The sequence below is a fragment of the Halorhodospira halophila SL1 genome, from assembly GCF_000015585.1.
In the GTDB taxonomy this organism is placed as follows: Bacteria; Pseudomonadota; Gammaproteobacteria; order Nitrococcales; family Halorhodospiraceae; genus Halorhodospira; species Halorhodospira halophila.
Genome location: NC_008789.1, coordinates 2,550,713 through 2,607,085, shown reverse-complemented (window position 1 = coordinate 2,607,085; position 56,373 = coordinate 2,550,713). Strand labels below are relative to the sequence as shown.

Genomic DNA, 56,373 nt, shown 5'->3' with positions numbered 1-56,373 from the left:
CGCTCCAGCGAGCGGGCCAGGGAACCGCCCTCGCGCACCTCCCGGGCCGCCTGGTCGATGGCCTCGCGCATGGCCACGTTGCCCACCACCTGGCTGGAGATCCGCAGCCCCTCCAGGATCGGCACCCCGGAGGCGGAGACGATCGCCAGTGTCCGCGCGAAGCGGGCGGTGTTGGTGCCGCGCACCAGGCGCCCGATCAGCGGCAGGCGCAGGAGCAGTCGATCCCACCGGCGGCGTGGTCCGGGGCGGCGCAGGAACTGTGTCCCGGCCAGGAAGGCCAGTCCCAAGCCGATCCCGGTGTAGGGGCCGTAGTCCTGAACCGCCTCGCTCACGGCAATGAGACCAATGGTCAGCGCCGGAAGATCCTGGCCGATGTTGTCAAAGACCTGGATGACCTCCGGGACCACGTAGCCGAGCAGGGCGACGGTGACGAGGATCGCCATCACCGTCAGCAGAATCGGGTAGAAGAGGGCCAGCTGCACCTTCTGGCGCATCTGCTGGCGTTTCTCAGCGTACTCCGCAAGGCGCTCAAGGACGACTTCCAGGTGGCCCGACTGCTCGCCGGCGGCTACGGAGGTTCGGTAGATGTCCGGAAAGATGTGCGGGAAGTCGCCGAGGGCCTGGGCCAGGCTGTGGCCCTCGGTGACCCGGGTGCGCACGGCCAGCAGTACGCTCTTGAGCCGCTTGCGTTCGGTCTGTCGGGAGACGGTGCGAAGCACCTCCTCCAGCGGCAGCCCGGAGCGGACCAGGGTCGCCATCTGCCGGGTGACCAGCGCCAGGTCGCCGGCGCGAACCCCGCGGCGTGGCAGCAGGCGTGTGCCGCTCCCGGTGGAGGCCGCGCTGCGCTGTTCCCGCTCGGCGACCTCGTGGACGCTCAGCGGGGTGAGGGCCTGCTCGCGCAGCTGCGTCCGGATCTGCCGGGCGCTGTCGCCTTCCAGCACACCGGAGCGGGTGCGTCCGTTGGGGTCGAGGGCCTGATACTCGAACGCTGGCATCGCCTTCTAGAACAGGTCCGGCCGGCGCGGGGGGGCGTCGAGGTTGCCGCTTTGTCGCGGCGCCCCGGCGCGATCCCCGAACTCCGGCGGCAGCTCCATGAACGCCCGCCGCTGCGACAGAACGGGGATGTCTTCGTCGTCGAGGAAGCGCATGCCGCGGGCCCGGGAGGCGAGCTGACGATTGCGGATCAGGTTGTACTTGGGGCTGGTCAGCTCCCGGGCATCGTCGCGGTTCTCGATGATCCGCGGGCGCAGGAAGACCATCAGGTTCTGCTTCTGTGCCGCGCTGCTCTCGTAGCGGAAGAGCCAACCGAGGCCCGGGATGCTGCCCAGGCCCGGGACCCGGTCCGTCTGGCTCTCGGCCTGCTCGTCCATGAGGCCGCCAAGGACCATGATCTCGCCGTCGTCGACCATGGCGCTGGTGGTGATCGAGCGCATGCTGGTGACGATATCCTCCGCCTCGCCCCGCTCCTGGACGTCGGAGACCTCCTTCTCGATGTCCAGCTTGAGGCTGTCGCCCTCGTTGATCTGGGGGCGGATGCGCAGCTGCACGCCGACGTCCTCGCGCTGGATCGACTGGAAGTCTCGGGTGTCGCCGACCTCGCGCCCGGTGACGAAGGGGACGTTTTGACCGACGACGATCTCCGCCTCCTCGTTGTCCATGGTCATCACCGAGGGGGTCGAGAGGATGTTGCTGTCCGATTCGCTGGAGAGCGCCCGTAGCAGCACACCCAGCTCGCCGCCGCGGGTGGCGGCGCCGGCGGTGAGGCCGGATCCGAGGGACAGGTTACCCAGCGCATCGGTGCCTCCCGCCGCTGCGCGCCCGATGTTGGTCACAGATCCGCCTCCGGCCGCGTCGAAATTGACCAAGCCCACCCCCTGATCGCCGAGGGCGCCCCACTGAATGCCCAGCTCCTGGCTGCGCTCGGCGGAGACCTCGGCGATGATCGCCTCCACCAGGACCTGTGCTCGACGCACGTCGAGCCGGTTCACTACCCCGCGCAGCTTGGCGACCAGATCGGGCGGGCCATTGATGATCAGGGCGTTGGTCGCCTCGTGGTCGTGGATGCTGACGCCGGTCTCACCCTCCGGGCCGCGCGCCATCCCCTCGGCCATGCCCTCCAGGATGGGGACGATGCTCTCGGCATCGCTATAGCGCAGGTAGATCACTGCAGCGCCTTCCTCGTCCTCGAGCTCGGCGTCGAGGCGCTGGATCAGCTCCATGACGCTGGGTCGCCGGGCCGGGTCGCCGCCGACCAGAACGCTGTTGCTTCGGTCGTCGGCGGCAAGCAGTAGGCGGCGGCCGGCGCGCTTCTCCGGCTCGATGGCCTCGACCATCTCGACGATCTCGCTCGCCGAGCCGTGTTCAAGGGGGACCACCTCCGTGACGCCGGTGGTGTCCTGGTCGACGCGGTCGATCAAGCGCTTGAGCCGCCCGATGTTGCCAGCGGTCTCAGAGACGATCAGCGTGTTGGTCTCCGAGTAGGCGGCTAGTTCGGCCTCGTCCGAGATCAGCGGTCGCAGAAGGGGAATGAGCTCCGAGGCCTCGACGTGCTCAATGGGAATGACCTGGGTGACGAAGTTGTGGCCGCTCTCCGCAGTGCCGGGCTCGGGGACGGGGGTCTGGTCGCGCTTGGCGATGTTCTTGGGCACGATGCGGATGGCCCCGTCCGCGGGGATGGCGGCGAAGCCGTGGATCTGTAGGGCGGAGAGGAAGACCTGGTAGAGCTGGTCGTCGTCCACCGGCTGGCTGGAGATGACGGTGAGTTCGCCGCGGACCCGGGGGTCAACCACAAAGTTCCGCCCGGTGCGCTCGGAGACGAGCGCAATCACCGACTTGATATCCGCATCCTCAAAGTTCAACGTAATGCCGTCGCCGCGCTCCGCCCAGGCGTCATCGTCGGCGACAACGAGCATCGGCGCGAGCAGTGCCGCGATGAACAGGATGCGGGGCAGGAGGGGGCGGGCTGACTGAGTACCCCGTTCCGTCCGCGAATCAGGGAAACATTGACCGTGCATAGTTGCACCCCAGCGAGACGTGCAAAGGGGATGGGGGTGTCGATCCGCTGCCTACGATACCGTGTTCTGTCTCTGTTGACAGCCGGTTTGCTGCTCAGCGGCTGTGCAGCCCTCGGCGGTGGGTCCGCTCAGGAGCGCGAACAGGCTCGGTCGCTCTACGCCGAGGCGCTGGAGGCCGTCGAGCGCGGGGACCTCGAGGCGGCCCAGGGGATGCTCGACGAGCTGCAGGAGGCGTACCCCGAGACGCGGCACGCCCGTCAGGCGCTTCTCGAGGCTGCCTATGTGGAGTATCGCCTGGGGCAGTACCCGCAGGCGATCGAACGGGCCGAAATCTTCCATCGCCAAGCTGCCCAGACCGAGGAGCAGGCCGACGACGAAGATCTCCGTTACGCCCTTTATCTCCGGGCCGCCGCCGCGCACGCGCTGTGGGATGCCACGGAGGGCGAAGCGGAGCGGGACGCGGCCGGGGCCCGGCGCGCCTTTGGTTACTACCGAGACATCGTCCGCGACTACCCGGAGAGCGAACGGGCCGAAGAGGCCGCCCGGCGAATGAACGAGATTCGTAGCGATGTCGCCGAGGAAGAGCTGCGTCGGGCTCGGCGCCGGCTGGACGACGGCGCTTACGCCGAGGCGGCCGAGCGTGGGGCCTGGATCGCCGAGCAGTACCCCGGGCAGCAGGCCGCCGCCGACGCCCTGGCGCTGCAGGTCGATGCCCTCGAGCGGCTGGGCCGCGAGCGCGAGGCAGAGGCCACCCGGCGCATGCTGGAGATCAAGCACCCCGATCACCCGGCGTTGCGCTAGCCGCCATGCGCCGCACCCTGGCCCACCTGGCCGCCCTTGCGCTGCTGCTGCAGCCGATGGCCGGTGGGGTCTACTCCTTTTGAGTCGGCAACAGGGCCAGGAGCCGCCGGACCCAGCGCTGGCGGTGTTCCTCGGCGGCGACCCACTCGGCGATGGGCGGGCTGACCGCGTAGTACGCCGCCACCAGCGCCCGGCCGGGCGGGTGGGGCATCAGGTAGTCGTCCCGGAAATCGCGCAGCGCCTCGACCTGGTGCGCCTGCTCGGAGCCGTAGGCGGCCGTGGCGATGAAACACCGCTCATCCCGCTCGGCACTGCTGAAGCCTGCGAACTGCTCCGTCACTCGGTTCAGGGCCTGGTCGGTCTCGACGGTTCCGGCCTCCGTCCAGCGCGAGTTCGGTTGCCCGTCGCTGCCCAGGGCGCGGATGCGGTAGCCGAGCAGGGTATCGCTCGGGGCGCTGCGATCCCGGTACCGATCCCGGTCCGGCTCGACGGTGGCCACATGCCGGAAAGTCCCCTCGGCGGTGTCGAAACGCTCGATGCGGTAGCCCCGGGCGGTGGGGCTGGAGGACAGCCAACGCAGCTCCGGGATGCCGGAGGCGGTCTCGATGCTGACGTGGCTCGGCGGAACGGGGGGCACCGTATCCGGATCAGCGCCCAGGGCTGCGGCGGCGTCGAGCCGGCCCCCGGACAGGGTCTTGGCGGCCAGCTGTTGGCCGGCGCTGTCGCCGAGCGGGTTCCCATCGCAGCGTGGCAGGCTCGGGTCGGCGTCGCGGTCGCAGGCCACGGACCCGAGTAGCCGCTCACGGATCGTGAGGTGCGAGGCCTCCGACCCGGCCTGATCGAGCAGCAGCGCCGCAACCCCGGCGACCATCGGGGTGGCCATGGAGGTGCCCGAAAGCTCGTCGTAGTCATCCCCGGCCACGGTGCTGTGGATGCCCACGCCGGGCGCTGCCAGGTGGACCGTTTGCCGCCCGAAGTTCGAGAAATCGGCCAGTTGGTCGCTCGGCTCGCCCGCCGCGGTCTCCCTGCTGGCGGCCACCGCGATCACGTTATCCAGCGGGTAGCCTGCCGGCAGCGCGACCGTGCCGGTGTCGTTGTCGTTACCGGAGTTGTGTGCCGCTGCCACGAAGAGGATCCCGGCCTCGCCGGCGTCGGCAACGGCCTCGCAATGCAGGCGCGAAGCCCCCTCCATGGTATCGGCGAGATCCGCGCAACTGGTAGGCAGGGGGCCGTCGTCGGTACGGCTCGCCGTGTAGGCGTAGCTGGCATTGAGGACGTCCGTCCCCTGCTCGATGGCGTAGTCGATGGCCTCGATGGCATCGGCGAGGGTGCCGTCGTCCAGTGACCCCAGGAACTTCAGGGCCTGGAGTTGGACGGATCGGGCGACGCCGGTCATCTCGTCGCTGTTCGCGCCGATGATGCCGGCCACGTGGGTCCCGTGTCCCCGATCCGAGTCGTCGTCCGGGGGGGTGTCCGGATCGATGAAGTTCTTCCCGCACTGACCGTCGCCGTCGTCCCAGGTGTTGTCGGCCAGGGCCGGGTGGTCGCACTGGATGCCGGTATCCAGGATGCCGACGATGGTGTCCCCGGCCTTGCGTTCTGCTGTCTCCAGCTCGGTGAGGCGGATGCGCTCCTGCCACCACCCGTTGGCATCGCTCGCGGCGTCGGCAGGCGCCGCGACGCGCTCCACGTACCGGTTGGGCTCGGCGTGCTCCACGTGGGGATCGTCGCGGTATTTGCGCAGGGCCTCCTCGCGGTCGGCGTAAGGCGGTAGCGGCACGACCTCGAACCGACCCCGCTCATGGCGACGCTTGGTGTGGCCGCCGTAGGCGCGGTGGGTGGCAGTGCGGACGCCCTCCGCCACATCCGGCGCGAACCGTACCAGCAGCTCTTGGGGTGATTCAGCGGACGACGACGGGGAGTTCGGCGGCGCGCCCTCGGGGGCACTCACCGGGCCGGGGCCGGCCAGCAGCAATGCGCCGCCAAGGGCCAGGGACAACCGGCTCGGCCGGTTCATGCGCGGATTCCTCTGGATAGCGACTGGTACTGCAGCATGCCAGCGATCGGGGTCGGTCGGGAATCCCTAGGGGCTGCAGGGTTCGGCAAGGGAGGCCCCCGCTCATGCATACTAGGAACCATTAAGCCCGGTCTCGGGCCTGCCAGGAGGCGGCATGGCTGACCCCGCGCTAACCCGACGTTTCGCAGTGCTTCGCCCGGTCAGGCTGGCCCTTGGCGCCCTGGCGTTGCTGATCGCCGGGTGCAGCGGGGCCGGCGAGTCCCAGGTCTGGCGGGGCCAGCAGCACGACGCCGAAGGCCCGGCCTGCGTGCTCATCGAGTCCGGGGCGCAATGGGACGAAGCCTGGGCTCAGGTGGGCGAGGACCCGCCGATGGAGTGGCCCGGGGGCCGCGCTGTGGGCGTGCTGTTCCTGGATAAGTCCCGTCCGTCAGGTGGTTACCGGCCGGAATTGGAAGGAGTGGCGGATGGCGAGGTCCGGGTTCGGGTGACGCCTCCGGATGGCCCGGCCACTACGGTGATCAGCCAGCCGTGGCTGATCACCGTGGTCCCGGAGGGCGGTGTCTCCCGCGTAACCTGCCGGACGCCCTGAAGGGTGCGGTCTAAGCCTGGCGGGACGGGTCCGCACGCCCCTGTGCCACCTCGCGCGCCCGGCTGTTGAACTCCGCCAGGAATGCGCCGAAGACGCCGAGCATCAGGCCCAGTACGCCGGAAAGGGCTACGATCAGGCTGCCGTCTTGCCCCGCCGAGCCGCTGGGTACCGCTAGGGCGGAGGCCTCCGTTGCGCGCAGCTCCTGGCCCTGGGCGGCGTACTGTCGGATCTCTTGTTTCTTGCGCCGAATCTCGCGCTCGAAATCGTCCTCAAAACGCGCTAGGCGCAGCTCACGCTGGGCGATCTCACGTTCAGCAGAATGCACCTGCTTCTGATGCTCTGTCTCGAAGTGGCGAAGCTCCGAGCGTTTTTCACTGACGCGGCGCTCCGCAGCGGCAACTTCGCGGCGGAATTCGCGCTCGAATTCGTCAAGGTCCGCTGCTTTCTCCTCCAGTCGTCGCTCCGCATCGCGGATCCGCTGCTGGTTCTGTTGCAGTTGTTCATCGAGCCCCAGCCGCTGCTCCTCGAGCCCGAGTACCAGCTCCTCGCGTACGTTGGTCAGATCCTGCTGCAGCTCGGCGGTTACGTTGCCGCGTAGCAGAAAGCCAAGGGCAGCGGGGCTATCCGTAAGCATGCCTTGCCCTTCGGTTTCGGCACCGCGGAAGTCCTGCATCAGCCCCTGCAATAGCTCTTGCTGTTCCTGGAGGAAGCTGCGGCGTTGTTCCAGCTGTTCGATCCTCGCTTGCAGGCGGTCCCGATTGGCGATCAGCGCGTCCCGTTCCTCTTCGGCGGCTTCCCTCGCGTGCTCGAGCTGTCGGCGGCGCCGATCCTCGTTTTCTCGGAGGGTTTTGAGCTCTGCCTCTGCCTCCTCGAGCGCGTGTGTCAGCTGCTCCTTGCGCTGTGCGCCGGCGCTTTCCAGACGCTCGAGTCGGTCCTTGTGTGCTTCGACTCGATGCTCCGCCTCCTGTCGACGTTCGGCGCGCTTGGCGCGGAGCTCTTCCAAGTCCGCATCCATCGACTCCAGCCGGGCCTCGAACCGGGCCTGCCGCACCTCCAGGCGGTCGTTGTGCCGATCAATGATCTGCTGGATCAGATTCTGGTGAATTGAGGAGACCACGTCGGCCCGATCCTCCGGGGCAGTAGACTGGAGGAAGACGAATCCGCCCGGCGCATCCTCCTCGGGCACGGAAACCTCGACGCCGGGGAAGGATCTCCCGTGCTCTTGGGCGAGCTCGTAACGCACCAAAGGAACCAGCGATTCGCGCAGCCGCGTGGCCACCTCGGCGCGGTCTTCGAGGGTTGCCACATCGTCGCTTCCGGTCGGGTACGTGCCGATTTCCAGTGCGCTGACGTAGCGCTGTCCCGGCTCATCGAGATAGGCGTAGGCTGCACCACCGACGACGCAGACCAAGAACACCCCCGCGATGACCCACTTGCGGCGCATCAGCACCAGCCACAGGTCGATCAGGCTGATCTCATCGTCGCGCGGGTCTTGCCACTCGGCCGGGAAATCGGCGTCACGCCGGTGTGCGGGAGGGAGATCGCGATGCTCTCGGTCGTCGGCCATCCTTACCAGTCCGTTCTCTGTCGTAGCGCAGGGTTGCTTGAAGCCGCCTAGGTTAGCGCATCCAACACGGCCCCGTGCACTCCACCTGCTCGCTTATGCGCCGCCGTTGGCTGCTTGCACAGTCACGGGGCTGCGCATAACCTCGGTTCTATAAACTGCTGCGAGTGTCTATACCGACATGACCCCCAAGATCCTCAGCGCTTCCCCCCGCGGCTTCCGTCTGCTACTGCTCGCCGGTCTGGCTGGCATATTGATGGCCTGTGGCGACTCGGATGATGACGACGATAATGGGAACGGCGACACGCCTACGGCCACCCCGTCTTCCATCCAGTTGGAGGCCCGATCAGGGCAGCGGGAGGTTGTGCTTTCGCTCGACGAAAACACGAGCGTGAATGACTCGCTGGAGATCCTTTGGTCACAGGATCCGGATTGTGATTGGGGGGCCAATCATCAGTTTCAGTGCGGAGAAGGGAGTGGATCTGCGGTCCTCAGCGTCGAGGAAGATTTTGTCGACATTGATGAGGAAGCCAATGAGGTGACGATCCGTGCCGATGAAGATGGGCTGACTCCGGATCGTCCCCATTTCTTTGTGGTGCAACACGGCGGTGAGCAGAGCAACCGAGCCGCTGCCCGCCCTTACGTGCTCCGTTTTGACGGCAACATCTATGCGACCGTGGAGCAGGGAGGGTATCTCTACGCCGGAGGGGCGTTCACTCAGTTGAGAGTGCAAACCGGCGGCGGGGTAGCGGTCACTGCTCGAGATGGTGAGCCTGTTGGCGGGATTCCGCAGATCACCGGGTTCTCGGCTGCCGTGTACGCCGTCGAACCCGATGGTGACGGTGGTTGGTTCATCGGCGGTGATTTCGAACGCGTTGCGGGAATTCAGCAGCCCTTCGTGGCCCATGTCGATGCGGACGGCGTCCTCAGCGAAGACTGGTCGCCGCGTTTGGATGGCCCGGTGCGCGCCCTTTCCCGGAAGGGGGATACGCTCTATATCGGAGGGGACTTCAGCGAAGCAGAAGGAGAGCAACGCTACCAGTTGGCGGCCTACTCGACTGGTCAGGGCGAGTTGCGGGATTGGAAGGCCCGGGTCGAAGGCAGCGAAGGCAGCACTGCCAGAATCAATGCCCTGGAGAGCGTGGATGGCGCGGTTTATGTAGGCGGCGAGTTCTCCCGCATTTGGCAGCATCCCGATGAGGATAACGATGAGGCTCGGCCCCATTTGGCGGCCTTCGATGATGAAGTCGGTCGTTGGCGAGACGGGTTCCGGGGCCAAACCCTGAGTAGTAACGATGTCGTGCACGCTATTGCCCTATCCGGACCGAATGTCTTCGTCGCCGGCGAGATAGAGAGCGAAGACGCTGCGGGTCTCGCTGCCTTCCGCGCACTCGGCGAGAGTAACTCGGGCGAGCGCGTAGGTGAGGAAGGCTGGCCAGGAGGCTTTGATCTGGATGGCGCGGGCACGGCTTACGACCTGGAGGTCACGGACTCCCATCTGCTGGTCGCTGGTGACATCGATGGCTATGTCACGGCCTATGACCTATCCGATGATGCTTATGGGGAACGCGACGAAGACTGGCTTCCAGCCTTCTCGGGGCCCGTGCGTGCCATCAGCCATGATGGTGACACCGTCTATGCTGGCGGCTCGTTTTCCGACGTAGACGAGCAGAGTCGTTCGAATGTGGCCGCTTTCTCCCGCGATGCGGATGATAAGGCCACCCTGCGGGAGTGGAATCCCGGTGCCGGAGGCGAGGTTCTCGCATTGGCGGCACAGGGTGATGAGGTCTACATCGGCGGCGATTTCCGTCAGGCGAGTGGGTTCCGGCGGGAGCACCTGGTTGCCATGGAACGCGATACCGGCCGGGTCGCACTTGACTGGACGCCCCGCGTGGACAACACGGTTCTGGCCCTAGAGGCTTCGGAGGATAGGCTGTTCGCGGGCGGTCGATTTGAGAACATTGGCGAGTATAAGCGCCGGTATCTGGTGGCCTTCCCCAGCGACGATCAAGGGGAAGACGGCCCCGGTTTCGTGCCGGAACCCGGGGATGCCTTCCCGGCGCCCAACCACTTCGTCTATGCACTCGCCCATGACGGCAACGAGACGCTCTTCGCTGGTGGGGGGTTCTGGCAGGTTGACGATGAAGAACGGGGTCGCTTGGCCGCATTTAACCTTAATGGTGGTGGGCCGTCCCTCGAAGGATCCTTCAATCCGCAGCTGAACAGCACCGTCGATAGTTTGGCCTACGTAGACGATAAGCTCTACGCTGGCGGGACCTTCACCCAAGCCGACAACGAGGATGTTGGACGGGTGGCTAGTTTCAACGTGTCGTCTCGGAGCTTGGATGATAGCTGGGGTGTAGGGGTCGGCGATGGGGCGGTCAATGCCATCAGCGTGGCTGACGACCGGGTCTATCTTGGGGGATCGTTCGACACCGTATGGAAAAGTGACTCGGGCGATGAGCTGGTGATTCGCCCCCTCCTCGCCAGTTGGGATCATAAAGGAGAACTTCAGAAGTGGGATCCGCAGCTTGAGGGGGGAGCCGTGAGAACCATCCAGCACGCTGGGGACGACGATGTGCTATATCTGGGCGGACAATTCGACAGGGTGGCAGGCAGGCCGCGGGGCAATCTGGCAGCCGTACGCTCGGGTAGCGCGCAGCTTGAGGGCTGGGAGCCCAGCGCGAACAGCGAGGTGTATACTTCGGTGCTTTCGGGCGCCGATGGCGCAACGCCTCTCCTCTTTGTGGGAGGAGCGTTCTCGGAGATCAGCGACGCTCTCCGGAGCCGCCTGGCGGCCATCCGCGCAGACGCAGGGGAGGGGGATCGGGCCGAAACGAAGTGGTGATCCCCCGGCAATGGGCCTAATCTGCCTAAAGAGCCGGTCTGGCTGCCGCCCCCGAGCAGCATGCGTGGGCCCGCGTCGGACGGCTGACCCCGGCCACCAAGAGCAGGGCCCATGATCGATCGCAAGCGCGCCTTCCGCACCACCATCCTCGCCCCGGTCTTCTTCCCCGCCATCGCTGTTGCGCTGCTGCTGATCATCGGGGCGATCAGCAGCCCGGACCTGGCCGGGGCGTTCTTCGAGGACTTGCTCGCCTTCATCACCGAGACCTTCGGCTGGTTCTACATGCTGGCGGTGGCGGCGTTCCTGGTCTTTCTGGTGGCGGTTGCCTTCACCCGGTGGGGCCATATCAAGCTCGGGCCGGAGCACGGCGAGCCGCAGTACAGCTTCCCCGCGTGGTTCGCCATGCTCTTCTCGGCGGGCTACGGGATCGTGCTGCTCTTCTTCGGCGTGGCCGAGCCGGTGCTCCACTACGCCGATCCGCCCCGGGGTGAGCCGGAGACGATTGAGGCGGCGCGCCAGGCGATGCAGATCGCCTTCTTCCACTGGGGCTTCCACATCTGGGCCATCTACGGCCTGGTGGGGTTGGTGCTGGCGTACTTCTCGTTCCGCCACGGCCTGCCGCTGTCGATCCGTTCGGCGCTCTACCCGCTGATCGGCGATCGCATCTACGGGCCCATCGGCCATACGGTGGATGTCTTCGCCATCCTCGGCACGCTGTTCGGCATCGCCACCACGCTGGGGCTGTCGGTGGCGCAGATCAACGCCGGGCTCAACTACCTGTGGCCGTCGATCCCCACCAGCACCACGGTGCAGGTCATCGTCATCGCGGTGATTACGGCGCTGGCGACCATCTCCGTGGTCGCCGGCCTGGACAAGGGCATCAAGCGGCTGTCGATCCTCAACATGATCCTCGCCGCAGCGCTGATGCTCTTCGTCTTCCTGGTCGGCCCGTCGATCCTGATCGTGGAGACCTTCCTGCAGAACACCGGCAGCTACGTCAGCGGCATCGTCGAGCGCACCTTCAATCTCGAGGCCTACGAGCGGCGGGAGTGGATCGGCAACTGGACGCTGTTCATCTTCGGCTGGACCATCGCCTGGGCGCCGTTCGTGGGCATGTTCATCGCCAAGATCAGCCGCGGGCGGACCATCCGCCAGTTCGTCGTCGGCGTGATGCTGGTGCCGACGCTCTTCACCTTCCTGTGGTTCTCGATCTTCGGCGGCACCGGCCTGAACCTGATCATGAACGAGGGCTACGAGCAGCTCATCGGCCTTGTGCAGGAGGACGAGGCGGTGGCCCTGTTCCAGCTCTACGACATCCTGCCGTGGAGTGCCCTGGCGTCGTTCGTCACCGTGATCCTGATCATGACCTTCTTCGTCACCTCGTCGGACTCCGGCTCGCTGGTCATCGATCAGCTCGCCTCCGGCGGCGCGTCGGTGACGCCGGTCTGGCAGCGGGTCTTCTGGGCGGTGCTCGAGGGCGCGGTGGCGGCGGTGCTGCTCATCGCCGGCGGATTGGCGGCGCTGCAGACCATGGCGGTGACCAGTGCCCTGCCGTTCGCGGTGATCATGCTCATCGCTGCCGGTGGGCTATGGCGGGCCCTGATCATCGAGAGCCACCACGACACCAGCCTGCAGAATCACGTCCAGCGCCGCCAGCGCTACGGTACGCTGCTGTGGAAGAAGCGGCTCTACGAGCTGTTCGACTTCCCCACCCGCGACGACGTGATGGCATTCATCCGCGGCCCGGTGGTGCAGGCCCTGGAGCACGTTCAGAAGGCCCTCGACCAGCGCGGCTGGCCGGCCAAAGTGGTGCTCGATGAGGATCACGGACGGGTCTACCTAGCGGTACACCGCGACGGGTTGATGGACTTCCTCTACGACGTGCGCCTGACCGAGCGCCCGCGTCCGGCCTTCGCCTACCCGTCCATCGATCCCTCGGGCGGACCGGCTGAGGTCTACTACCGCCCGGAGGTCTACCTGCGCCGGGGCGGGCAGTCGTACAGCGTCTACGAGTACAACGAGCAGGAGATCATCGACGACGTCCTCGATCACTTCGAGAGCTATCTGCAGTTCCTCGACTCGGCGCCGGCCACGCTGCCGTGGGCGACGGAGGCGCACGACGAGATGATCGACGCCCCGGTGGGTGGCAAGGGCCGCGGACGGGGGTGATCAGGCCGCCGGCTCGCCCGAGCGTTGGCCGAGCACGCCGGCGTAAAGGGCCAGCGTCTCCCGCGCCGTGCGCTCGACGGTCAAGCGGGTGGCGATGCGCTCGTGGGCGGCGGCCCCCAGACGACCCCGCAGCGCCGGGTCGGCGACCAGTTCGCGCAGGGCTGCGGCGAGCGCGTCCACATCGCCCGCCGGGGTGACCCGGCCGCTGACGCCGTCCTCGACCAGCTCCGGGTTGCCGCCGGAGTCCGAGACCACCGCCGGGATGCCCTGCGCCATGGCCTCGATGATCGCCCGCGGCAGGCCCTCGCGCCGCAGGGAGGGCAGGGTGGCGATGTCGAAGGCGCCGGCGATCTTGGGCGCATCGGCCCGGTAGCCGGTGATGCGGATGCGATCCGCCGCCGGGCTGTGGGCCGCCGCCTGCTCGATGGCGGGGTACTCGATGGGGCCGATCAGCACCAGGTGGGCGTTGTGCTCGGCGGGGATCTGCTCGAAGGCGCGGATCAGCTCGACGATGCCCTTGCGCTTCTTCATCCGGGCCACACAGCCGATGACCGGTGCGCCCTGCGGGATGGCCAGGTCGGCGGGCAGGCGGGCGTCGGGCTGCTGGTACCACGCCGGGCGGTGGCCCTTGTGGATGGTCACCACCCGCTCCGGACGGAACAGCCGGGTCCCGGGCAGGAAGGGTTTGTCCAGGAAGTACCGGCGGATGGCCTCGCAGACGCAGACGATGCGCTCGATGCGCGGGTCGAGGAAGGAGAGCCAGGAGAACGGGTCCCAGTAGCTCAGATTGCCGATGATCCCCCGGTAGGCCACCACCGGCACCCGGGGCAGCCCGACCGCCGCCAGGTTGTAGTTGGTCAGGGCGATCTTGTAGTAGGCGTGCACCAGGTCGAAGGTCCGTTCCCGGCGCAGCCGGCGCAGCGCGGCGATGGCTGCCCGGTCCGCCTTGCTGCGCATGGCGACCGGGATGACCTCCAGCCCGGCCGCCTCGAAGCGGCCGCGCATGGGCGCATCCGGCTGGCAGACGATGGTCGGGACCACGCCGTGGCTGGCCATCTCGATGACGCTCTCGCTCTCGGCGCGGTCGGTGGTGTCGAACAGGTACAGGACTCTCACTGCGGGCCTTTCAGCGTGCGGTAGCCGGCGAACGCCGGCATGGTACCACCGCCTTACCCGCTCACGTAGCGCCGCCAGCCGCCCAGGTGGGTGATCTCCTCGGCGCCCTCGGTCGCCGCGGATTCACAGAGGAAACCCGGGATCCAGCGCCCGTCGGCCAGTTCCACCCGGCCGATGCCCAGCGGTGCGGCGATTCCGGCCATGAAGCCGGCGACCTCCTGCGCCGGCAGGCTCCACACCTCCACCTCGATGGCGGCGCCATCCCGGCGGTCGCGGACCAGGCCGGGGCGCTGTGGTTCGCTGCCGGGCAGGGCGTAGAGCCGATAGCGGGGGGCGGTGTGCATGGTCGCCAGATGGCGGCCGCGGCGCTCGGTGAGCTGGTGGTTCAGTGGCAGCCCGCTGAGGTGCGCGCCGCAGACGGCCAGTTCGACGGCGTGCCCCGGCGCGCACGGTGGTGGCTCGGTGGGGGGCAGCGGGCGCCCGGTGGCGCCCAGGCGGTTCACAAGGGCCGCCTGCAGCTGCCCGGCCAGGCTCAGCAGGTCGGTGTCGTAGAACGCCGGGGCGAAGAGGGTGACCCCGAATGGCAGGCCGTTGTCCTGGAACCCGGCCGGTACCGCTACCGCGCTGCAGTCGAGGAGGTTCATGAAGTTGGTGTAGTAGCCGAGTTCGCTGTTGCGTGCCACCGGCTCGGCGGCCACGGCTGCCTGGCTGGGCAGGGTCCCGGCGGTGGGGGTGATGGCCAGGTCCACCTCTTCCCAGGTCGTCTCGGCTTGCCGGCGCAGGGCCTGCAGGCGGTAGGCGGCCTCGAAGGCGTCGGCGGCCAGTGGTTGGCTGCCGGCGCCAATGATCTGCCGTGTGACCGGCAGCAGGCTCTCCGGCTGTCGATCGATGAAGTCGCGGATGGCGGCGTAGCGCTCCGCCACCCAGGGGCCCTCGTAGAGGAGCCGCGCGGCCTCGAGGAAGGGGCTGAAATCCCGCTCCACCGCCACACCGCCCAAGGCCTGCAGCCGCGCCACGGCGCGTTCGAAGAGCCCCGGCGTGGCCTCGTTGCCGAAGAAGGCGCACTGCTCGCTCGGCGGTACGGCAAAGCGGAAGCCGTGGGCCGGGATCCGCCCCGGCCCGAGGGCGGGCGGTTGCGCCCGGCGGGCGTAGGGGTCGGTGGCGTCGTAGGCGCCGGCAGCGGCCAGGATGTGCCCGGCGTCGCTGGCGGTGCCGGCGAAGATCGATACCGTATCGAGGCTGCGGCAGGCCGGCACCACCCCGCGGGTGCTCAGGCGGCCGCAGGTGGGCTTGAGGCCGATCAGATTGTTGAAGGCCGCCGGGACCCGTCCCGATCCGGCGGTGTCGGTGCCCAGGGCGAAGGGCACCTGGCCGAGGGCGGTGGCCAGCGCCGAGCCGGAGCTGGAGCCACCGGCGATGTAATCCCGGTGGAAGGCGTTGGGGCAGGCGCCGTAGGGCGAACGCGTGCCGACCAGACCGGTGGCGAACTGATCCAGGTTGGTCTTGCCGACGGGCACCGCCCCGGCATCGATCAGTCGCTGGACGACGAAGGCCGACGTCTCCGGGGTGTAGGCGTAGTCGGGGCAGCCGGCGGTGGTGGGGACGCCGGCCAGGTCGATGTTGTCCTTGATGGCGAAGGGCACGCCGTAGAGCGGCAGCTCCGCCGGATCGCGGTCCTCCAGGGGGCGGGTGTACGCCGCCAGTTGGTCTTCGTCCAGGACCCGGATCCAGGCGTGGTGGTGGTCGGCCAGGGCGGCCGCCCGGGCCCGGGCCAGCTCGTCGCGGAGGTTGCGGGTGCCGTTGCGGTAGGCCGCCAGCAGTTCGGTCACGGTCAGCGGGGTCATGGTGTACTCCCGTCGCTGGTCAGGGTCAGCAGGGTCTGTCCCGGGGCCACCTGGGCCCCTTCGCGGCACAGCAGCCGGCGCACGGTGCCCGCCTGATCGGCGCAGAGGGGGATCTCCATCTTCATCGACTCCAGGACCAGCAGGGTCTGGCCGGCCTCCACGGTCTCGCCCTCCGCCACCTGCAGCGACCAGAGGTTGGCGTGCACATGGGCCGCGACGGCCTGCTCGTCGGCGCCGAGCTCGACGCCTTCACCCGCTGCCGGGGGCGGCTCGCTCTCGGCTTCGTAGTCGGCCTGGCCGTTGGCGATCCAGCGCTGCCGCTCGGCCTCGAAGGCCTGCTGCTGGTGGGCCTTGAACGCCTCGATGGAGGCCTGGTTCTCGCGCAGGAAGCGGTTATAGCGCTGCAGCGAGAAGGTGGTCTCCTCGATCTCCAGCGCCAGTCCGCCGCGGGGGAAGGCGTCGCGCATCTCCAGCAGTTCCGCCTCGCTGACCTCATAGAAGCGGATCTGATCGAAGAAGCGCAGCAGCCAGGGTTTCTCGAAGGCCGGGGTGACGTGGTAGCGATTCCAGATCTGCAGTGTGCGGCCCACGAACTGGTAGCCCCCGGGCCCCTCCATGCCGTAGATGCACAGGTACGAGCCGCCGATCCCCACGGCGTTCTCCGGTGTCCAGGTGCGGGCCGGGTTGTACTTGGTGGTCACCAGCCGGTGGCGCGGATCCACCGGGGTGGCCAGGGGGGCCGAGAGGTAGACGTCGCCGAGGCCCATGACCAGGTACGAGGCGTCGTAGACGGTCCGCTTGACCGCGGCCTCGTCCGGCAGGCCGTTGATGCGCCGAATGAACTCGATGTTATGGGGGCACCAGGGGGCATCGGCGCGCACCGACTGCATGTACTTCTCCGTGGCCAGCCGGGTCTGGGAGTCGTCCCAGGCCAGCGGGAGGTGGACGATACGTGAGGGCATCTCGGCCTCGGCGAGGTCGCGCAGCTCCCCCTCGGCCTCCTCGAGGATCGTCAGCAGCCGCTCCTGGGGCAGGCGGCGTGGCTCGTAGTGGATCTGCAGGCTGCGCACCCCGGGAGTCATCTCCAGGATGCCGGGGATGGCCTGCTCGCTCAGCCACTCCAGCAGGGCCTGGACACGGAAGCGCAGGTTCAGGTCCAGCACGATGGGGCCGTACTCCACCAGCAGGTAGCGCTCCCCGGCGCTGCGGTAGGTGACGGTCACCGCTTCGGCCGCGGTGGCCTGGGGGCGCAGGGTCGGCGCCACCCGCCCGGACACGGAGTCGGGTAGCGGCGGGTCGGCCGGGGCGCCCTGGGCGATGGCCGCATCCTGCGCCTCGGCCAGACGCTGTCCGGTGGCCGCATCAACCGCCTGGAAGCGGACCCGATCGCCGGGGCGCAGCTGGCCGATCTTCCACAGGTCGGCGGTGACGATGGTGGCCGGACAGACGAAGCCGCCCAGGCTCGGGCCGTCGGGGCCGAGGATCACCGGCATGTCGCCGGTGAAGTCCACGGTGCCAATGGCGTAGGCGTTGTCGTGGATGTTCGATGGATGCAGGCCCGCCTCACCGCCGTCCGCCCGTGCCCACTCCGGTTTGGGGCCAATCAGCCGCACGCCGGTGCGGCTGGAGTTGTAGTGCACCTGCCAGGCGGTGGTGAAGAACGTGTCGATATCCGCCTCGGTGAAGAAGTCCGGGGCGCCGTGGGGGCCGTAGACGGCGCGGAGGGTCCACTCTTCGCCGTAGGCAGGGACGCCGTTGGCGGGCAGGGCGGTGAGCGGCCGGTCCGGTTCCGGGCCGAGGTGCAGGACATCACCGGTCTGCAGGGCGCGGCCGCCGTGGCCGCCCATCCGCCCGAGCGTGAAGGTGGCGCGGCTGCCCAGGTGCAAGGGGACGTCGACCCCGCCGCGGAGCAGCAGGTAGGTGCGCACCCCCGGGCCTGCGGCGCTGCCGAGCCGGAGCCGGGCCCCGGCGGGCACGGCCACCGCCTGCCAGGGTGGGACAGGGCTGCCGTCCAGCTCGGCGGGCATGGTCGCGCCGGTCAGGGCGATGGTGGTGGCGGTGTTGAACTGCAGGGTGGCGCCGCTGGCGGTCATCTCCAGACCGGCGGCCCCTTCCGGGTTGCCGACGATGCGGTTACCCAGACGAAAGGCCAGGGCGTCCATGGGGCCCGAGGGCGGGACGCCCACCTCCCAATAACCCACCCGCCCCGGCCAGTCCTGGACCGTGGTCTGGGTGCCGGGCTGGAGGACATCGATGCTTGCCGGGCGGTAGGTGAAGCGATCCAGGTAGCGGGTGGTGGCCCGGCCGGCGGCGAAGGTTTCATCCTCGGCGATCGCGCGCAGATAGGGCAGGTTGGTCTCGACGCCGTGCAGCGCGGTCTCGCCCAGCGCCTGGCGCAGGCGCTGCAGCGCATCGGCGCGATCCGTCCCGTGGACGATCAGCTTAGCGATCATCGGGTCGTAGTGCGGCGAGATCTCGCTGCCGCGCTCCACCCAGGTCTCGATGCGCGCCGCGTCCGGGAAGCGGACCTCGGTAAGCAGGCCGGTGGCCGGCTGGAAGCCCTTGCCCGGGTCCTCGGCGTAGAGGCGGGCCTGGATGGCGTGGCCGCGGTGCCCGGGGCGGCGGGCTGCGAGGTCGGTGAGGGTGCCCGCGGCGGCTTCCACCATCCACCCGACCAGGTCGATGCCGGTCACCGCCTCGGTGACTCCGTGCTCGACCTGCAGCCGGGTGTTCATCTCCAGGAAGTAGAAGGCCCCGGTATCGGCATCCAGGATGTACTCCACGGTCCCGGCGCTGCGGTACGCCACCTGCCGGCCCAACCGCTCGGCGGCGTCCAGCAGGGCCTGGCGGGTGTCCGCGTCGAGGCCGGGGGCGGGGGTCTCTTCGACCACCTTCTGGTTGCGCCGCTGCAGCGAGCAGTCGCGCTCGCCGAGGGCGATGACCGTGCCGCATCCATCGCCGAAGAGCTGCACCTCGATGTGCCGCCCGTGCTCGACGTACTTCTCCAGGAACAGCCCGTCGTTGGAGAAGTTGTTCGCCGAAAGCCGGCGCACCGAGTCGTAGGCCTCGCGCAGGGCGGCTGCGTCGTGGCAGAGCTGCATGCCGATCCCGCCGCCGCCGGCGGTGCTCTTGAGCATCACCGGATAGCCGATCCGGGCGGCCTCCGCCACGGCCTCGTCCATGCTGTCGAGTAGTCCGGTCCCCGGCAGCATGGGCACGTCACTGGCCTCGGCCAGGGCGCGGGCGGTGTGCTTGAGGCCGAAGTCGCGCATCTGCTGCGGCGTCGGTCCGATGAAGGCGATGCCCGCCGCCTCGCAGGCCTCGGCGAAGGCGTCGTTCTCCGACAGGAAGCCGTAGCCGGGGTGGATGGCCTCGGCACCGGTCTGCTGCGCGGCCGCGAGGATGGCGCCGTCGTTCAGGTACGACTCGGCGGCGCTCGGCGGGCCGATGCAGACCGCCTGGTCCGCCTGGCGGACGTGGAGGGAGTGGCGGTCCGCCTCGGAGTAGACGGCCACCGAGGCCACGCCCAGCCGGCGCAGGGTGCGGATGATCCGACAGGCGATGGCACCACGGTTGGCGATGAGGACCTTGCTGAACATGGCGGTTACTTCCAGACGATCATCTCGAGGGGGGTGGGGTTGTAATCGCTGCACGGGTTGTTGAGCTGCGGGCAGTTGGAGAGCAGCACCAGGACGTCCATCTCGGCACGCATCTCCACGTACTTGCCCGGACCGGAGAGGCCGTCCTGGAAGCTGAGGCCGCCCTCGGGGGTGAGCGGGACGTTCATGAAGAAGTTGATATTCGGCCCGAGGTCGCGCTTGCCCAGCGGGTAATCGCTCTCGGCCAGGGCGATGAGGAAGTTGTCCCGGCAGTTGTGCATGGGCTTCTTATCCAGGGCGTAGCGCACCTGGTTGGACTCGGCGGCGCAGGCGCCGCCGAGGGTATCGTGGCGGCCGCAGGTGTCGGCCGTGAGGGTCAGCATCGTCCGGCCGGCGGTGGAGAGCAGCCGGCTGCCGGTGCTCAGATAGGCGCTGGCCTGCTCGCGGACGGTATCGACGGCGCTGTAGCGCTCCCCGCTTGGGTTGTCGAGGCTGTAGAAGAGCGTGTCGGCGGCCTGGTTGCCCTCTAAATCGACGATGCGCAGGGTCTGGCCGCGGCGCAGCTCGCCCAGCCACGGTTCGCCGGCGGGGACGGTGACGCGGTAGAGGGCATCGCGGGGCTCGAGCGGGCTCTCGACGAGGTTCATGCCGGTCATGGCGCTTACTCCTGGCAGTGGTAGGCGATGGTGTTGGCGTAGGCGCGGGCGTTCTCCGGGTGGCTGGTGAGGCAGGGGTCTTCGGCGGCGACCGGTTCCGCCCGGTAGACGGTGAGGTCGACCGCGCCGGGGGTGTAGGTGGGCCCGGGATCCATGGGGTGGGGCGCGGTCTGCAGGATCAGCAGAGTGTCCATCTCGGCCCGCAGGTCCACGTGGGCGCCGGCTCGGCTGTGGTCCGGGATGAAATGCAGGGCGCCTTCGGTGTCCGCCTGGACCTTGCTGAAAAAGTTCACGTTGGGGACCAGATCGGCGCGCCCCAGGCCCCACTTGGCCATCTCGATGAGGAAGAGTTCACGACCGCTGCGGTAAAAGTCGTTGAGGTGCTCCTGGTAGCGGGCCTGGCCATAGGTGTGGCGCACCCTGGCGGCGTCGCTGATGCCGCCGATGGGGTCGTGCCAGTCGAGGCTGTCGCTGGTGATCGAAAGCATCACCCGCCCCATGTCCGAGTAGAGCATGTGGCCGGCGGACAGCCGCGAGGTGTGCTGGCCTTTCAGGGTGTCCGGGGCGTTGTACCGCTCAAGCGGGTTGTGGGGGTTGTACAGCAGTGCCGCGGCGTTGGCGGTGCCGTCGACGTCGGTCAGGCGGACGGCGAAACCGCGGCTCAGGATCAGCGATGCGTACCGGGCGCCGGGGACGCGTTCCCGGTAGACGATGCGCTCCTGGGGCAGTGAGGGGGTGCTCATGGGGAAGCCTCCGCGTTGCGGTCGAGGGGGATGTCGTAGGTGATCTGTGCCCCGTAGGCCTCGGGGGCGTGGGGGTCGTGGCGGACCTTGTCGAAGACGAGCAGCCGGCTGCCGAGGGTGAAGCCCTCCTGCAGGTCGTGGGTCACCATGAAGACGGTGACCCCGGTGCGCTGCCACAGGGACTGGATCAGCGCGTGCATGTCCTGCCGGATGCCGGGGTCGAGGGCGCCGAAGGGCTCGTCGAGGAGCAGGACCCGCGGGTCCTTGACCAGGGTCTGGGCGATGGCCAGGCGCTGCTGCATGCCGCCGGAGAGTTCCGGCGGGTACTTGTCCAGGGCGTGCTCCAGGCCGACCGACTCCAGGGCCGTCACCGCCTGCGCCCGGGCGGTGCGCCGCGCGGCACCGAAGAGGCGGCCTAGCCACGGGGCGTCGGCCAGCTCCAGGCCGAGGAGCACGTTCTGAACCGCGGTGAGGTGGGGGAAGACCGAGTAGCGCTGGAAGACCACCCCGCGGTCCGGCCCCGGCTCGCCGGGCAGGGGCGCGCCGTCCATGAGCAGGCGGCCGCGGCTCGGCGCCTCCTCGCCGAGGAGCATCTTGAGGAAGGTGGTCTTGCCACAGCCCGAGGCGCCCACGAGGGTGACGAAAGAGCCGGCGGCGACCTCCAGCGACAGGTTCTCCAGGACGACGTCGTGGCCGTAGGATTTCCAGACGTTCTCCAGGCGGATGGTGGCACTCATGAACGGGCGCTCCTTCCGGCGTACCAGGGGAAGAACCAGCGATTGACCCCGCGCAGGGTCAGATCGAAGAGGAAGGCGAGCAGGGTGATCCACGCCACGTAGGGGAGGATCGTCTCCATATCCAGGTAGCGCCGGACCAGGAAGATCCGGTAGCCGAGCCCCTCAGTGGCAGCGATGGCCTCCGAGGCGATGAGAAACAGCCAGGCCGCCCCGAGGCTCAGCCGCGTGGCGTCGATCAGCCGGGGCAGGGTCTGCGGCAGGATCACCCGTAGCACGATCTGCCAGGTCGATGCGCCGAGGGTCTGCGCCTTGATCAGCTGCTCACGCGGCAGCTCTTCGACCCGCTGCTGCAGGTCGCGCATGATGAACGGCGCAACACCGAAGACGATCAGCATCACCTTCGCCAGCTCGCCGACGCCGAAGGCGATGAACAGGATCGGCAGCACCGCCAGCGGCGGGATCATGGCCACGGCGGTGACGAAGGGCGAGAAGGTACGCCGCGCGTAGGGCAGGCAGCCGTTGAGGATGCCGACCAGCAGGCCGATGGCGGCGGCCAGGGCCACGCCCATGCCCAGCCGCCCGAGGCTGGCACCGGTGTCCAACCACAGGAGGACCTCACCGGTGCGCCGACTCTCCTCGGTGGCCAGGCGCAGGAAGGATTCGATCAGCGTGATCAGCGACGGCAGCACCGGGTCGTTGGGATTCTCGGCCAGGCGCTGCGACGAGGCGATGGTGTAGGCCACCAGCGCCAGGACAAAGGGGAGCATCGCCAGGGCGGCGCCCCCGACCCGGCCGGGGTGGCGGTTGATCAGGCGTTTCATGGGTAGGCGCTCCTGCTGCCGATGAGGCCCGGGGCGGACCCGCCGCCCCGGGCAGGGCGTTACAGCTCGCCTTCGGCGGCCTTGCGCATGAAGCGGTCGGTGAAGCGCAACTGGACGTTGTTCGCATCGCCCAGGGTCGAGCCGTCGGCGAGCTCGATGCCGACGAAATCCGGGCTCGGGGCGCGCTCACCGAGCAATCCGTGCTGGTAGGCGAACTGGCGGACGTTCTCCATGGTCTCGGCGGGCTGTTCGCTGGTGACGAAGTCCACCGCTTCGGCGGGGTCGTAGAAGAACGTGGTCGAGGCGAGCTGCTCCTCGTAGCCGGCCAGGTCGGTGCCCGCCGCCTCGGCCATCGCGGTGCGAGCGGCCTCGCCGGCGGCATCGTCGCCGGACATGACGTCCATGATCTCGTACCAGGCGCCGGTCAGCGCCTTGCCAAGCTCCGGGTGCTCTTCAAGCACTTCGGTGCGCACGCCGAGCAGGTCGATGATCTCGCCGGGTACGTCCGAGGAGTCGAAGACCACATGGGCGTCGTCCTGTCGGCGGATCTCGCCCAACTGTGGGTTCCAGGCCACGGCGGCCTGGACATCGCGGGAACGGAAGGCCCCGACGATGTCGGCGTCGGCGGTGTTGACCACCTGGACGTCCCGCTCGCTCAGCCCCACCGAGTCGAGGGCGCGGGCGAGCAGGTAGTGCGATACGGACAGCTCGACCAGGTGGACGCGTTGGCCTTCGATGTCGGCCAGGTCGTCGGTCCCCTCAAGGACCACGCCGTCGTTGCCGTCGGAGAAGTCGCCGGCGATCAACGCGGTGGTATCCACGCCGCTGGCCGCCGGGATGGTCAGGGCGTCCATGTTGGTCAGGGTGACGCCGTCGAAAGAGCCGGCGGTGTAGAGGTTGATGGACTCGATGTAGTCGTTGATCTGCACCACATCGATCTCGATGTCGTACTTGTCGGCCCACTTGTCGACGATGCCTTCGGCCTCGCCGTAGCCCCAGGGCATCCACCCGACGTAGATGCTCCAGGCGATGCGGAAGGAGTCGCGTTCGTCGGCGGTGGCTGCGAGCGGCAGTGCAGCGGTGCCGAGGAGGGCGGCGGCGGTGCACAGGTGGGTGAGTCGTTGGCGTAGCGGGCGTCGTTCGCGGCTCATGGGATCTCTCCCTCGGGGTTGCCGTTGGGTCAAAAGCGGGAGCATCGATCACGATCTCCCGGGCTTTTGTCCCTCCGTGTAACCCCCCTCTGGGAGAGGTCGGCGACTCTCGGACCAGGCTCCGCATGCCTGCGGACGGAACCCTAGACGCCTATTGCGGCCAGATTGTCAGCGGTGACGCTCCGGGGCGGACCTCCTGGGCCGCTGCCCTTCGCGGTCGATGCCTCCGCTGCCCGTTATCCAAGCAAGACGCGGGCCAAGTCCCTTGATAACCGGAGATCAACAGGTTATGCGGTCCTCGGTGGCGAGGTGCGGGGTGGCCGGGGATCGCGCGCCCCGTTGCTGTGCCTCGGCACAGGGCGGATGCACCACCATGGGGCGCGTCGGGCAGGCTAACCTTGCCGGAGGGGGAGGCCGTCACCGTCCGGGCCGGTGGGCTTGGTACGGTGATCGGGCAACGGGTGCAACCGCTAGGAGACGGGGATGGTCAAGCGTATCGAGGCCGCTGAAGGTCTGGAGTTGGAACGGCTCGACAGTTGCCGCTGGCGGTTGCCGCGGCAGGGGCGGATGCAGGTAGACGGGTTGATCTTCGCCAACGACGCGTTGATTGAGGACATCCGCGATACCGAGGCCGTGCGCCAGGTGGCCAATGTGGCCTGCCTCCCCGGGGTGGTCGGGCGGTCCATCGGCATGCCGGATATCCATTGGGGGTTCGGCTTCCCCATCGGAGGCGTGGCCGCCTTCGATCCGGACCAGGGGGGCGTGATCTCGCCCGGAGGGGTGGGCTACGACATCAACTGCGGAGTCCGGCTGCTGCGGACGCCGCTACAGGCCGAGGACCTGGGCGCCCACCTGCCGCGCCTGATGGATCGACTCTTCGAACGCATCCCGGCCGGCATGGGCCGTGGGTACGGCGACACCCTGCTGCGCAACCGGGATATGCGCCGGTTGCTGCGCGAGGGGGCGGCGTGGGCCGTGGAGGTGGGGCTGGGCGAGCCCGAGGATCTGGCCCGGATCGAGGACCGTGGGTGCCTGCCCGGCGCCGACCCCGAGGCGGTCAGCGATCGGGCCATCCAGCGCGGACGGGATCAGGTCGGTACGGTGGGATCCGGCAACCACTTCATCGAGATCGGCTGTGTGGACGATGTCTACGACGAAGCCGCTGCCCGCCGCCTGGGGCTCGAGGCGGGGACGCTGACCGTGATGATCCACTCCGGGTCACGCGGGCTCGGTCACCAGGTCTGCGATGACTTTCTGGTGACCATGGAGCGGATCACCGGGCGCAACGGCATCGAGCTGCCCGACCGTCAGCTGGCCTGCGCGCCGCTGAGCTGCTCCGCCGCCCGGGACTACCTGGGGGCCATGCAGGCCGCCGCCAACTTCGCCTACGTCAACCGCCAGGCGATGACCCAGCAGGTGCGCCGGGTCTTCGCCGAGGTGCTGGGGGAGGAGGCGCACCTGGAGCTGGTCTACGACGTCTCCCACAACATCGCCAAGTTCGAGCGCCATCGGGTCGACGGTGAGGAGCGCGAGGTCTGCGTCCACCGCAAGGGCGCCACCCGCGCCTTCCCGCCCGGCCACCCGGAACTCCCCGAGGATCTGCGCGGGCTCGGGCAGCCGGTGCTGCTGCCCGGCGACATGACCCGCTACTCCTACGTCCTGCTCGGCACCCAGGGCGCCTACGCCGAGACCTTCGGCTCCTGCGCCCACGGCGCCGGACGCCGTCTCAGCCGGCGCCAGGCCAAACGCGCCGCTGAGGGGCGGGACTTGGATGCCGAGCTGGCCGAGGCTGGTATCGAGGTGCGCGCCTCGTCCCGGCAGACGGTGGCCGAGGAGCTGGCCGAGGCGTACAAGGACGTGTCCGATGTGGTGGACGTGGTGGCCCACGCCGGCATTGGCCGCCGGGTGGCCCGCCTGCGTCCGCTGGGGGTGCTCAAGGGGTGAGGAGAGGGCGGGGGCTGCGCTAGCGCAGCACCCCGCGCTCCTCCAGGGCGGTGAGGATCTTGCGCACCGAGGTCTCCAGGTCCTCGGCCACCGTGTCCACGCGGACCTCGGGCTGTTCCGGCGCCTCGTAGGGGATGTCCACACCGGGCAGGCCCTGGATCTCGCCAGCGTCGGCGCGGGCGTAGAGCCCGTCCAGGTCCGCGGCGCGGCACGCGTCGATGGTGGCGTCCACGTGCACCTCGATGAACTCGCCGGGTTCGACCCGCTCGCGGACCATGGCGCGGTCGTCGCGGTACGGCGAGAGGCTGGCGCAGACGGTGATCAGCCCGGCGTCGACGAACATGGTGGCTGTCTCGGCCATGCGGCGGATGTTCTCGGCCCGCGCGTCGCGGCTGAAGTCCAGGTCGTGGCTCAGCCCGTGGCGGACGTTGCCCGCGTCGATCAGGTAGCTGTGGTAGCCGCGCCGGAACAGCGCCTGCTCCAGGGCGTTGGCCAGGCTCGACTTGCCGGAGCCGGACAGCCCGGTGAGCCAGACGATGCACGGCCGCTGCCCCTTCTGCCCGGCGCGCTGGGCCTTGCTCAGGGCCAGCCGGCGGCGCGGGACATCGGTCTCGGCGCCGGCGGCCTCGGTTGCCGCGCGGGTGACCATGCCGGCGCCGACGGTGTGCAGGCTCATCCGGTCGATGACGATGAACGATCCGGTGTTGGCGATCTCGTCGTAGGGGTCAAAGGGCACCCGGGCGGAGAGCTGGACGCGACACAGGCCGATCTCGTTGAGCCCGAGTTCCTCCACCTGGTGGTGCTCGAGGGTGTTGACGTCGATGCGGTGGTGGATCCGTTCGACCACGGCCGGGACGGTGGCCGTGCCCAGCTTGATGTCGTACTGGCGTCCGGGCAGCAGCGGTTGCTCGGCCATCCACACGATGCGCGCATCCAGGGTGTCGTCCACGGTGGCCGGGTGGGTCGGGCTGGCCAGGACATCGCCGCGTGAGACGTCGATCTCGTCGGTCAGGGTGACGGTCACCGACTGCGGCGGAAAGGCCACGTCGAGGTCGCCGTCGTAGGTGACGATGCGCGCCACGCGGCTGCGCAGCCCGGAAGGCAGGGCCACGACCTCGTCCCCGGGGCGCACCGTGCCGGCGGCCAGGGTGCCGGCGAAGCCGCGGAAGTCGTGGGAGGGGCGGACCACAGTCTGCACCGGCAGGCGCAGATCGCGCAGATTGCGGTCGGCCTTGGCCTCCACGGTCTCCAGCAGCTCCATGAGCGTTGGGCCGTCGTACCAGGGCAGGTGCTCGCCGCGGTGGACGACGTTATCCCCCTTGAGCGCGGACAGCGGCACGCAGCGCACATCGGGGATGCCGAGGCGGCGGGCGAAGGCGGTGTACTCGTCGCGGATCGCCTCGAAGGTGCCCTGATCCCAATCGACCAGGTCCATCTTGTTGACGGCCAGCAGCACGTGGCGGATCCCCAGCAGGGCGCAGATGTAGCTGTGCCGCCGGGTCTGCACCTGCACCCCGTGGCGGGCATCGACCAGGATCACCGCCAGCTGCGCCGTCGAGGCGCCGGTGGCCATGTTGCGGGTGTACTGCTCGTGGCCCGGGGTGTCGGCAATGATGAACTTGCGCCGGTCGGTGGAGAAGTAGCGGTAGGCGACATCGATGGTAATGCCCTGCTCGCGCTCGGACTGCAGGCCGTCGACGAGCAGCGCCAGGTCCACGTCGTCGCCGGTGGTGCCGTAGCGGGTGGAGTCCTGCCGCACGGCGGCCAGTTGATCCTCGTAGACCAGCGCCGAGTCGTGCAGCAGCCGGCCGATGAAGGTGCTCTTGCCGTCGTCCACCGAGCCGCAGGTGATGAAGCGCAGCAGGTCCTTGTGCTCGTGCTGCTTGAGGTAGCGCTCGATGTCGGTTTCGATGAGATCGGAGGCGTGGGACATGGCTAGAAGTACCCCTGGCGTTTTTTCTCTTCCATCGACCCCGCCGAATCGTGGTCGATGACCCGCCCCTGCCGCTCGGAGGTGCGGGTGAGCAGCATCTCCTGGATGATTTCCGGCAGCGTGTCCGCCTCGGAGCGGATCGCCCCGGTGAGCGGATAGCAGCCGAGGGTGCGGAAGCGGACCTTCTCGTAGCGCGGCTGCTCGCCTTCCTCGAGCGGCATGCGCTCGTCGTCGACCATGATCAGGGTGCCGTCGCGGTCGACCACAGGGCGCTCGGCGGCGTAGTAGAGGGGGACGATGGGGATGTCCTCCAGGTAGATGTACTGCCAGACGTCCAGCTCCGTCCAGTTGGACAGGGGGAAGATGCGCATGCTCTCGCCCTTGTGGACGCGGCCGTTGTAGAGCTGCCAGAGCTCCGGGCGCTGGCCCTTGGGATCCCAGCGGTGGTGGCGGTCGCGGAAGGAGTAGACGCGCTCCTTGGCGCGGGATTTCTCCTCGTCGCGCCGCGCCCCGCCGAAGGCGGCGTCGAAGCGGTGCTGGTCCATCGCCTGCTTGAGGGACTGCGTCTTCATGACGTCGGTATGGACCTTGGAGCCGTGGGTGAACGGCCCGATGCCCTGCTCGACGCCCTCCTGGTTGATGTGGACGATCAGCTCCATGCCCGACTCCCGCGCCATGCGGTCGCGGAAGGCGATCATCTCGCGGAACTTCCAGGTGGTGTCCACGTGCATCAGGGGGAAGGGCGGTGTGCCCGGGTAGAACGCCTTGAGCGCCAGGCGCAGCATCACCGAGGAGTCCTTGCCGATGGAGTAGAGCATCACCGGGTTGTCGAACTCCGCGGCGACCTCGCGGATGATGTGGATGCTCTCCGCCTCAAGCTCCTTGAGGTGGGTGAGCCGTGCCTCGCTGATCTCCATACCGTTGACCACCTGACCGAAAGCCCGCGTTGGCCGAGCATTGTAAAGGATCGCCCGACGCAAGCGTCAGGGCGGATGGTTCTGTCCTCATGGCCATGGCTCTTGAGGAGGGTGCCCCGCCGCTTATCATCCCGGCCCGGGCATCCTGGATGGACCCTTCCCGACCGGCGCGCGGTGTGCCAACTTTTGACGCAGGATCAGGCCAGGAACAGGAGAGACCGTCATGACCGTGCTCGCACGCAAGACGGAGTGGAACGAGGTCCGCCTGCCGCCGGAGATCGCCGGGCGGTTCTCGGATGTCGATTACTTCGAGGTGGTGGTGACCCGCAAGGGCCGGTTGCTGCTCTCGCCGGTAAACCCGGAAGAGAAAGAAGAGCGCGTCAAAGAGGAGATCCAGGACCTCGGCGTGGCCGAGGACGATCTGCGCGCGGCGGCCGCGGCGTTGCTGGGCAAACGGGGTTGACCCTCTCTGCGCGCCCTGCGCATTGCAACCCGAGGTTCCATTCCGCCTAGAACGGCCACACCCACGGGATCACCGCCAGCGCTACGGCTGCGGTGACCAGGTTCAGCGGCAGGCCGGCGCGCAGGTAGTCGGTGAAGTGGTAGCCGCCGGGGCCGTAGACCATCAGGTTGGTCTGGTAGCCCATGGGGGTGGCGAAGCTGGCCGAGGCGGCCAGCATGATGGCCACGGCGAAGGGGAGGACGCTGACCCCCAAATCCCCGGCCACCGAGCCGGCGATCGGGACCATCAGGACCGCGGCGGCGTTGTTGGTGATGACCGCGGTGAACAGCGCTGTGACCAGGTAGATCACGGCCAGGTTCAGCCACGGCTGCTCGCCTGCGAGGCCAAGCAGGCCGTCGGCGATGGTGTGAGCCAGTCCGGTCTGTTCCATGGCGGCGCCGATGCCGAACGCCGCGGCGATGGTCAGGATCACCGACCAGTCAATGGCCTGCCGGGCGGCGTTGAGGGTCAGGCAGCGGGTGAGCAGCAGTGCCGCCCCGGCGGCCAGGGCGCCTTCGAGCATCGATAGCCAGCCGACCCCGACGATGCCGAGCATGGCGCCCAGGATCCCCAGTGCCAGCCAGGCGCGGTCGTGGCGCGGCACCGCCGCGCCCTCGATGGCGCGCACCAGCAGGAAGTCGCGGGCGTTGCGCTGGCGCTCGACGAAGCCTTCGCCGGCCTCCAGGAGCAGGGTGTCGCCGGGGCGCAGGATGATGTCGCCGATCTTGCCGTCGACGCGCTCGCCGTTGCGCGCCACGGCGATGACCACCGCGTCGTAGCGGGTGCGGAAGCGGCCATCGCGCACCGTGCGGTTGGCCACCGGGCAGGTCTCCGAGACCACCACCTCGACCAGCCGGCGATCGGAGCGGCGGCCGTCGAGCTTGAAGACCTGGTTGGTGGCGGGGGTGAGGCCGCGGATCTTCTGCAGCTCCACCACGGAGTCCACCACCCCGACGAACACCAGCCGGTCGCCGGCGCGCAGCTTCTCCCGAGGCGAGACGGCGGGCAGGATCTCGCCGCCGCGGTCGATCTCCATGAGATAACACCCGGGCAGGTGGCGCAGTCCGGCGCGTTCGATGCTCCGCCCGACCAGTGGGCCCTCGGCCTCGACGATCATTTCCACGGTGTACTCCCGCGGGTCGTCGAGGGTCTCCGCCGCGGGGCGGCGGTCGGGCAACAGCCAGTGGCTGGTGGCGAACAGGAAGGCCAGCCCGGCGATGAGCACCGGGATGCCGACCCAGGCCAGCTCGAAGAGCATGAGCCCTTCACCGGTGCGCTGCTCCAGGGCGCCGTTGACGACCAGGTTGGTGCTGGTGCCGATGAGCGTGCAGGTGCCGCCGAGCATGGCGGCGTAGGACAGGGGCAGCAGCAGCTTCGATTCGGCCAGGTTGTGCTTGCGCGCCCAGTCGCCCACCGCCGGGATGAGCATGGCCACCACCGGGGTGTTGTTGAGGAAGGCCGAGAACCCGGCCACCGGCAGGGTGAGCCGGCGCTGGGCATCGAACAGTGAGCGGGGCCGGCCGAGCATGCGGGTGCTGATCCACTGCACGCCGCCCGTCTCGCGGATGCCGGCGACGACGACGTAAAGGGCGGCCACGGTGAGAACGCCGGGGTTGGAGAGGCCTTCAAAGGCCTCCCGCGGTCCCACCACGCCGCTGAGCAGCAGCACGGTCACCGCGCCCAGGAAGGCCATGTCCGGGGCCACGCGGGTGGTGATCAGGGCGGTCAGCAGGGCGACGACGACCGCGGCGGTCAGGTACGCCTCCCAGCCCATGGCGCTAGACCACCCCGCGTTTGCGGAGGGTCTGCAGCAGGTGCTCGGTGGCGGCCGCCACCGAGCATTGGTCCGTGTCGATCACCAGATCCGGGTGTTCCGGAGCCTCGTAGGGGTCGTCGATGCCGGTCATCCCGCGGAGGTCGCCGCGCCGGGCGCGGGCGTACAACCCTTTGGGGTCGCGCTGCTCGCAGGTCTCCAGGGCGGCGCGCACGTGGACCTCGAGGAAGCGCTCGGGGCCGACGGTTTCGCGCACCCGGTCGCGGTCGACGCGGTAGGGCGAGATGAAGGCGGTGACCACGATCAGTCCAGCGTCGAGCAGCAGCCGGGTGACCTCACCGATGCGGCGGATGTTCTCCTGCCGCCCGGCGGTGGAGAGGTCCAGGTCGCGGTTGAGGCCGTGGCGGATGTTGTCGCCGTCGAGCAGGAAGCTGTGGTGGCCGCACTGGTGCAGGGCGTGCTCAAGGGCGTTGGCCAGGGTCGACTTGCCGGAGCCGGACAGGCCGGTGAGCCAGACCACCATTGGGCGCTGCCCGAGGGCCGCGGCGCGGTCCTCGGGCTGGACGCGGGTCTGATGCCAGACGACGTGGGGCTGCTCCGGCATGGCAGCGCGTCGGCTCAGACGAAGGTGAGCCAGTCGGTGTGGGACGGGTCGCGCCCCTCGACCAGATTGAAGTAGCGGGACTGGAGTCGCTCGGTGATCGGGCCACGGTGGCCGGGACCGATGGTCCGGCCGTCGAGTTCGCGGATCGGGGTCACCTCGGCCGCGGTGCCGGTGAAGAAGGCCTCGTCGGCGATGTAGACCTCGTCCCGGGTGATCCGCCGCTCGCGCACCTCGATGCCCTCTTCGGCGGCGAGCCGCATGACCGTGTCCCGGGTGATGCCCTCCAGCGCGGAGGTGAGCGCCGGGGTGTGCAGCACGCCGTCACGGACCATGAAGAAGTTCTCGCCGGAGCCCTCACAGACAAAACCGTCCACGTCGAGCAGCAGCGCCTCGTCGCAGCCGGCACGGGTGGCCTCCTGGACGGCGAGCATGGAGTTCATGTAGTTGCCGTTGGCCTTGGCCCGGCACATGGCGATGTTGACGTGGTGCCGGGTGAACGAGCTGGTCTGCACGCGGATGCCGCGCTCGCGGCTCTCATCGCCGAGGTAGGCGCCCCAGTGCCAGGCGGCCACCATGGTGTGGGTGCGCAGGCCGTCGGCGTGCAGCCCCATGCCCTCCGAGCCGTAGAACGACATCGGCCGGATGTAGGCGCTGGACAGCCCGTTGCGGCGCACCGCGTCGATGCAGGCCTGATTGATCGCCTCGGGGCTGTGGGCGATCTCCATGCCGAGGATCTTGGCCGAGTTGAACAGCCGCCGGGTGTGTTCCTCGAGCCGGAAGATCGCCGGCCCGTGCTCGGTGGTGTAGGCGCGGAGGCCTTCGAAGACGCCCATGCCGTAGTGGAGCGTGTGGGTCAGGCAGTGGACCCGGGCCTCGCGCCAGGGCAGCATCTCACCATCGAGCCAGATGTAACCGTCGCGATCGGCGAAGGACATGGAATGAATCTCCGTCGGTAGTCGTCGGGACCTGGGTGCCGCGCCGCAGTTTGCCATACTTGCCGGCCCGATGCCCCCCGCCCCCCTCGTTCGCTCGGGGGATCGGCGCCGGCGCCCCGCCTACCCCTCCATGATCCGTTCCCAGATCGCAGTGACCGCCGCTCGTTCGTCCTGCAGCTCCTCGCTGTCGAGCACCGCGTCCTGATCCTGCAGGGCGAGCTGGTGGACGCGACGGCGGTAGGCCCGGTAGGCACCGGCCAGGCGGTTGGCGTCCGCCTCGGCCAGCCGCCCCGCCTGAACCAGCTGCCGCAGCAGGCGGATGTTGTCCGGGTAGCGGGTCAGTTCCGGGTGGTCGTGGGCGGCATTGAGGACGCCGAATTGGACCAGGAACTCGATGTCGGTCAGGCCGCCGCGGTCGTTCTTGAGGTCGAATCGCCCCGTCTTGCGGCTGCCCTTCTCCTTGCGCTGGCGCTCGCGCATGCTGCGCACGCTCTCGCGCAGGGAGCCGGTGTCGCGGCCCTGGCAGAGGACCTCGGCGCGGATCTGTTCGAAGGTCTCCCGCGGGCCGGGATCGCCGGCGACCGCCCGGGCCCGGACCAAGGCCTGGTGCTCCCAGGTCCAGGCACCCTCGCGCTGGTACTGCCGGAAGGCGTCCAGGGTGGTGCTCATCAGCCCGGCGTTGCCCGAGGGGCGCAGTCGGGTATCGACCTCGTAGACGATGCCGCCGGGGGTGACGGTGTTGAGGACGTGGACCACGCGCTGGGCGAGGCGGGCGAAGAAGACCTGGTTGTCGACGCTGCGCTCGCCGTCGGTATGCTGCGCCTCGCCACGGCTGTCGTGCAGAAAGACCAGGTCCAGGTCGGAACCGTAGCCCAGCTCCAGACCGCCGAGCTTGCCGTACCCCGCCACCGCGAAGCCGGCCTCGCGCCGTTCGCCGCCGTCGGTGCACATGGGGCGGCCGTGGCGGTGCACCAGGTGTTCGCGGCAGACAACGACGGCCCGCTCCAGGGCCACCTCGGCGAGCTGGGTGAGGTAGTCGCTGACCACCATCAGCGGCGCGGCCCCGGAGACATCGGCGGCGGCCACCTTGAGCTGATTGGCCTGCTTGAACTGGCGCAGCGCCTCCATCTGCTGCTCCAGATCGTCGGCGGCGATGCGCCGTAGCCGGGTGTCCAGGTCCGCCTCCAGAGCGTCCCGGCCGAGGGGTTCGTAGAGGGTGCGGGGATCGAGGAGTTCGTCCAGCAGCAGCGGATGGGCGGTGAGGAAGCGCGCCACCCAGGCCGAGCCGTCGCAGAGTTGGACCAGTTGCGAGAGCGCCATGGGGTGCTCGACCAGCAGTGCCAGGTACGCGGTGCGCCGGGCCACCGTCTCGATCAGATCGAGGACCCGCGTCAGCGCCAGCTCCGGACGGCGGGCGCGCACGCAGGCGTTGATGACCAGGGGCACCAGCCGGTCCAGGCGGTGGCGGCCGCGGGCGGAGAGGGCGCGGACCTCGGCCCCCTCGCGCAGCCGCTCCAGACGCCGGGCCAGCTGCTCCGGGTCGGGGAAGCCGAGCGCACGCAGCCGTTCGCCGGCCTCGTCGGTGTCCAGGTGGCCGTTCCACACCAGCTCGGCCGGGTCTTCGGCGTCCTCGCTGTCCTCGGCCTGAGGGGCGGCGAAGACCTGTTCGAAGTGGTCGTGGGTATGCCGGCGGACCTGCTCGAGTTCTGCCTCGAAGGCGTCGGCGTCGAGGTGGCCGGCACCCAGTGCCACCCGGGCGCGGAGGACCGGATCCTCGGGTACGGTGTGGCTCTGTTCGTCGGCGAGCATCTGCACGGCGTTCTCGGCCTGGCGCAGGAAGCGGTACCCGCTGCGCAGCTCGTCGACGGCGTGCTCGGGCAGCAGCTGTTGCTCAGCGATGGTCTCCAGGGTGGTCATCAGCCGCCGTGAGCGCAGCCGTGGCTCCCGCCCGCCGCGGATGAGCTGGAACGCCTGGGCGACGAACTCCACCTCGCGGATGCCGCCGAGGCCGGTCTTGATGTTGCGCGCGGTGCCGCGGCGCTGCACCTCGCGGGCGATCATCGCCTTCATCTCGCGGATCTGCTCCAGCGCACCGTAGTCCAGGTAGCGGCGGTAGACGAAGGGGCGCAGGCTACGGGTCAGCTCGTCGCCGGCGGCGTAGTCGCCGCCGACGCAGCGCGCCTTGATCATGGCGTAGCGCTCCCACTCACGGCCCTGGCTCTCGTAGTAGGTCTCGACCGCGGAGAAGGGCAGGGCCAGGGGGCCGGCGTCGCCATTGGGGCGCAACCGCATGTCGACGCGATAGGGCTGGCCGTCGGGGGTGATCTCGCTGAGCGCGCCGATGAGCTGCCGGCCGAGCTTGACGAAGAACTCGTCGTTGCTGCGGGGCCGGTTGCCGTCGGTCTCCCCGGTCTCGGGGAAGGCGAAGATCAGGTCGATGTCCGAGGAGAAGTTGAGTTCGCGACCGCCGAGTTTGCCCATGCCCAGGACCACCAGGTGCTGGGGATCGCCGTCGGGGCCTCGCGGGGTGCCCCAGCGCTCGGCCAGGGCGCGGTGGAGCCAGTCCAGGGTCAGATCGATGCTCGCCTCGGCCAGGTCGCTGGTCTCCTCCAGCGTCTCCTCCAGCCCGGCCCAGCCGGCCAGGCTGCGGTAGGCGATGCGCACCATCTCGCGACGCCGGAAGCGGCGCAGGGCGCGGTAGAGGCCGGCCTCGTCGGCGGTCTGATCGAGGAGCGCTCGCAGGCGCTGCCGGTGGCCAGTCTCGCCGTAGGCTGTGAACAGGTCGCCGCTGTCGGCGAGGTCGTGGAGCAGCCCCGGCTCTCGCTCGGCGACCGCCTGGGCCACGAAATCGCTGGCGGCGACGACTCGGGACAGGGTGGTGGCGATGCGGTCGTCCTCGGGGACCGCGCCGGCCTCTTGCAGGGCGGCCAGATGGCGCTCGCTGATCTCCCGGAGCGGTGTGGGCAGTGTGTCCATGCCCGCAGTTTCGGCGCAGGCGCGGGGCGGTGTCTACCCGGTGGGTCGGTTAGTCGCTGAAAAGGTCACGGACCGACTTGGCAACTCGTTCGACGAGGGTGCGGCGGTGCAACCGAGCGATCGCGGGTGGCATAAACTCGGGGTGTTTCGACCACCCATACCGCGCCCAAGCGTTCCAGTCCTGTTGTGCCGCCCATCGCCAAACGGGCCCCGGGGGGCGGTTTTTAGGTCGGAGCAAAGCGGTACCGAAGTCCGTGACCGTGATGCGTTCATGCTCTGCCGAATAGAGCAGGTTGTCGTGCCGTTTCAGGTCGGTATGGGCGACCCCACGACGGTGCATCTCCGCGATCGTTCGGCGCAGGCCAACAACCGAAGGGGCTGGGGTCGTGGCATGTGGCGTCTGCACCTCTTTGGGGCGGATCTTGACCCCGGGTTCATAGGAGAGCACAAGCCACTCGCCGCGGAACAGGCCGTAGCAGTGGGGAACCCCGGGTACGCCTTCTAGTCGCTCGTAAGCCCGATACTCGCGGCGGATCATCCATCGGCTTAGCCAACGCCCCACCCCGCGGGAGCGGGGAGTCTTGACGACCAGCGGGGGATCGTGGTCGGCAAAGATCCAGACCTTTGACTGGTTACCGGTGCCCTGAGGGCGGACACGTCGGGACCCAGCGAACAGCCCCTCGATGGCCTCCTCGCTGATCGCCGCCGGTGGGCGGGTAAGGGTTTCGTCGGGCATTAGCCGCTCTTTGCTACAGGCGCATCCCCATAATGATCAGCCCGATGGTGAGTAGCGTGGCGATGATCGGCTCACCGTTGGGCTGCAGGCTCTGGCGGAACGACCAGCGGGTGACGTTCAGGGGGCGATCCGGGTTGAGCTTGGGGATCAGTGCCGAGGTCTTGGCGTACCACGGTTCCCACTGCTCGGGGAATTTCTTGCGCAGTTTGGCGTCTTCCTTCTGGATCGCCGGCGGGTAGTAGAGGATGGCGAAGGCGATGGCCACCGGCACCAGCCAGAGGACCTGGCCGGCCATGAGGAAGCCGCCGATGATCAGAAAGTTGCCGACGTACAGCGGGTGGCGCACCAGGGCATAGGGGCCATCTTGGGCCAGCTCCTTGTCCTTACTCAGGTAGCCGGCCGCCCACAGCCGGAAGAGGATGCCCGCGCCGCCGACGATCGCACCCAGGGTGTAGAGCCAGCCCACGGTGGGGGCGCTGAAGGTGACAATGACAATCAGCAGCAGAATGCCGAGCGCCTGGCGCGCCTTGTGCCGTTCGTGAACGACGGAATTGTAGAGGCTCTGGGGATGGAGATTCATGCGTTCCTGCCCGCCGGGTGTCGGAAATGGCCGAATAATACCATTGCCGCCGGGTTGCTTCTAGCCGCTGTTGAGTGTCGTGGCCGGGGCGGGGGTGCTGACGCGGCTTGCAAGTTGCCATCTGCAACCGGAGACTGTGCGCCCATGGATACCGTCTTCATTCGCGGCCTGCAGGTCGAGACCGTCATCGGCATCTTCGAGTGGGAACGGCGCATCCGCCAGCGGGTGCGTATTGACCTGGAGATGTCCGCCGACGTCGCTCGGGCTGCGGCTACCGACTCCATCGACGACGCCCTCGATTACAAGGCCATCGGCAAGCGGATCATCGGGTTCGTCGGGGAGAGTGAGTTCCTGCTCGTGGAGACGCTGGCCGAGGAAGTGGCGAAGATCGTTCGCGACGAGTTCGGCGTGGCGTGGCTGCGGCTCTCGGTGAGCAAGCCCGGCGCGCTGCGCGGCGCGGACGACGTAGGCGTGACCATCGAGCGAGGCGAGCGGCGTTGAGACAGGCGTATCTGAGCATCGGCAGCAACATCGATCGCGACCGCAACATCCGTTCGGCCATGGCGGAACTGCGCGTGCGCTGGCCGGACATGGTCTTCTCCACCGTCTACGAGACGGCGGCGGTGGGCTTCGAGGGCGAGGACTTCTACAACCTGGTGGCTAGCTTCCGGGCCGAGGAGTCGCTGGAGGACGTCCTCGACACCCTGCGCGAGCTGGAAGACGCCCACGGCCGGCACCGTGCCGGCGGGAAGTTCTCGGCGCGGACCCTCGATCTGGACCTGCTGCTCTGGGGGGATGCGGTCATCGACGGCGATCCGGTCACCCTGCCCCGGGGCGAGATCCTCCAGTTCGACTTCGTCCTCCGACCGCTGGCCGAACTGGCCCCCGAGGCCCGCCACCCGCTCAACGGCGAGTGCTTCCGCGACCTGTGGGCCGGCTTTACCGGCCACCCCTCCATCCGCCGTTCCGTGCCCCTGGCCGACTAGCGCCTGCGCCCTGGCCGGGTGTAGGGGTTGGGGGCGTCGGGGTCGGGGCGCGTCTTGAAGCGGCGGTGCAGCCACAGGTACTGCTCCGGCGCCTGCCGGACCTGGGCCTCGATGACCGAGTTGATGCGGGTTGCATCTTTTTCGTCATCGCCGCTCGGAAACCCTTCCAGTGGGGTGTCGGCACGCACGTGCCAGCGGTTCCCGGGCAAGCGTTCACAGTGCAGCGGCACGAGCGGAGCGCCTGAGCGCTGAGCCAGGCGCGCGGTCGTCGTCAGGGTGCTGGTGGCTACGCCCATAAAGGGCGCAAAGACGCAGCCACGGCGTCCGAAGTCCTGGTCGGGTGCGTACCAGATCACCTGACCGTTACGCAGAACGCGCAGGATCCCCCGCATGTCGTCGTTGACCAGCAGCCCCGCGACCCCGGTGCTCCGGATGCGCACCATCGCGGTGTTGAAGGCAGGGTCCTTGGTGGGTTTGTAGACGGGGTGGAAATCCGGGACGTGGTGACCGATGATCTTTCCGCACATCTCCATGGTGGTGTAGTGCGGCATCAGCAGGATCACGCCTCGTCCGGCCCGCCGGGCGACTTCGATGTTTTCCAGGCCCTCAATGGTGTAGTAGGGGGCAAGGCGCTCGATGGATGCCCACCAGGCCAGAGCCCCCTCAAGCATGCCCCGTGCTGCGGAGCGGAAGTGGGCCCGCTCGAGCCGCCTTCGCTCGGCGAGCGAACGATCCGGGAAGGCGAGCCCAAGATTCGTGCGGACGATATGCCGTCGCGGCGGGACGGCAACCCACAGCAACATTCCGAGCCCGTCACCGATGCGCCCAATCAACGGAATCGGGAGAAGGGCAAGCAGCCGCATCACGCCAAGTCCCACCCAAGTCGGCCAGTAGCGTGGGTGTCGAGGGTTGGATGAGGCTTTTTTCTTCTTTTTCTTCTGGGGTTGCTGGGGCTTTGTGGGGGTCACTCTACCTATCCTATGCGTATCTTTGCTCAAGGTTGCGAAGTAATGGGGGCAATTGTTGTAACCCACTGCGTTCGCAAGCAATTCCATGCGCGCGGGCCCACTCCTCGTGAACGCCAATGACGGCCACTGGTAGACGGTTCACCCCAACCAGGCGAGCAACGTAGAAACGGTGACTGCCGCCGCCAGTCTTGTAGAGGCAGCCATCTTCACCGACGAGGACAGTCCCATGCTCGTCCCTGGGATTAGCCTGATAACCATCCCGCTCCATGGTCATGATCAAGGGCAGCACATGCTCTTGGAAAAACGCATCTACGCACGCCTCGGTTCGCATCCTTCGGAATTTGTAACGCGCCGATCCCCGAGTTCGTACCTCCTCGCGCAACTTCACGTACCACTCGCTCTCGCGGTAATTGCTTTTTTTCTCGATCAAGTCCGCGATACGTCGGTACTTGGGCTCCGCCTCAATGGGGGTGCCTTCTGGTAACCAGGAATGCTTCAGGAAGAACGGGTGCCATTTCCGGCTGAGCCATGTGATCGGCCGACGTAGCTTGGTGTTGTACCGAGCACGGATGACCGCGGTATAGGGGTGTTTGCTCCCCCGGTGCTGCGAGATGCGTTGGGGGTTGACCCAGAGCTCCGCGCTAGTACCCAGGATACGTCTTGCGGCCTTTTGAGTGGTCATCATCACTGTTGCCCCGTGGTGAGCCTGTGCCGATTGCTCGTATTGTACAAAAACAAAGACCCCCGCTGGGGCGTGCCCAGCAGGGGTCTTAACGGCGTCAGGGCGCCGGGGAACCGGACGGCTTACATCATGCCGCCCATGCCCCCCATGCCGCCCATGCCACCCATGTCGCCGCCACCGCCTTCGTCGTCCTTCTTCGGCAGGTCGGCGACCATGGCCTCGGTGGTCAGCATCAGCGCGGCCACGGAGGCAGCGTTCTGCAGGGCCGAGCGGGTGACCTTGGTCGGGTCGAGGACGCCGGCCTGTACCAGGTCGCCGTACTCGCCGGTGGCCACGTTGTAGCCGTGGTTGCCGGTGCCCTCACGGACCTTGTTGACCACCACGGAGGCGTCTTCGCCGGCGTTGAGGACCAGCTGGCGCAGCGGCTCTTCCATGGCACGGCGGACCAGTGCGATGCCCTGGGTCTGCTCCTCGTTGGCGCCGCTCAGGCCCTCGAGGGCGGCCAGGGCGCGGATCAAGGCCGTGCCACCGCCGGGAACGATGCCCTCTTCCACCGCAGCGCGGGTGGCGTGCAGGGCGTCCTCGACGCGGGCCTTCTTCTCCTTCATCTCGACCTCGGTGGCCGCGCCGACCTTGATCACGGCCACGCCGCCGACGAGCTTGGCCACGCGCTCCTGGAGCTTCTCCTTGTCGTAGTCGGAGGTGGACTCCTCCATTTGGGCGCGGATCTGCTCGACGCGGGCCATGATGTCGTCGTGACGGCCGGCGCCGCCGACGATGGTGGTCTCCTCCTTGGAGATCTGCACCTTCTTGGCGGTGCCCAGGTCGTCCACGGTGGCGTTCTCGAGGGTCATGCCGACCTCGTCGGAGATGACCGTGCCGCCGGTGAGGATGGCGATGTCCTGGAGCATGGCCTTGCGGCGGTCACCGAAGCCCGGCGCCTTGACCGCGGCGACCTTGACGATGCCGCGCAGGTTGTTGACCACCAGCGTAGCCAGGGCCTCGCCCTCGACCTCCTCGGCGATGATCAGCAGCGGGCGGTTCTGCTTGGCCACGCCCTCAAGCAGCGGCAGCAGATCGCGGATGTTGGAGATCTTCTTGTCGTGGAGGAGGATCGCGGCGTCCTCGAGCTCCGCCTTCATCGTCTGCTGATCGGTGACGAAGTAGGGGGAGAGGTAACCGCGGTCGAACTGCATGCCCTCGACGACATCCAGCTCGTTATCCAGGCCGGAGCCCTCCTCGACGGTGATCACACCTTCCTTGCCGACCTTGCCCATGGCGTCGGCGATGATCCGGCCCACGGCCTCGTCGGAGTTGGCGGAGATGGTGCCCACCTGGGCGATGGAGTTGTCGTCCTCGCAGGGCTTGGAGAGCTCATCGGACAGGTAGTTGGAGGCGGCCTCGGTGGCCTTCTCGATGCCCTTCTTGAGCTCCATGGGGCTCATGCCCGCGGCCAGGGACTTCATGCCCTCGCGCAGGATGGCCTGGGCCAGGACGGTGGCGGTGGTGGTGCCGTCACCGGCGACGTCCGAGGTCTGCGAGGAGACCTCCTTGAGCATCTGGGCGCCCATGTTCTCGAAGTGATCTTCGAGCTCGATCTCCTTGGCGACGGAGACGCCGTCCTTGGTGACGGTGGGGGCGCCGAAGCTCTTCTCGAGCACGGCGTTGCGGCCGCGCGGGCCCAGGGTGACCTTGACGGCGTTCGCCAGCTGGTTGACGCCGCTCATCATGCGCTGGCGCGCATCATCGGAGAAACGGATTTCCTTCGCAGCCATGGTTGGCTCCTCTGCTCGATTCGGTGTTCGGGTCTCGGGTTGGTGGGTCGCTGCGCGCTAAACGCTGGCGCTGCGTTAGCCCTCGAAGACGGCCATGATGTCGTCTTCGCGCATCACCAGGTAATCCTGGCCATCGATCTTGACCTCGGTGCCGGCGTACTTGCCGAACAGGACCTGGTCGCCGACATTGACCTCCACCGGGCGGCGCTCGCCGTTGTCGAGGGTCTTGCCGTGGCCCACGGCGATGACCTTACCCTTCATCGGCTTCTCGGCCGCGGTATCCGGGATGACGATGCCGCCCGGGGAAGTGCGCTCTTCCTCGAGGCGCTGGATGACCACTCGGTCGTGCAGGGGACGGATGCTCATCGGTCCTCTCTCCCTCTATCTCTTGGTCGTGGACTCTAGTGTCTGGTACGCCGCGGCTTCGGCGGCTTGTTAGCACTCGCTTATCGTGAGTGCTAATCATATCGTTCGGTTGCAACCCGTCAAGGGCTTCCGGCACCCGCCCGGGTGACGTTCCCTGCCGGTTCTAAGTGGATGAGGACGGCGGTGGTAGAATTCAACCCCTGCAAGCCACCCAAGGAGGTTCAGCGATGTCGAGTAAGGAGCTGGTCGTCCTGTGCACCTGCCCCGACGGGGAGACCGCCCGCCGGCTGGCCGGCGAGGTGGTGGAGGCCCGGCTCGCCGCCTGCGTCAACATCGTCCCGGGGGTGACCTCGGTCTTCTACTGGGAGGGGGAGGCGCAGGCCGAGACGGAGTGCCTCTTGGTGATCAAGACGTCGGATTTTGCCTACACCCGATTGGAGGGGCTGCTTGTGGAGCGGCATCCCTATGAACTTCCGGAGGTGATCGCGGTCGGCATCGAAAAGGGCCTGTCAGGGTTCCTGGACTGGATACGTGAAGAAACCCGGTAGGAGGGCATGACTCGATGACGGGCAGGATGCGATTCGACCGAGGTGGCCTGGTCGCCGCGCTGTGGCTGGCGTTGGGTCTGCTGGTGGCGGCCACCCCGGCACAGGGAATGGTGGATCAACAGGAGATCTTCCCGTTCACCGTCGAGCAGGTGGGCGAGGATCGCCTGGTCGCTCGCTGGGATGTGGCCGAGGACCACTACCTCTATCGCCACGCCTTCGACTTCGAGCTGCGCGACGGCGACAACGAGATCATCGAGGTCTCCTACCCCAGTGGCGAGGCCTTCTCCGATGAGTTCTTCGGGGATGTGGTCATCTACCGGGGTACGCTGCAGGTGCACCTGCAGACCGCCGAACCGGTCGGCGAGGGGGCGCAGCTCTACGCCGAGTTCCAGGGCTGCAACGAGCCCGAATCCCTCTGCTATCCGCCGAGCAGTCTGGAAGCCGAGATCGCCTCCGGCGCGGTACAGTACAGCGATGGCTCCGGCGGTGCCGGTGCCGCCGGGGGCGGCGGCCAGGGCCCCATGGGCGAGCTGGAGGCGCTGCTCGGTGGGGGGAATCTGTGGGCCATCCTCGGCGGTTTCTTTGCCGCCGGGCTGTTGCTGGCCTTCACCGCCTGCATCTACCCGATGATCCCCATCCTCTCGGGGCTGATCGTCGGTAGCCAGCCGGGCGGCGGGCGGCCGGGTACCGGTCGAGCGCTCTGGCTGTCCTTCGTCTATGTCCAGGGCATGGCGATCACCTACGCCCTGGCCGGTGCATTGGCCGGACTCTCCGGGCGGGCCATCCAGGCCGATCTGCAGGGGCCGGTGGTTACCGTGGCCTTCAGTGCCCTGTTCGTCGCCCTGGCGCTGGCGATGTTCGGCCTCTACAACCTGCAGATGCCGGCGTCGGTCCAGGGGCGGCTGCAGGCCGCCTCCAGCCGTCTGCCCGGCGGGCAGGTGGCGGGCGTGGCAGCCATGGGTGTGCTCTCCACGCTGATCGTCGGTGCCTGCTCGGGGCCGGCGCTGGTGGCCGCCCTGGCATTCATCGGCAACACCGGTGAGGTGGTGCTGGGCGCCGGCGCGCTCTACATCATGGCCCTGGGTATGGGGGCGCCGTTGCTGGCGGTCGGCACGGCCGCCGGGCGCTGGATGCCGCGCTCGGGTCCGTGGATGGAGTCGGTCAAGCAGGTCTTCGGCTTCATCTTCCTCGGCGTGGCGTGGTGGATGTCGTCCCGGCTGATGCCGGATGGGCTGGTGCTCGCTGGTTGGGCGGTGTTGCTGCTGGCGGCTGCGGTGTGGCTGGCCTGGCGGCTGCTGCGCAGTCGCGGCACCGGTGGTTCGGTGCCGGCCCGGGGCGCCGGGGCCACGCTGGCGGCCGTGCTGGCGGTAGCCGGTGCTGCCCAGGTCCTCGGGGCGGTCACCGGTGCCGGTGACCCGCTGCGCCCCTGGGTGGGGATCACCGGCGACCCATACGCCCAGGCCCGCGCCCAGGTGCTCGAGGAGTGGCGGCACGTCGAGACCCTCGATGAGCTTGAGGAGCTGCTTGACGAGGCCCGCGAGGCGGGGCGCCCGGTGGTGATCGACTTCTCGGCCGAGTGGTGCGTCTACTGTGTCCAGCTTGAGGAGCGTACGCTTCCGGATGACCGGGTCCAGGCGGCCCTTGAAGGCGCCGAGAAGGTACGCATCGACGTCACCGACATGACCGATGCTGATCGGGAACTGATGGAGGCCTACGGCGTCTATCTGCCTCCCGCGATCCTGTTCTACAACGGCGAGGGCGAGGAGCAATCGGAGTACCGGGTGGCCGGCTTCAAGGACGCCGAGGCGTTTGCCGAGCGCACGCGCGAGGCCTTCGGTGGGTGACCGGGGGGTCTGGGACGTTGCGGTCCACGCCGGCCGGGGTAGCCGGCCGGCGTGGACGGTGGGCGTGGACAATCGGTCGCAGGCATCCCCGGCGAAACGGCCGGGATTGTGTCGGGATCACCGTAAAACTAGACAATCTTCCGGCGCTCAGTCAGAATCGCGGGCGGTGCGAGTCGGGTGAGCGCGTGTCATGCCCAAGCTGTTGTTACTCCACGGGCCCAATCTGAATCGACTGGGGACCCGCGAGCCGGAGCGCTACGGACGGCTGACGCTTCAGGACATCGAAACCCGCTTGCGGTCCATCTGCGACGCGGCCGGCGTGCAGTTGTGCAGCGCCCAGTCCAATCATGAGGGCGAGCTCATCGATCGGATCCACGCCGCGGCGGATGAAGGCGTCGAGTTCATCGTCATCAATCCCGCGGCCCTGACGCACACCAGTGTCGGTCTGCGCGACGCGCTGCTTGCCGTTGCGCTGCCGTTCATCGAGGTGCACTTGAGCAACGTCCACGCCCGCGAGGCGTTCCGGCAACACTCTTATCTGTCCGACATCGCCGAGGGGGTGATCACCGGCCTCGGCGCGGACGGCTATGACTTCGCGGCCCGTGCAGCCATCCGGCGCATGGGCGGTCAGGCCTGAACACAGGGTTTCGTCGATCTATGGATATTCGCAAGATCAAACGTCTTATCGAGCTGCTCGACGAGTCCGGCGTCCACGAGATTGAGATCGCCGAGGGCGAAGAGTCGGTCCGGATCACGCGCAATGCGCCCAACCCGCCACCGCAGCCGCAGCCGACCTACGCCGCTCCGGCGCCGGCCGCGGCTCCGCCGGCGGCTGCAGCCGGGGCGCCGGCCGCCGGCGCGGCCGACCCCGAGGAAGCCGGTGAGGACGAGCCGGAGGGCGAGCCGATCCGTTCGCCGATGGTTGGGACCTTCTACCGGGCCCCGTCGCCGACGGCCAAGCCGTTCGTCGAGGAGGGGCAGCGGATCAAGGCCGGTGATACGTTGTGCATCGTCGAAGCGATGAAGATGCTCAACCAGATCGAGGCCGACCGCGACGGGGTCATCACCGCCGTTCTGGTCGAGAATGGTCAGCCCGTCGAGTACGACCAGCCGCTGTTCCTGATCTCCGACTGAGTGAGCACCATGCAGAAGATCCTCATCGCCAACCGCGGCGAGATCGCGCTGCGCATCCTGCGCGCCTGTCGTGAGCTGGGTATCCGCAGTGTCGCCGTCCACTCCGCGGCCGATCGCGAGCTCAAGCACGTGCGTCTGGCCGACGAGTCGGTCTGCATCGGGCCGAACAACGTCCGCGACAGCTACCTCAACATCCCGGCGATCATCGCCGCCGCCGAGGTCACCGATTCCACTGCTATCCACCCCGGCTACGGCTTCCTCTCCGAGAACGCCGATTTCGCCGAGCGGGTCGAGCAGTCGGGCTTCGTGTTCATCGGACCGCGGGCGGAGAGCATCCGCACCATGGGCGACAAGGTCTCGGCGATCCGCGCCATGAAGGAGGCTGGCGTGCCGTGCGTGCCCGGCTCCAATGGCCCGGTCCCTGACGACGATCCCGATGAGACGCTGCGCATCGCCTCCGAGATCGGCTATCCGATCATGATCAAGGCAGCCTCGGGCGGCGGCGGCCGGGGCATGCGCGTGGTGCGCAGCGAGGCGGCGCTGCTCAATGCCGTGTCGTTGACCCGCGGCGAGGCCGAGAACGCCTTCGGCGACGGTACCGTCTACATGGAGAAGTACCTGGAGAAGCCGCGCCATATCGAGGTGCAGGTGCTCGCCGACCACCACGGCAACGCCATCCACCTCGGTGAGCGCGACTGCTCCATGCAGCGGCGGCATCAGAAGGTGGTCGAGGAGGCCCCGGCCCCGGGGATCACCGAGGCGCAGCGGCGCGACATCGGGGAACGCTGCGCCGAGGCGTGCCGGCAGATGGGCTATCGCGGCGCGGGCACCTTCGAGTTCCTGTACGAGAACGGCGAGTTCTACTTCATCGAGATGAACACCCGCATCCAGGTCGAGCACCCGGTCACCGAGATGGTCACCGGCTGCGATCTGGTTGCCGAGCAGATCCGCATCGCCTCGGGCGAGCCGCTGAGCTGGCGCCAGGAAGACATCCAGGTGCGGGGCCACGCGGTGGAGTGTCGGATCAACGCCGAGGATCCGAAGACGCTGATGCCCTGCCCGGGCACCATCGATCACTTCCACGCCCCGGGCGGCCCCGGGGTGCGGGTCGATTCCCACGTCTACACCGGCTACGCGGTGCCGCCGTATTTCGACTCCATGATCGGTAAGCTGATCACCCACGGTCCGAGCCGTGACAGCGCCCTGGCGCGGATGCGCACGGCGCTCTCCGAGATCGTGGTCAGCGGTATCGGTACCAATATCTCGCTGCAGCAGGAGATCATCGGGGATGCCGCGTTCCGCGCCGGCGGGACCGACATCCACTATCTGGAGAAGAAGCTCGCCCTCGATTGAGGCTTGCACCACGGTGCGGCGACGCCCTGTAATGGGGGCAGGCGGGCAAACCCGGTGGGGAGACGAGCATGATCAAGCGGATCGCGGCGGTGGCGGCCCTGGCCATGTGGGCGACAGCCCCGATGGCGCGGGAGCTGGACGTCAATCTTCACGACGACGCCGCCGAGGTGGGCCTTTATTTCCCCCCCACCGAGGATATGTACGTCGAGGATGCGGATCTGGGCGGGAGCCTCTTCTTCAATGACGACGGCGACGTCGCCCTCAGCGGCATCGTCCACGTCACCGGGCCGCCGGCCGAGGGGTTCAGCCCGCTGCAGTTCGGCGCCGGCGCCAAGGGGTATCTGATCTACGCCGACGAGCCCGAGCGCACCGTTGGCGCCCTGGCGCTGGGTGGCTCCGCGCGCATCAGCATTCCCGCCCAGGTGCCCCAGGCGCTGGTCTTCCGCGGTCATGTGGCGCCGAACATCACCGCCTTCGGGCGTGCCAAGCGGGTCTTCGAGGGCAACATCCGCTACGAACTCGACTTCACCCCGCGGGCCAGCGCCTACCTCGGGTTCCGCTACCTGCGCCTGCGCATGTCCGGGGGTAGCAATCAGACCCTGGACAACAACCTCCACCTCGGGGTGCGGGTGCGGTTCTAGGTCAGCTGAGCAGCAGCCGCAGGGCCACGACCAGCAGCACTGCGGCGAACAGCCGGCGCAGCTGCCGGGCGGGGACGCGGTGGGCCAGGCGCGCGGCCAGCGAAGAGGCCAGCAGGCTGGCGGCGACGACCCCGGCGAACGCCGGCCAGTAAATGTAGCCGGTGGCACCCGACGGCAGCTGCGGGTGCCCCCACCCCACCATCAAGTATCCCAGCGCACCGGTCAGGCCCAGCGGTAGCGCAGTGGCCGAAGACGTCCCCACAGCCCGGTGCATGGCTACGCCGCGCCAGACCAGGTAGGGGACCGTCACCGTGCCGCCGCTGACCCCCACCATGGCCGACAGCGTCCCGATGCCGCCGCCGACGCCGGCCAGGACGCCGGTGCCTCCGCCGCCGCCGCGCCGCGGCGGCTGCCAGCCGGAGAGCATGTACAGCGAGACCAGCAGCAGGAAGCTGCCGAACAGCCGCTGCAGGGCGGCCCCGTCCAGGTAGCCGGCCAGCACCGTGCCCAGCACCGCCCCGCCGACCATCCCGGCCGCGAGACGCAGGAACAGGGGCACATCCACGGCGCTGAGCTGGTAGTGGCTGCGCGCCGAGCCCAAGGAGGTCACCACGACGGTGGCCAGCGAGGTACCGATGGCCAGGTGGGTGGCCACCGCCGCGTCGAAGTCGAGCGCGGCGAAGACCAGCAGCAGGACCGGCACCACCACGATCCCGCCGCCGACGCCGAACAGCCCGGCCGTCGCGCCGGCCAGGCAGCCGGCGCCGAGATAGATCAGCAGTTCGAGCACGGGCTGAGTTTCGGCGGGATCCGGGCGCGGCGCAAGGGGTGGTGCGGCGTCGTTGAAAAGTTGCGCATAAAAGGCCACGGTATCGCTCCGTAACGATCGTATTTCGGTTCTTCAGGAGACCGTTCATGGAGGCGAAGACCGTCTGTGTCGTCGGCGGAACCGGTTTTGTTGGGATGCACGTGGCCAACCGGCTCGCCGACCGGGGATACCGGATACGGGCGCTGACCCGCCGTTCCCATCGTGGCCGCGACCTGCTGCTCTTTCCCGGGCTGCGCCTGTTCGAGGCCGATGTCCACGACGAGCGGGAGCTGGTGCGCCACTTCAGCGGCTGTCACGCCGTGATCAACCTGGCCGGTGCGCACACCGGGCGGGGCGGGCCGCGGGAGGACGCCTACCACGAGGTCCATGTCGATCTGCCGCGCCGCGTGCTGGCCGCTGCGCGCCGGGCAAGCGTGCCGCGCCTGGTCCACATGAGCGCCCTCGGCGCGCACCCCGATGCGGTCAGCCGGTTCCTGCGCACCAAGGGCGAGGGCGAGCAGTTGGTCCTGGCAGCCGATCCGGATGAGATCGGCGCCACCGTGCTGCAGCCTTCAGTGATCTTCGGTGCCGGTGACCGGTTCCTGAATCGCTTCGCCGGGCTGCTGCGCTTTGCCCCCGGGGTCTTCTTCCTGCCTACCCCGGATGCCCGCCTCCAGCCGGTCTTCGGTGGCGACGTGGCTCAGGCGGTGATCAACGCGACGGAAGACCCCCGGACGGCGGGGCAGACCTACCAGCTCTGCGGGCCGCAGATCTACACCCTGCGCGAGCTGGTGGAGTACGTGGCAGAACTGCGCGGCCTGCGCCGGCGGGTGGTCGGTCTCCCCGACAGCCTGTCGCAGCTCAGCGGCCGCCTGCTCGGGCTCGCTCCCGGGCGGCCTTACACCCTGGACGAGTACCGCTTCACCGCCACCCCTAACTGCTGTGCCGAGGATGGCCTGGCAGCGCTGGGGATCCGCGCCAACGCCCTGGAGGCGATCACCCCCGGGTACCTGGGTGCGGCCGGGCGGCAGGCGCAGTACCAGCAGGCCCGGCGCGAGGCCGGTCGCTAGGCCGTGGAACGCTACCGGGTCGGCGGCGCGGTGCGTGATCGCCTCCTCGGGCGGCCCGTGGATGAGGTCGACTGGGTGGTGGTCGGGGCGACGCCGGAGGCGATGGAGGCCGCCGGCTACCGGCCGGTGGGCAAGGATTTTCCGGTCTTCCTGCACCCGCAGACCGGCGAGGAGCACGCCCTGGCGCGCACCGAGCGCAAGACGGCGGTGGGCTATCACGGTTTCGAGTTCTACGCCGCGCCGGAGGTGACCCTGGAGCAGGACCTGGCCCGCCGGGACCTGACCATCAACGCCATGGCCGAGGATGCCGGGGGCCGCCTCATCGACCCGTTCGGCGGCCAGGTCGACCTGCAGGCTCGTCAGCTGCGCCACGTCACCGACGCCTTCGCCGAGGACCCGGTGCGCATTCTGCGCCTTGCGCGTTTTGCGGCCCGCTTCGCTGACGACGGCTTCGTCGTCGCCGACGAAACCATGGCCCTGTGCCAGCGCATGGTCGCCGCCGGCGAGGTCGATGCCCTGGTCCCGGAGCGGGTGTGGCAGGAGCTCGCCCGGGGGCTGATGGAGCCGACACCCCGTCGCATGATCGAGGTCCTGCGCCAGGCTGGTGCCCTGGCCCGTCTCCTCCCCGAGGTGGATGCCCTGTTCGGTGTGCCGCAGTCGCCGGCCCACCACCCTGAGGGCGATGCCGGCACTCATACCCTCATGGCCCTGGATGCCGCGGCGGCCGTCGACGCTTCGCTGGAGGCGCGCTTCGCCGTCCTGCTCCACGACGTGGGCAAGGCGCTCACCCCGGCGGAGGCGCTCCCCCGCCACCCCGGCCACGAGGAGGCCGGCGTTGACGGCGCCCGGCGGGTCAGCGAGCGGCTGAAGGCGCCGCGGGCGTGTCGGGATCTGGCCGTCCTGGTCACGCGCTGGCACATGCACGCCCACCGCGCGCTGGAGCTGCGCCCCGGCACGGTGGTGGAACTGTTCGAGGGCCTGGACCTGTTCCGGCGCCCGGAGCGCCTGGAGCCGTTCCTGCACGCCTGCCTCGCGGACGATCGTGGGCGCGGTGGCCGGGAGGCGAGCGACTGGCCGGCTGGCGACTTCCTGCGCGCCGCCTTCGAGGCGTGTCGCGGCGTTTCGGCCCGGTCCTTCGTCGAGCAGGGCCTGCGCGGTCCTGAGGTGGGCGAGGCGGTTCGTGAGGCGCGCTGCCGGGCCGTGGCCCAGGTGCCGCGCCCGGATGCCGGCGCCGCGCGGGACGGCGCCTAGGCGTGGCCCCTGGCTACAGCGTGGCGCGGCGGTCGGCCGGGGTGAAACCACCCAGGGGACCGTCGTAGTCGCGGCCCAGGGCCATCACCTTGAACCGCTCGCCCATGTCGCCGGGGTGGGTGATGCGCTGGATCTCGTTGCTGACGGCCATGTGGCCGGCGGCATCGGCGCCGGCTAGCTCCGCCTCGGTGCAGGCGGCCAGGCCGGCGCCCATGAGGAACGGTCCCTGGGGGGCGTAGCCGAGGACGTCCAGCCCGCACGCCAGGGCCGCGTCGGCCACGGCGGTAAAGTCCACGAAGGCGGTGATGTCCTGCAAACCGGGATAGAAGAAGGGATCGTCGTGGGCGCGGTGGCGGAAGTGGCAGAGCAGCGTGCCACGGTGGCGTTCGGCCAGGTAATATTCGCGGCGCGGGTAGCCGTAGTCGAGCCAGAGCATCACGCCCTGCGGGAGGGCTTCGGCCAGTCCGCGCAGGAACGGCGCGACCCGGGTGCAGACCTCGGAGACGTAGCCGTCGGGCAGGGGGGCGTCCAGACGCGCCTCGATGTCGGCCACGGCCTGTTGCAGCGCCGTGTCGGCGGCCAGCTCGGTCCAGGCGAAGCCGTCATCGGCGGCTACGACGCCGAGCTCGCGGACCCCGTCGCCCCGCTTGACGAAGCGGCGCACCGGCAGGGCGTCGAGGACCTCGTTGGCGATCCACACCGCCTGCGGGCTGTCCGCGGGCAGGGCCTCGAGCCACTCAACGCGGTCGAGCAGGTGGGGGACCCGGGCAGCCAGGGTCTGCTCCTGCTCCTGACGCAGGGCGGCGCTGACCTCCAGCATGCGCCAGCGCCGCGGCAGCCGGTCGAGGTGCTCGAGTTCGGCCAGTGCGGCGGCGGCCAGCCGGCCGGTGCCGGGGCCGAGCTCGATGACGTCGCCGCCGCCCAGGTGGCCGAGGATCTCGGCGGCCTGCCGGCCTAGGGTGCGCGAGAACAGCGAGCTGAGTTCCGGCGCGGTGGCGAAGTCGCCACCGACGCCAAAACGGGCGGCGCCGCCGCGGTAGTACCCGAGGCCGGGCTCATAGAGGGCCCGGTCCATATACGCCTCGAAGGTCAGCGCTCCGCCGGCCTCGTCGATGGCGCTGCGGATACGCTTGCTCAGGCGCTGACTGGCCTCGAGGGCCGCCGCGTCAAGATCCAGGGCAGGGTCGTGTCGGGTCATGGGCGAGAGTTTCAGGGGCAACGCGCCGCGTGACAAGGCGTATCGTCTGCCCGGCGTTTCCGGTATACGGTGGAGGGCGGCCGCGCCGCTCGGGGGAACCCAACACTTGCAACGCGTGACGGATCTACAGAGACTTGCGCCATGCTGGATGTCATCCTCGTCATCATCGGTTATCTCATCGGTTCCATCTCCTCGGCGATCGTCGTCTGCCGGGCGATGAACCTCGGCGACCCGCGCCAGGGCGGCTCGGGCAATCCCGGGGCGACCAACGTCCTGCGCCTGGCCGGCAAGGTCCCTGCCGGCATCACCCTGCTCGGCGACTGGCTCAAGGGCACCCTCCCGGTGCTGCTGGCCTGGCTCGCCACCGAGGACCCGGTGGTGGCCAGCGCCGCCGGTCTGGCAGCGTTCTTTGGCCACCTCTTTCCGGTCTACTTCCGGTTCCAGGGGGGGAAGGGCGTGGCCACCGGCCTGGGGGTGATCCTCGCCTGGTCCCCGCTGGCGCTGTTGGCCACGGTGGTCACCTGGCTGGCGGTGGCCGGCGCCTTCCGCTACTCCTCCCTGGCCGCCGTGGTGGCCTTTGCCATGGCCCCGATCTACATGCTCTGGCTGTCGGCCTCGCCGGTGCTCACCGCGGCCACGGCGATCCTCACGGCGGCCATCGTCTGGCGCCACCGCGAGAACATCGTCCGCCTCGCCGCCGGTGAGGAGAGCCGCATCGGTTCCTCGGGGTCATGAACGAGTGCCCGCCCGGTACCCGTCCATTCCGGGTCCGGCACGCCGCTGCGGAGCTGCGCCAGGGCGGCGTGGTGGCCTATCCCACCGAGGCGGTCTGGGGGCTGGGCTGCGATCCGCGCAACGCCGACGCCGTGGCGCGCCTGCTGGCGCTGAAGGGGCGACCGGAACGCCAGGGGCTGATCCTGATTGCCGCCGAGTCGCGACAACTCGCCCGGTACCTGGCACCGTTACCGGCGGAGTGGGCGGAGACGATCCAGGCCAGTTGGCCGGGGCCGATGACCTGGGTGCTCCCGGCGTCGACGCGGGCCCCGCGCTGGGTCAGTGGCGGGCGCGACACGCTGGCCGTGCGGGTGACCGCGCACCCGGTGGCAGCCGCCTTGTGCAGCGCCTTCGGGGGGGCGCTGGTCTCCACCAGTGCCAACCCCTCGGCCCGGCGGCCGGCTCGCAGCGTTGCGGAGGTGCGGCGCTACTTCGGCACGCGGATCGACGCGCTGGTACCCGGGCGCCTGGGCGGGCTGGAGCGGCCGACCCCGATCCGGGACGGACGCAGTGGGGCCTACCTGAGACGATGACGCGCCGCTTTCTGTATACGCCGCAATCCGGGGGTGCCCAGTGCGTGTACTAGGCATCGAGAGTTCCTGTGACGAGACCGCGGCCGCCGTCTACTGTGGTCGTGATGGCCTGTTGGCCCACGCGGTGCACAGTCAGGTGGCCGATCACGCCGCTTACGGCGGCGTGGTGCCGGAGCTGGCCTCACGGGATCACGTGCGCAAGCTGCCCGGTCTGGTCGGTGGGGTGTTGCGGGATGCCGGCCTGACGCCGGCAGATCTCGACGGCGTCGCCTGGACCCGCGGCCCAGGGCTCCCCGGGGCCTTGATGGTCGGGGCCGGGTTCGCGCGCACCTTCGCCTGGGCGCGGGGGCTGCCGGCGGTCGGGGTGCACCACATGGAGGGGCACCTGCTGGCGCCCCTGCTCGAGCCCGACCCGCCGGCCATGCCCCTGGTGGCCCTGCTGGTCTCCGGCGGGCATACGATGCTGGTGCAGGTGGCCGACTTCGGCCGCTACCGGGTCCTGGGGGAGTCGGTGGATGACGCCGCCGGCGAGGCCTTCGACAAGACGGCTCGGCTGCTGGGGCTGCCGTACCCGGGGGGGCCGGCCATCGCCCGCCTCGCCGTCGAGGGAACACCGGGGGCGGTGCGCCTGCCGCGGCCGATGACCGACCGGCCGGGGCTGGACTTCAGCTTCAGCGGCCTGAAGACGGCGGTCCTCCACGCCGTCGAGGCGGCGGGGAACGATCAGCAGGCCCGGGCGGACATCGCCCACGGATTCCAGGAGGCGGTGGTGGATACCCTGGTGATCAAGTGCCGGCGTGCCATCGAGCAGACGGGCGCGGGCCGGCTCGTGGTCTCCGGCGGGGTGGGCGCCAACGCCCGGTTGCGCGAACGCCTGGATGAGGTGGGGCGGGCGAGCGGCTTCACCGCCCACTACCCGCGCCTGGAGCTGTGTACCGACAACGCTGCGATGATCGCCTACGCCGGCCTGCGTCGGCTGGAGGCGGGCTACCGCGACGATCTCGACTTCAGCGTACGCCCCCGCTGGCCGTTGGCCGAGCTCAGCTAGTGGCCTTGCTGCGGCCGCGGCCACCCTTGGCCGCCCCGCCGCGGCGCCCCTTGCGCGCCGGCGCCTTGGCGATCAGGTCCTGGCACTCCTCATGGGTGAGCGAGTCCGGCTCCCGGTCCTTGGGCACCTTGGCGTTCTTCTCGCCGTTGGTGATGTACGGCCCGTAGCGTCCGCGCAGGATCTGAATGCCGTCGCCGAAGTCGTGGATGATCCGGTTGGCGTCGGCCTGTTTCTTCTCCCGCACCAGTTCGTGGGCCCGTTCCTTGGTGATGGTGTACGGGTCCTCGTCCTTGGGGATGGAGACGAACTTCTTGCCGTAGCGCACGTAGGGGCCAAAGCGCCCGATGCTGACCTGGACGTCTTCGCCCTCGTCGGTCTCGCCCATGTCCCGCGGCAGCTTGAACAGCTGCAGGGCCTCGTCGAGGGTGATGGTGTCGATGCTCTGTCCCGGGCGCAGGCCGGCAAAACGCGGCTTCTCGTCGTCGTCGCGGGAGCCGAGCTGGGCGAAGGGGCCGTAGCGACCGATGCGCACCGTCACCGGCTTGCCGGTCTTCGGGTCCGTGCCCAGTTCCCGCGCCTGGACCGCCTCCTGGCGCGAGACGTTCTTCTTCTCCTCAACCCGCTCCCGGAAGGGCTCCCAGAACGCTTCCAGGACCGGGACCCAGTCCTGCTCGCCGCGGGAGATGGCGTCTAGGTCGTCCTCGAGTCGGGCGGTGAAGTCGTAGTCCACGTACCGATCGAAGTGCTCGGTCAGGAACTTGTTGACTGTGCGCCCGATGTCGGTGGGGATGAAGCGTTTGCCGTCCATCTCCACATAGTTGCGGTTCTGCAGCGTGGAGATGATCGAGGCGTAGGTCGACGGCCGGCCGATGCCGTACTCCTCCAGGGCGCGGACCAGGCTCGCCTCGGTGTAGCGCGGCGGCGGCTCGGTGAAGTGCTGTTCGGCGCGGATGGCGTGCAGGTCCACCTGCTCGCCCTCCTCGAGTTCGGGCAGGAACTTCTCGCCGGAGTCGTCTTTGCCCTCGTCGTTGCCCTCGCGGTAGACGACCATGAAGCCCGGGTCGGCCACCGTGGAGCCGGTGGCCCGCAGCAGATGGCGGGCGTCGGCGTCGGCGGCCAGATCGACGGCCACCGTGTGGATGGTGGCGTGCTTCATCTGTGAGGCGACGGCGCGCTTCCAGATGAGATCGTAGAGCTTGCGCTGCTCCTCGTTGAGGTAGGCGCGGACATCGTCCGGGTGGCGCGACGCCGAGGTGGGCCGGATGGCCTCGTGGGCCTCCTGGGCGTTCTTCGAGCGGGTCTTGTAGACCTGGGCCTGGCCCGGGAGCTTGTCGGCGCCGTAGCGGTCGGTGATGGCCTGGCGCATCTCAGTGATCGCCTCGCCGGAGAGGTTCACCGAGTCGGTTCGCATGTAGGTGATCAGACCGACGGCACTGCCTTCGCCGACGTCGATGCCCTCGTAGAGCTGCTGGGCGATGCGCATGGTCCGGCTGGCGGTGAAGCCGAGCTTGCGCGAGGCCTCCTGCTGCAGGGTCGAGGTGATGAATGGCGCTGCCGGGTTGCGCCGGCGTTGCTTGCGCTCCACCGAGGCGACCCGCAGCGTGCCGATGACCTCGGTCTCGCCATCGCCGGTGGGGCCGATCCGGGCGGGGTCGGGTTGGGCACGCGCGGCCTCGCGCAGGGTGCGGTCGACCTCCTGGGCATGGGTCTCGTCGGTGATGGTGAACTGCCGGACCTTCTCGCCGTGGAGCTGCGAGAGCTTGGCCATGAAGGGCTGCTGCGCCTTGGCGGCATCGGCCTCGACGCTCCAGTACTCCTGGGGCTCGAACTGCTCGATCTCGGTCTCGCGCTCGCAGATCATCCGCAGCGCGGGGCTCTGCACCCGGCCCGCGGAGAGGCCGCTGGTGATCTTGCGCCAGAGCAGGGGCGAGAGGTTGAAGCCGACCAGGTAGTCGAGGGCGCGGCGCGCCTGCTGGGCGTTGACCAGCTCCTCGGAGATGTCCCGCGGGTTGTTCATCGCCTCCTGGATGGCGCCCTTGGTGATCTCGTGGAAGACCACCCGATAGACCGGTTTGTCGTCCAGGGTGCCCTTGTCGCGCAGCAGCTCCACCAGGTGCCAGGAGATGGCTTCACCCTCGCGGTCCGGGTCAGTGGCCAGGTAGAGGGCGTCGGCCTTGCGGGCCGCCTTGGCGATGGCATCGACGTGCTTCTGGTTCTTGTCGATGGGTGCGTACTTCATGGCGAAGCCGCTGGACGGATCCACCGCCCCCTCCTTGGGGACGAGGTCGCGGACATGGCCGTAGGAGGCCATGACCTCGTAATCGGAACCCAGGTATTTGTTGATCGTGCGCGCCTTGGCAGGCGACTCGACGATGACGAGGCTTTTACCCATGAAGAGCCGTTCGCGTATGTAGGGGCGGGAGGTCGGGTGGCGTCCGGAGGGCGGCGCCGGGCCGTAAAACCGGCCGCCGCGCCGGGGCGCGGCGGCCACCCGTCGTCAGTGGACGAGGTGCGTCGGGACGTCGAACATGAGGTTCTCCATCCAGTTGTACGCCTCTTCCTCGCCGGGGCGGTTGAACAGGACCATCAGGATGACCCACTTGACCGTGTCGAGGTCCACCTCGTGGTCGTCCAGCGCCAGGATGCGGTCGAGCACCAGCTCACGGCTCTCGGCCGTGAGGATCCCCACCTGCTCCAGGTAGAGGATAAACCCGCGGGTCTCGGTGTCCAGGCGTGCCAGCTCGGGCTCGCCGAACAGCCGGATGGACGACTTGCCCGACGGTGCAGCCGGCAGCACCCGGGAGTCCGCGAGGGCATCGAGCCA

General features: G+C 68.8%; 47 protein-coding genes and 1 riboswitch (2 of these 48 only partly in view). Of the genes, 19 read left to right on the top strand and 28 right to left on the bottom strand.

Translation table 11 applies throughout. The annotated features are described in order from the left end of the window. Together gspF and gspD are read right to left on the bottom strand one after the other, a co-directional pair. Positions 1-995: the 5' portion of a type II secretion system inner membrane protein GspF gene (gene gspF, locus HHAL_RS11970; RefSeq protein WP_011815156.1), read on the bottom strand. It extends 238 nt beyond the left edge of the window; 995 of the gene's 1,233 nt are visible here — the first part of the coding sequence; the start codon lies at positions 993-995; its stop codon lies off the left edge, out of view. A gap of 6 nt (positions 996-1,001) precedes the next feature. Further along, the gene (gspD, locus tag HHAL_RS11965; protein ID WP_011815155.1) at positions 1,002-3,014 is read right to left on the bottom strand and encodes a type II secretion system secretin GspD; all 2,013 of its coding nucleotides are present in this window, start codon (positions 3,012-3,014) and stop codon (positions 1,002-1,004) included. Positions 3,015-3,089: 75 nt separating this feature from the next. Here gspD and HHAL_RS11960 point away from each other — a divergent pair, with 75 nt between their 5' ends. After that, positions 3,090-3,815: an outer membrane protein assembly factor BamD gene (locus HHAL_RS11960; protein WP_187147864.1), complete on the top strand. Its 726-nt coding sequence runs from the start codon at positions 3,090-3,092 to the stop codon at positions 3,813-3,815. A gap of 70 nt (positions 3,816-3,885) precedes the next feature. Here HHAL_RS11960 and HHAL_RS11955 read toward each other — a convergent pair whose 3' ends face one another. Next, entirely contained in the window at positions 3,886-5,832 is a 1,947-nt protein-coding gene (locus HHAL_RS11955) for a S8 family peptidase (protein WP_011815153.1), read from the bottom strand. Positions 5,833-5,986: 154 nt separating this feature from the next. On the opposite strand from HHAL_RS11955, the gene HHAL_RS11950 reads away from it, so the two are divergent. Next, positions 5,987-6,421 carry a protease complex subunit PrcB family protein gene (locus HHAL_RS11950; protein WP_011815152.1) on the top strand — a complete coding sequence of 145 codons (435 nt, stop codon included), beginning with the start codon at positions 5,987-5,989 and terminating at the stop codon, positions 6,419-6,421. Between the two features lie 10 nt (positions 6,422-6,431). Here the strand turns inward: HHAL_RS11950 and HHAL_RS11945 are convergent, their stop codons facing one another. Next, on the bottom strand, positions 6,432-7,988 hold the full coding sequence (locus HHAL_RS11945) for a Wzz/FepE/Etk N-terminal domain-containing protein (RefSeq protein WP_011815151.1): 1,557 nt from the start codon (positions 7,986-7,988) through the stop codon (positions 6,432-6,434). Positions 7,989-8,166: 178 nt separating this feature from the next. Between HHAL_RS11945 and HHAL_RS13375 the strand changes: the two genes are divergently transcribed. Continuing rightward, the gene (locus HHAL_RS13375) at positions 8,167-10,833 is read left to right on the top strand and encodes a hypothetical protein (RefSeq protein ID WP_011815150.1); all 2,667 of its coding nucleotides are present in this window, start codon (positions 8,167-8,169) and stop codon (positions 10,831-10,833) included. Between the two features lie 111 nt (positions 10,834-10,944). After that, positions 10,945-13,002 (top strand): BCCT family transporter, encoded by a 2,058-nt coding sequence (locus HHAL_RS11930; RefSeq protein WP_011815149.1) that lies wholly within the window; start codon positions 10,945-10,947, stop codon positions 13,000-13,002. On the opposite strand, the gene HHAL_RS11925 is transcribed toward HHAL_RS11930, so the two are convergent. Genes HHAL_RS11925 through HHAL_RS11890 form a run of 8 tightly spaced genes read right to left on the bottom strand, consistent with a single transcriptional unit; the run spans position 13,003 to position 23,669 of the window. After that, the gene (locus HHAL_RS11925; RefSeq protein WP_011815148.1) at positions 13,003-14,118 is read right to left on the bottom strand and encodes a glycosyltransferase family 4 protein; all 1,116 of its coding nucleotides are present in this window, start codon (positions 14,116-14,118) and stop codon (positions 13,003-13,005) included. It abuts the gene before it with no gap. Positions 14,119-14,171: 53 nt separating this feature from the next. Beyond that, the gene (atzF, locus tag HHAL_RS11920) at positions 14,172-15,962 is read right to left on the bottom strand and encodes an allophanate hydrolase (protein ID WP_011815147.1); all 1,791 of its coding nucleotides are present in this window, start codon (positions 15,960-15,962) and stop codon (positions 14,172-14,174) included. Continuing rightward, positions 15,959-19,561 (bottom strand): urea carboxylase, encoded by a 3,603-nt coding sequence (gene uca, locus HHAL_RS11915; protein ID WP_011815146.1) that lies wholly within the window; start codon positions 19,559-19,561, stop codon positions 15,959-15,961. The genes atzF and uca overlap by 4 nt, the downstream gene beginning before the upstream one ends. Before the next feature lie 5 nt (positions 19,562-19,566). Beyond that, positions 19,567-20,208, bottom strand: a complete 642-nt coding sequence (locus HHAL_RS11910; protein ID WP_041595709.1) for an urea amidolyase associated protein UAAP2 — start codon at positions 20,206-20,208, stop codon at positions 19,567-19,569. Positions 20,209-20,222: 14 nt separating this feature from the next. Further along, positions 20,223-20,960 (bottom strand): urea amidolyase associated protein UAAP1, encoded by a 738-nt coding sequence (locus HHAL_RS11905; protein ID WP_011815144.1) that lies wholly within the window; start codon positions 20,958-20,960, stop codon positions 20,223-20,225. Continuing rightward, a complete protein-coding gene (locus tag HHAL_RS11900; protein WP_011815143.1) occupies positions 20,957-21,697 on the bottom strand; it encodes an ABC transporter ATP-binding protein in 741 nt (246 codons plus the stop codon). Before HHAL_RS11900 ends, HHAL_RS11905 begins: the two co-directional genes overlap by 4 nt. Then, positions 21,694-22,518, bottom strand: a complete 825-nt coding sequence (locus HHAL_RS11895; RefSeq protein WP_011815142.1) for an ABC transporter permease — start codon at positions 22,516-22,518, stop codon at positions 21,694-21,696. Before HHAL_RS11895 ends, HHAL_RS11900 begins: the two co-directional genes overlap by 4 nt. Before the next feature lie 59 nt (positions 22,519-22,577). Beyond that, a complete protein-coding gene (locus HHAL_RS11890) occupies positions 22,578-23,669 on the bottom strand; it encodes a putative urea ABC transporter substrate-binding protein (RefSeq protein WP_041595190.1) in 1,092 nt (363 codons plus the stop codon). Positions 23,670-23,722: 53 nt separating this feature from the next. Further along, a riboswitch (guanidine-I (ykkC/yxkD leader) is annotated at positions 23,723-23,827 on the bottom strand. Positions 23,828-24,152: 325 nt separating this feature from the next. Here HHAL_RS11890 and HHAL_RS11885 point away from each other — a divergent pair. After that, positions 24,153-25,613: an RtcB family protein gene (locus HHAL_RS11885; RefSeq protein ID WP_011815140.1), complete on the top strand. Its 1,461-nt coding sequence runs from the start codon at positions 24,153-24,155 to the stop codon at positions 25,611-25,613. Positions 25,614-25,632: 19 nt separating this feature from the next. On the opposite strand, the gene cysN is transcribed toward HHAL_RS11885, so the two are convergent. Both cysN and cysD read right to left on the bottom strand, forming a co-directional pair. Beyond that, the gene (gene cysN, locus HHAL_RS11880) at positions 25,633-27,546 is read right to left on the bottom strand and encodes a sulfate adenylyltransferase subunit CysN (RefSeq protein WP_011815139.1); all 1,914 of its coding nucleotides are present in this window, start codon (positions 27,544-27,546) and stop codon (positions 25,633-25,635) included. A gap of 2 nt (positions 27,547-27,548) precedes the next feature. Then, complete coding sequence (gene cysD / locus HHAL_RS11875) at positions 27,549-28,463, bottom strand: sulfate adenylyltransferase subunit CysD (RefSeq protein ID WP_011815138.1); 915 nt, start codon at positions 28,461-28,463, stop codon at positions 27,549-27,551. 223 nt (positions 28,464-28,686) lie between these two features. Here cysD and HHAL_RS11870 point away from each other — a divergent pair, with 223 nt between their 5' ends. Next, positions 28,687-28,926 carry a hypothetical protein gene (locus HHAL_RS11870; protein ID WP_011815137.1) on the top strand — a complete coding sequence of 80 codons (240 nt, stop codon included), beginning with the start codon at positions 28,687-28,689 and terminating at the stop codon, positions 28,924-28,926. A gap of 46 nt (positions 28,927-28,972) precedes the next feature. On the opposite strand, the gene HHAL_RS11865 is transcribed toward HHAL_RS11870, so the two are convergent. The 6 genes from HHAL_RS11865 to HHAL_RS11840 form a co-directional block, all read right to left on the bottom strand. Continuing rightward, positions 28,973-30,739 (bottom strand): SLC13 family permease, encoded by a 1,767-nt coding sequence (locus tag HHAL_RS11865; RefSeq protein ID WP_011815136.1) that lies wholly within the window; start codon positions 30,737-30,739, stop codon positions 28,973-28,975. A gap of 4 nt (positions 30,740-30,743) precedes the next feature. Next, positions 30,744-31,343 carry an adenylyl-sulfate kinase gene (gene cysC / locus HHAL_RS11860; RefSeq protein ID WP_011815135.1) on the bottom strand — a complete coding sequence of 200 codons (600 nt, stop codon included), beginning with the start codon at positions 31,341-31,343 and terminating at the stop codon, positions 30,744-30,746. A gap of 14 nt (positions 31,344-31,357) precedes the next feature. After that, complete coding sequence (locus HHAL_RS11855) at positions 31,358-32,278, bottom strand: branched-chain amino acid transaminase (RefSeq protein WP_011815134.1); 921 nt, start codon at positions 32,276-32,278, stop codon at positions 31,358-31,360. A 120-nt stretch (positions 32,279-32,398) separates the two neighbouring features. Then, positions 32,399-35,254 (bottom strand): bifunctional [glutamate--ammonia ligase]-adenylyl-L-tyrosine phosphorylase/[glutamate--ammonia-ligase] adenylyltransferase, encoded by a 2,856-nt coding sequence (glnE, locus tag HHAL_RS11850; protein WP_011815133.1) that lies wholly within the window; start codon positions 35,252-35,254, stop codon positions 32,399-32,401. Positions 35,255-35,303: 49 nt separating this feature from the next. Then, positions 35,304-35,990: a BUD32 family EKC/KEOPS complex subunit gene (locus tag HHAL_RS11845; RefSeq protein ID WP_011815132.1), complete on the bottom strand. Its 687-nt coding sequence runs from the start codon at positions 35,988-35,990 to the stop codon at positions 35,304-35,306. A 13-nt stretch (positions 35,991-36,003) separates the two neighbouring features. Next, positions 36,004-36,570 carry a methyltransferase family protein gene (locus HHAL_RS11840; protein WP_011815131.1) on the bottom strand — a complete coding sequence of 189 codons (567 nt, stop codon included), beginning with the start codon at positions 36,568-36,570 and terminating at the stop codon, positions 36,004-36,006. A 144-nt stretch (positions 36,571-36,714) separates the two neighbouring features. On the opposite strand from HHAL_RS11840, the gene folB reads away from it, so the two are divergent. Then, positions 36,715-37,071, top strand: coding sequence for a dihydroneopterin aldolase (gene folB, locus HHAL_RS11835; protein WP_011815130.1), 357 nt, complete (start codon positions 36,715-36,717; stop codon positions 37,069-37,071). Next, complete coding sequence (gene folK / locus HHAL_RS11830) at positions 37,068-37,556, top strand: 2-amino-4-hydroxy-6-hydroxymethyldihydropteridine diphosphokinase (RefSeq protein ID WP_011815129.1); 489 nt, start codon at positions 37,068-37,070, stop codon at positions 37,554-37,556. The genes folB and folK overlap by 4 nt, the downstream gene beginning before the upstream one ends. Here folK and HHAL_RS11825 read toward each other — a convergent pair. The 4 genes from HHAL_RS11825 to groES all read right to left on the bottom strand — a co-directional run bounded on the left by HHAL_RS11825 (position 37,553) and on the right by groES (position 41,347). Next, entirely contained in the window at positions 37,553-38,611 is a 1,059-nt protein-coding gene (locus HHAL_RS11825) for a lysophospholipid acyltransferase family protein (RefSeq protein WP_081432234.1), read from the bottom strand. The two genes, folK and HHAL_RS11825, sit on opposite strands and share 4 nt — an antisense overlap. Then, on the bottom strand, positions 38,535-39,209 hold the full coding sequence (locus tag HHAL_RS13370; protein WP_011815127.1) for a hypothetical protein: 675 nt from the start codon (positions 39,207-39,209) through the stop codon (positions 38,535-38,537). The genes HHAL_RS11825 and HHAL_RS13370 overlap by 77 nt, the downstream gene beginning before the upstream one ends. 119 nt (positions 39,210-39,328) lie before the next feature. Then, positions 39,329-40,981, bottom strand: coding sequence for a chaperonin GroEL (groL, locus tag HHAL_RS11820; RefSeq protein WP_011815126.1), 1,653 nt, complete (start codon positions 40,979-40,981; stop codon positions 39,329-39,331). 75 nt (positions 40,982-41,056) lie between these two features. After that, positions 41,057-41,347, bottom strand: coding sequence for a co-chaperone GroES (gene groES, locus HHAL_RS11815; RefSeq protein ID WP_011815125.1), 291 nt, complete (start codon positions 41,345-41,347; stop codon positions 41,057-41,059). A 227-nt stretch (positions 41,348-41,574) separates the two neighbouring features. Here groES and cutA point away from each other — a divergent pair, with 227 nt between their 5' ends. The 6 genes from cutA (at position 41,575) to HHAL_RS11785 (ending at position 46,867) form a co-directional block, all read left to right on the top strand. Next, a complete protein-coding gene (gene cutA / locus HHAL_RS11810; RefSeq protein WP_011815124.1) occupies positions 41,575-41,895 on the top strand; it encodes a divalent-cation tolerance protein CutA in 321 nt (106 codons plus the stop codon). 14 nt (positions 41,896-41,909) lie between these two features. Beyond that, positions 41,910-43,739, top strand: coding sequence for a protein-disulfide reductase DsbD (gene dsbD / locus HHAL_RS11805; protein ID WP_011815123.1), 1,830 nt, complete (start codon positions 41,910-41,912; stop codon positions 43,737-43,739). Between the two features lie 190 nt (positions 43,740-43,929). Beyond that, complete coding sequence (gene aroQ, locus HHAL_RS11800) at positions 43,930-44,376, top strand: type II 3-dehydroquinate dehydratase (RefSeq protein ID WP_011815122.1); 447 nt, start codon at positions 43,930-43,932, stop codon at positions 44,374-44,376. A gap of 20 nt (positions 44,377-44,396) precedes the next feature. Continuing rightward, complete coding sequence (accB, locus tag HHAL_RS11795) at positions 44,397-44,873, top strand: acetyl-CoA carboxylase biotin carboxyl carrier protein (protein WP_011815121.1); 477 nt, start codon at positions 44,397-44,399, stop codon at positions 44,871-44,873. Between the two features lie 9 nt (positions 44,874-44,882). Continuing rightward, the gene (gene accC, locus HHAL_RS11790) at positions 44,883-46,226 is read left to right on the top strand and encodes an acetyl-CoA carboxylase biotin carboxylase subunit (RefSeq protein ID WP_011815120.1); all 1,344 of its coding nucleotides are present in this window, start codon (positions 44,883-44,885) and stop codon (positions 46,224-46,226) included. A gap of 68 nt (positions 46,227-46,294) precedes the next feature. Continuing rightward, complete coding sequence (locus tag HHAL_RS11785; RefSeq protein WP_011815119.1) at positions 46,295-46,867, top strand: YfaZ family outer membrane protein; 573 nt, start codon at positions 46,295-46,297, stop codon at positions 46,865-46,867. A gap of 1 nt (position 46,868) precedes the next feature. Here the strand turns inward: HHAL_RS11785 and HHAL_RS11780 are convergent, their stop codons facing one another. Beyond that, the gene (locus HHAL_RS11780) at positions 46,869-47,735 is read right to left on the bottom strand and encodes a sulfite exporter TauE/SafE family protein (RefSeq protein WP_011815118.1); all 867 of its coding nucleotides are present in this window, start codon (positions 47,733-47,735) and stop codon (positions 46,869-46,871) included. A gap of 47 nt (positions 47,736-47,782) precedes the next feature. Here HHAL_RS11780 and HHAL_RS11775 point away from each other — a divergent pair, with 47 nt between their 5' ends. Both HHAL_RS11775 and HHAL_RS11770 read left to right on the top strand, forming a co-directional pair. Further along, positions 47,783-48,745: a complex I NDUFA9 subunit family protein gene (locus tag HHAL_RS11775; RefSeq protein WP_011815117.1), complete on the top strand. Its 963-nt coding sequence runs from the start codon at positions 47,783-47,785 to the stop codon at positions 48,743-48,745. Between the two features lie 3 nt (positions 48,746-48,748). Further along, a complete protein-coding gene (locus tag HHAL_RS11770; RefSeq protein ID WP_011815116.1) occupies positions 48,749-49,996 on the top strand; it encodes a multifunctional CCA addition/repair protein in 1,248 nt (415 codons plus the stop codon). Between the two features lie 13 nt (positions 49,997-50,009). Here HHAL_RS11770 and HHAL_RS11765 read toward each other — a convergent pair whose 3' ends face one another. Further along, a complete protein-coding gene (locus HHAL_RS11765) occupies positions 50,010-51,194 on the bottom strand; it encodes a class I SAM-dependent methyltransferase (protein WP_011815115.1) in 1,185 nt (394 codons plus the stop codon). Between the two features lie 141 nt (positions 51,195-51,335). Between HHAL_RS11765 and plsY the strand changes: the two genes are divergently transcribed. Genes plsY through tsaD form a run of 3 tightly spaced genes read left to right on the top strand, consistent with a single transcriptional unit; the run spans position 51,336 to position 53,549 of the window. Further along, the gene (gene plsY, locus HHAL_RS11760) at positions 51,336-51,929 is read left to right on the top strand and encodes a glycerol-3-phosphate 1-O-acyltransferase PlsY (protein ID WP_011815114.1); all 594 of its coding nucleotides are present in this window, start codon (positions 51,336-51,338) and stop codon (positions 51,927-51,929) included. Beyond that, positions 51,926-52,501 carry an L-threonylcarbamoyladenylate synthase type 1 TsaC gene (gene tsaC, locus HHAL_RS11755; RefSeq protein WP_011815113.1) on the top strand — a complete coding sequence of 192 codons (576 nt, stop codon included), beginning with the start codon at positions 51,926-51,928 and terminating at the stop codon, positions 52,499-52,501. Before plsY ends, tsaC begins: the two co-directional genes overlap by 4 nt. Positions 52,502-52,541: 40 nt before the next feature. Beyond that, positions 52,542-53,549, top strand: a complete 1,008-nt coding sequence (tsaD, locus tag HHAL_RS11750; protein ID WP_011815112.1) for a tRNA (adenosine(37)-N6)-threonylcarbamoyltransferase complex transferase subunit TsaD — start codon at positions 52,542-52,544, stop codon at positions 53,547-53,549. Here tsaD and HHAL_RS11745 read toward each other — a convergent pair. Both HHAL_RS11745 and HHAL_RS11740 read right to left on the bottom strand, forming a co-directional pair. Continuing rightward, positions 53,542-55,941 carry a DNA topoisomerase I gene (locus HHAL_RS11745; RefSeq protein ID WP_011815111.1) on the bottom strand — a complete coding sequence of 800 codons (2,400 nt, stop codon included), beginning with the start codon at positions 55,939-55,941 and terminating at the stop codon, positions 53,542-53,544. The two genes, tsaD and HHAL_RS11745, sit on opposite strands and share 8 nt — an antisense overlap. Before the next feature lie 105 nt (positions 55,942-56,046). After that, on the bottom strand, positions 56,047-56,373 hold the 3' portion of the coding sequence (locus HHAL_RS11740) for a Smg family protein (protein ID WP_011815110.1). It continues 144 nt past the right edge of the window; 327 of the gene's 471 nt are visible here — the last part of the coding sequence; its start codon lies beyond the right edge, outside the window — the gene reads right to left on this strand; the stop codon is at positions 56,047-56,049.

Excerpts from the sequence above, each read along its gene's own strand:
- gspD (WP_011815155.1), bottom strand. The coding sequence starts at position 3,014 with ATGCACGGTCAATGTTTCCCTGATTCGCGGACGGAACGGGGTACTCAG.
- HHAL_RS11955 (WP_011815153.1), bottom strand. The coding sequence starts at position 5,832 with ATGAACCGGCCGAGCCGGTTGTCCCTGGCCCTTGGCGGCGCATTGCTG.
- HHAL_RS11950 (WP_011815152.1), top strand. The coding sequence starts at position 5,987 with ATGGCTGACCCCGCGCTAACCCGACGTTTCGCAGTGCTTCGCCCGGTC.
- HHAL_RS11945 (WP_011815151.1), bottom strand. The coding sequence starts at position 7,988 with ATGGCCGACGACCGAGAGCATCGCGATCTCCCTCCCGCACACCGGCGT.
- HHAL_RS13375 (WP_011815150.1), top strand. The coding sequence starts at position 8,167 with ATGACCCCCAAGATCCTCAGCGCTTCCCCCCGCGGCTTCCGTCTGCTA.
- HHAL_RS11930 (WP_011815149.1), top strand. The coding sequence starts at position 10,945 with ATGATCGATCGCAAGCGCGCCTTCCGCACCACCATCCTCGCCCCGGTC.
- atzF (WP_011815147.1), bottom strand. The coding sequence starts at position 15,962 with ATGACCCCGCTGACCGTGACCGAACTGCTGGCGGCCTACCGCAACGGC.
- uca (WP_011815146.1), bottom strand. The coding sequence starts at position 19,561 with ATGTTCAGCAAGGTCCTCATCGCCAACCGTGGTGCCATCGCCTGTCGG.
- HHAL_RS11910 (WP_041595709.1), bottom strand. The coding sequence starts at position 20,208 with ATGAACCTCGTCGAGAGCCCGCTCGAGCCCCGCGATGCCCTCTACCGC.
- HHAL_RS11905 (WP_011815144.1), bottom strand. The coding sequence starts at position 20,960 with ATGAGCACCCCCTCACTGCCCCAGGAGCGCATCGTCTACCGGGAACGC.
- HHAL_RS11900 (WP_011815143.1), bottom strand. The coding sequence starts at position 21,697 with ATGAGTGCCACCATCCGCCTGGAGAACGTCTGGAAATCCTACGGCCAC.
- HHAL_RS11895 (WP_011815142.1), bottom strand. The coding sequence starts at position 22,518 with ATGAAACGCCTGATCAACCGCCACCCCGGCCGGGTCGGGGGCGCCGCC.
- HHAL_RS11890 (WP_041595190.1), bottom strand. The coding sequence starts at position 23,669 with ATGAGCCGCGAACGACGCCCGCTACGCCAACGACTCACCCACCTGTGC.
- HHAL_RS11885 (WP_011815140.1), top strand. The coding sequence starts at position 24,153 with ATGGTCAAGCGTATCGAGGCCGCTGAAGGTCTGGAGTTGGAACGGCTC.
- cysN (WP_011815139.1), bottom strand. The coding sequence starts at position 27,546 with ATGTCCCACGCCTCCGATCTCATCGAAACCGACATCGAGCGCTACCTC.
- cysD (WP_011815138.1), bottom strand. The coding sequence starts at position 28,463 with ATGGAGATCAGCGAGGCACGGCTCACCCACCTCAAGGAGCTTGAGGCG.
- HHAL_RS11870 (WP_011815137.1), top strand. The coding sequence starts at position 28,687 with ATGACCGTGCTCGCACGCAAGACGGAGTGGAACGAGGTCCGCCTGCCG.
- HHAL_RS11865 (WP_011815136.1), bottom strand. The coding sequence starts at position 30,739 with ATGGGCTGGGAGGCGTACCTGACCGCCGCGGTCGTCGTCGCCCTGCTG.
- cysC (WP_011815135.1), bottom strand. The coding sequence starts at position 31,343 with ATGCCGGAGCAGCCCCACGTCGTCTGGCATCAGACCCGCGTCCAGCCC.
- HHAL_RS11855 (WP_011815134.1), bottom strand. The coding sequence starts at position 32,278 with ATGTCCTTCGCCGATCGCGACGGTTACATCTGGCTCGATGGTGAGATG.
- glnE (WP_011815133.1), bottom strand. The coding sequence starts at position 35,254 with ATGGACACACTGCCCACACCGCTCCGGGAGATCAGCGAGCGCCATCTG.
- HHAL_RS11845 (WP_011815132.1), bottom strand. The coding sequence starts at position 35,990 with ATGCCCGACGAAACCCTTACCCGCCCACCGGCGGCGATCAGCGAGGAG.
- HHAL_RS11840 (WP_011815131.1), bottom strand. The coding sequence starts at position 36,570 with ATGAATCTCCATCCCCAGAGCCTCTACAATTCCGTCGTTCACGAACGG.
- folB (WP_011815130.1), top strand. The coding sequence starts at position 36,715 with ATGGATACCGTCTTCATTCGCGGCCTGCAGGTCGAGACCGTCATCGGC.
- HHAL_RS11825 (WP_081432234.1), bottom strand. The coding sequence starts at position 38,611 with ATGGAATTGCTTGCGAACGCAGTGGGTTACAACAATTGCCCCCATTAC.
- HHAL_RS13370 (WP_011815127.1), bottom strand. The coding sequence starts at position 39,209 with ATGATGACCACTCAAAAGGCCGCAAGACGTATCCTGGGTACTAGCGCG.
- groL (WP_011815126.1), bottom strand. The coding sequence starts at position 40,981 with ATGGCTGCGAAGGAAATCCGTTTCTCCGATGATGCGCGCCAGCGCATG.
- groES (WP_011815125.1), bottom strand. The coding sequence starts at position 41,347 with ATGAGCATCCGTCCCCTGCACGACCGAGTGGTCATCCAGCGCCTCGAG.
- cutA (WP_011815124.1), top strand. The coding sequence starts at position 41,575 with ATGTCGAGTAAGGAGCTGGTCGTCCTGTGCACCTGCCCCGACGGGGAG.
- dsbD (WP_011815123.1), top strand. The coding sequence starts at position 41,910 with ATGACGGGCAGGATGCGATTCGACCGAGGTGGCCTGGTCGCCGCGCTG.
- aroQ (WP_011815122.1), top strand. The coding sequence starts at position 43,930 with ATGCCCAAGCTGTTGTTACTCCACGGGCCCAATCTGAATCGACTGGGG.
- accB (WP_011815121.1), top strand. The coding sequence starts at position 44,397 with ATGGATATTCGCAAGATCAAACGTCTTATCGAGCTGCTCGACGAGTCC.
- accC (WP_011815120.1), top strand. The coding sequence starts at position 44,883 with ATGCAGAAGATCCTCATCGCCAACCGCGGCGAGATCGCGCTGCGCATC.
- HHAL_RS11785 (WP_011815119.1), top strand. The coding sequence starts at position 46,295 with ATGATCAAGCGGATCGCGGCGGTGGCGGCCCTGGCCATGTGGGCGACA.
- HHAL_RS11775 (WP_011815117.1), top strand. The coding sequence starts at position 47,783 with ATGGAGGCGAAGACCGTCTGTGTCGTCGGCGGAACCGGTTTTGTTGGG.
- HHAL_RS11765 (WP_011815115.1), bottom strand. The coding sequence starts at position 51,194 with ATGACCCGACACGACCCTGCCCTGGATCTTGACGCGGCGGCCCTCGAG.
- plsY (WP_011815114.1), top strand. The coding sequence starts at position 51,336 with ATGCTGGATGTCATCCTCGTCATCATCGGTTATCTCATCGGTTCCATC.
- tsaC (WP_011815113.1), top strand. The coding sequence starts at position 51,926 with ATGAACGAGTGCCCGCCCGGTACCCGTCCATTCCGGGTCCGGCACGCC.
- HHAL_RS11745 (WP_011815111.1), bottom strand. The coding sequence starts at position 55,941 with ATGGGTAAAAGCCTCGTCATCGTCGAGTCGCCTGCCAAGGCGCGCACG.